We start from the raw sequence: 54,104 nt of genomic DNA, 5'->3' as shown, positions 1-54,104 counted from the left end.
TTCAATAACCCGGATTGCGTAACTGGTGCTGTATGTACGATTTGGCTAGCATCTGGCATCAAACCGTTAACATTGATTTCAGTGTCGCCGTTAATGCCTGAGACGTTAGCAAATATAACTTTATCTAGTTTTATCGCTTGTGACTTGCTCAATTGTTTTATAAAAAACTGTTCGCCAGTATTTACTATTGCAGTTTTACTCATTGCTGTACTCCATTAAATTCTTTTACTTCACCAAATCCGCCAACTTTTAAAATTACTGTTGCTTGGTGTATTCGTTTAAAATTAAATTTAGAACCGTTGTAATGTTGATTGTTATTAAACTCGCCGCACCTAAATTTCATCGGCTGCACGTGAACAATTTCAAAAAAATAACGCCGACATGTTCGCCCGTATTGCCTGATAATTTCAGTTAACAAATCGCGGTTATTTGTTAACTGATTATCAGATAATCGCAAGATAATAACGTCCCAATCATAGCCGTACTGGCGTTCCAGTATTTGAACTGTGCCAATTTCTAGCCGCTCAAAAATGTTTTTGAAACCAGCAACGGAACCCGAATCTGCAGCATTGGCGTATGCGTATTTAATGCGTTTTCTGTATAACGTTAATGGCTCGTTATTTAGTCGTTTAACATCGCGTTGATATGCATATAAAAATAACAGCCGTTCATCACACGTTAGCGGGTCGAACTGCATAACCGGGAATTTCAACCATTGGTACATTCGATCCCAGTATTTTAGTGATGCATCAGCCAGCTTTAACGGCTCGCCTTTGTTCATCCAAACCGGCAGCTTGATTTTTAATTTCATTCTGCGACCTCGGTATTTATTGTTAGAGTTCGAAGTCTTGGTACTTCTAACTCGCTGACAATGTCGACAATGTTAAATACAATCGAATGTAACTCGTTAAATTGTTCATGTAATTCTTCGTTTAATTTTGAGATACTAAAACGGGAATAAGCATTTACCTGAGTTACGTTATAGTCGTTGTTTTGACGGAATGCACAACGTATAAAATGCTCAACGTTTAATACGTATTGATTAATGTCGATCGGTTGTTGTTCACGTTCAAAATATAATGTAACAGCAATATCAATTTTCTTTTCCGGCACAGCAAAGCACCGCAGATCGTCGCCATGCCCCCTGTAACCTTGCCCCATAATATAGTTATTTACTTTGTCGATAAAATATTTTGAATCTACGCCGTCATTCAGCAATAAATATAAATTGGCAGTACCCGGGCCACGCGGTGCATCGTGAACAAAATAAACTTGCTTGGTTGAAATGCCGGTAATTGTTGTCACAACGCCACGGTAAACCGCGTCGGTATGATAATGACCGACAAAATTATATTGATTCTTGGTTCTATCTCTTAAATCATCATCTGATTCAATGTTAGCACCCGGGGAGATCAACCAGTTATCATCGTTTGTAACCGTTACCCCGTCTATCTGTTCAACTAAAAAACGATAATAACCAGCAGCTAAGTTATAGTTTTCACCGCTGCCGACGGCCACTACTGGAATGCGTGCAGTTTCAACACCGGCAGGGATGCTATATTCTTGGGTGGTTTGTAATTGATATGTAACCCCGTTAATTTCCGGCGAGCTGATCACCGTGCCCACGGGTATAACAACCGCCTGATTTTTATTTGCTTTAGTGAACAAAATTTCACCCGTTGCCAATGTTGCCGGTTTACGCTCTAAATTAACCGCATTAGCAAACAGATCTAAAAACTGACCGCTAGCTGTCATTAAAAACATATTCATTAATACATTTTTGATAAATGCATCTTTTAGCCAAACGTATGGCTTTATAACAATGGCAGACATCAAACGCCAAAAGGGGGAGTATTTCGATGTATTTGTGATTAACCCCTCTGCTTTTGTCAATTCTTCGAACTCTTTACGGGCAGCGTTTTCGTCAACTGGCATACCGTGATCGTGTAGAATTTTTTCAAACATTTTTTGATAATCAGCCATCGATTGACACTCCAATTTTTCCAAAGTCGTACGTGTCAGCAGTCAGATAAAGCCGTTCTGCTGTTTCTTCTTTGATGTGTGCTGTGCCTGGTACTATGCGGCGGTCGCTTTCAACTAACAGAATAATCCTAGTAAATACGTCATACCGCATTGTCGGCGAGCGCTCAGCAACTAATTCAGTAGCTAAACCGCTTTCAATAATTGCATGTTTAATATCTTGACCAATGCTTTGCTGATTTTTTGCTAAGTTCGGCTCATAGCCTGCATTGAGCGTAAAATCACGATCAGTAATGAGTAAATCAAAATATCTATCCACCGTACACCTCCTGCCACTCTTGCAGCTGCGCAGGCGTCATCGGCTGCGAATTATAGATTGATACTGATTGAATATTTTTACTATTATCAATATTTTGTGATTTACTGTTTTGAATCTCTTTTGATAATCCGCCATGATCGATATCACGCACGAGCGTACTAGTAATCGGCGATTTTGCAGTGCTGACAGGTGATTGTTCGGGTTCGTCAATTTTTTCGTACTCAAGCAATTCAATATTGACGCCCGGGATATAGTTCAGCCCGTCAATGATCGCATTAATAACAGCTATACCCATATTTTTTACCCTTTTCCATGTGTTTGTGAACATTTTCACTAACGCTTCCCCAATTTTTGAAAACGAATCAACAAATGAAAAATCGGTAAAAAACTCGATAAAACTATCCCAGACGCTTGTTAACCACGCAACAACATTAGCAAACGCATTGCCAATGCCTCTCCAGATATCACAAACAAAATCAAATAAAACCTGAAAACCTTTGATTAATGCTTGAATTATCCACGTGTCTTTGATGCTATCCCAAAATTTCATTATCCAATCAATACACCACTTTATGCCCGCAATTATTTCATCTCTGAAATACCACACAATTGCCACAACTGCGACTATTGCAAGTATAATTAAACCCCAAGGCGTAAATAACAACATGACCGCTTTTGATAGCTTTGTGAATATCCCTGTCATCATTTGTAAACCGATTAGCGCACTACGCACATATTTAGCAGCAACTGATATACCAATTAACGCTAGTCTAAATAGCTTTAAAACCTGAATTGACGAAAACACAAAAAATTTAAATAATTTTAAAACTCCGATCAACATACTAATAGAACCCGACAATATAGATATAACAGCAGAAATACCTGCAAAACCGAGTAATCCGACAACAACAATGCCGATCCATTTTGCGATGTTTGGGAACATTTCAAGCCACCGAGCAAAGCGCTTAATCAATTGACTAATAGTATCCATAACAGGCATTAAAACTGGCAACAACGCCCGCCCGATTGACTCTTTAATATTCATAAATTGAGCATTAATGCGCTCCAGTGGTTTAACATTACCTTGAGCAATTTTTTGCATCAGCTTGAAGTTTTGACCTTTTCCGATTTCTTTAATATGTTGATTTAATTCATCGGAGTTATTCGCCAATGTTTTTACAATATCAGCACCGGCACCAAATGCTTTATCTAACGCTTCTTGGGCTTTAATATTCTTTGATAAATTATTGCCAAATTTACCCTGAATTTTTGCAATAATTTCAGGCATTGACAGCAATTTGCCGTTAGCATCAGCAAATGACAACCCCAACTCTTTACCAGCTTTACCTAAGTTTTTGTACAGTGCAGCATATGACCCCGCAGCACCTGCACCAAGGCTTTTACTGGCCATGCTCAAAACGACAGCTTGCTCCGACATACTTACGCCGTTATTGGCAGCTGTGCCCTTAGTTTTTTGCATCATGCTTTGCAGTTGCTGAGTTGACACGTTAAAATTATTTTTAGCGTATGCAGCAATACCCGCAGCATGACGGGCAAAATTTAACTGGCCGATTTTATTAACTGTGCCTTTGTAGCTCGCTGCCATTTGCTCAATGTATGCGGTTGATGTGTCCACGCTTTCGCCGGTTGCTTTTGACAGCATATTCATCGCAGCTACAGCGTGCGGTACGTCTGCATCACTAATGCCCGATAACGCACCCTTGATTGATGATGCTGAGTTAACAAAATCAAGCGCACTTGTGCCATATTCTGAGCTGAATTTTTTTGCCGCTGTTCGCAATTCATTAATTGACGAAACACCGCCCAAGCTTGCGTTTTTTAATGCCCGATCCATTTCTTCGGCGGGTGAGAGTAAACCAGTAATACTTTTAGCAACAGCGAAAAGGGCAATACTGCCGCCGCCAATTTTTTTAAATGAGCTGGCAGCAGTTGCGTTAAATGACTTAAATTGCGATTGTACGCGTTTAAGCGGCGCAGTTACGCGATCAGTTAATCTAATTGTAAAATCTAATGATGATGACATTATTTAACACCTTTAAAAGCTTTGCCGATACCGTTTGCTACTGCTGCCGCTTGTACCTCTGCTAAATGATTATCTAGCCACGCCGCACGGGCGAGATTTTCGCTACTATCATCCTCAGCCGGCAGATAGTAGCGTCGTAAAATCAATAATTGTTCTAACGAATTCTTCTCAATTCTACTTACTCGCCGATTTAGTTTTTTACTTCGATCTCTAAGTCGGGCGCATATTGTTTGATAAGTTTTTCATTAATCTGTAATGCTGCGCCAATATGATTTTCTAAAATTTCGTTTAAAACCTCTTTACACTCGGGCACAACAGTACGACGTAAAAAGTTTGTTGCTGGGGCAATTTTGTCGTTCATCGTGACATCGTTGATATACGTGTTATAAGCTAACTTTGTTGGTTTAAAAGTAATATCTTTGCCGCTAATTGTTAATGTGATTTCCATGTTGTACCTCGTTTATTGTTTCTACTAAAGTGTTATGCCTAAGCGCACAATCGATATAAATACTGCGCCATTCAATTAGTGCATTTTGTATTGCCGTTGTTGTGTTGTTCTCAATTTTCGGCAATATTTCAACGCACTTTGTTAATGTGTTTTGTTGATAAAATTTGCTCGTAATCTGCTGTTTGCTTGTTGAACAGCTCGACAAAATCACGACTAATGCAATTGCTATTAGTAGCATTGCTAATGGTCTGCGCTTTCTTGTTATTTTGTCGTTCATACGTTTTTACCTGCTGTAGTTTAGTTTCTAGCTCTTGCGATTTATTATTAATAACTGATTGATGTTGCTTTGCTTCAAAATTCAGCTTGTTTATTTGTTTTAGTGATTTGCTATCATGTTGTAACGATGAAAAATAAATACCAAAACAAAAAATCAACAACACCAGTAACGCAATAATCGCCAGCCTATATTTATTCATTCGTGCCCCAACGTGCTTTTACGGCTCTAACGTCAATATGGGTAAATGTAGTGTATCGACCAAGTCCGAATTTATCTGGGTATTTTGATTCTAAATAATTGGCCACGGTTTTCGGTTCAATGCCTTTTACTTTGATATCAGCCGCATTACCTAGCACGTGCTGACTGTGCTGTTTTCCGCCTACTGCGTGATTGTGCTGCTTGCAACGGCAACCGCTACTAATAAAAACGGGAGCATTAAAATGTTTTCTAACATCTTCCAAAACTTCAACAAGTAGAGGATTAACATCATCAAAGCCGCAACCGCATTTACATGCAAATTCTGAGCGTTTAAAGTGTTCTGACAAGTTCATCAATTTTTATCCTTTTGTTTTCTTATCAATGTAAGTAATAACCACCCACTCGATGAGTGAATGCCCCAAAATACCGAGCAGCGCCGCCGCCCCAACAATAACAAGCTGGGACGCCGCGGGGTGGGGGATCATGATTAACCCGGCTATCAGTGATGACCCTGTCCCCAGCAACGCTCGACCGAGCACTTTTCGCCATGTAATCGCCTCGTCACCAGCTAATAGCTTCGCTATGCCGAGCATAAAACCCACTAGTCCAATTTTTACTAATAGTGAATCTTCATTAGTCATCACTGAACCCCATTAATAATTTAATAAATTGCGCGTATCAGTTGCTGACAAATAAGGCACGCCGTTAATGCTGACAAAATCGGGGGACGTGACAATATAATCGATAGTGTGAGTTGTCTCGTCGTCACTGGATTTATCCGCATTAAGCAGATCTGATATTTTCAATCTACACCCAAAAGCTTCTATTTTTTGGCTTTCGTCGCCAGTATCTGCATAAAACATCAAATCAAAGTTTGGCAGATTACGAAATGAGCCAGCACTGCGAGCAAGATCAATCAATTTGTTAAAATATTTGCTTGAAAAAGTTAGCGCCCCCTCTGCTGTTACTGAACCAGCAACGTACCCGTCTGGGACGCCGTTAGTTGATGCTGCCGCGCTATTATCAGTAATCGATAGCGTCGCGGTTTTGACTTGAACTAATTCGCCGCCGATGTTGACATCGAACGATTTACCCGTAATTCTTGAACCCATTTAATTACTCCTAATTACTGATCTAAGGATGCATCAAGCATCAGACTGATAGTGATTTGCATCGGAATATCACGCGTGCGCACAACTGCATAAATATCAACCGTTTTAGGTGTTTTCCACGTGATCACAATATCGCCGTCCCGCGGCTTTTTAACCTCTCCGGGGAATTCAATGCCGTTTATTTGTGATGTGATTGACATTTCACGCATCGGCTTAGCAAAGTATTGCTGATGTACAGCTATCGAATTAGCTGAGCTATTGAATGATGCGTCTGCAATTTTTGCGATTGCTAATAATCGAATTTTTCGAGCCACTTTATCGATAACGCGTACTGTTTCGGCTGATTGATAATCACCGCCCTCAACGTCTAGCGTTCTATCATCAGCCCAGTAAATACCGTCATAGTCGGGGTACCACATTGGCACGCTATACCGATTTGCATTTAGTGTTTGTAAAGTTGCTAATGGCAATTCAACACCGGCTGAATCGACCGGCAAAGTGTCACGCCCTAAATTACTGACTGCGCCCGTTTTTACTCGTGCTAGTGCATCAGCAATGGTTACCGACCGATTGCATGAACGCCCTGCATTAACAAAAGGCTCATTACCAAAAATCATGGGTACAAGTGTAATTGCATATTCAGCAATACCGTTTTGTAGTGTTGCTAGTCGTGATTCATATTTTGCCCACGTTTCGTTAGCTTGTAGTCCCTCGACACCTAAAATAAATCGCACCCAGCGCCCGTACTTTGCAATTAAATTTTTGCGCAGACTAATGGCTTTATTAATTTCGGCTTTGGTATTGATATTTTCAGCATAAACAACCGCTTCAAACGATCCGTTTTTTTGAGCTTGCATTACAGCATCAGTCCAATCTTGCCCGTCGTTTAAAATTGCAATGCTAGCGAACCAGTTTTGCCCGGCATTTTCTAATGCGGCTAACACACCTTTTTTTAGTGCACTGTCATCATTACCCAACACGCCGTTAAAATCAGTTTGGGCGTTGACTGAAATAATTTGCCCTTTGTTTTTATTTGCATTGCCGATAAACAAAAATCGGCGTTCTACTTCGTCGGTTTCACCCTGCAGTAGATTTAATTGATTAATTGTAATTGTTGGCCAAGTCATTTAATTTTTACCTCGTTTTATGTTTTGGGCTTTTACATCCCAGCCAAAGCTAATATTTTTAAGCTGTCGTTCTAATATTTTGGAAAATTCATTATCAGTCATACCCATAAATGCACGGCTAGGAATTTTTACTGACCAAAATTGCTTAACTAGCTCATCGACCATTCTTTTTATCACTACGCCCGCCTGTGCCTTTGAATAATTTTCACGAAGCCACTTAACCGATGATTTAACTTCTTTTCCTTTTCTTGAGTGCGTATGTCCCAGCTCTCTTAATTTTTTAATTTGTTGTTTTGTAATCGAACCCTTTTTTTTGCTATTAGATTGCTTTTTAAATTGCTTAGCATTTTGTCGAATTGTCCGCCCATTTTGTTGCACATCAGCAACTACACCGATTGGGATATTTTTATCCGACGTGCTTTTATAATGCCCTTTAAAATAGAGTTTCACCGCTTCAATCGCTGGCATTTCTCTAACTACTATATATTTAGCTATTTTTTTCAAAAGCGGGCTTTTACGCTTGCTTTTCCTTTCTTTAAAGCCAGAACCATTAAAGTCTTTTTGTTCTTTAATATTCATTTTTATTGCCGGAATCATGCCCAACTTTGCTATACGCCATAAAAGACGTTGTTTTTTCTTTTGTGGCATCTCAAGCTTTTTAATAGCTTCTTGTAACTCTTTTAGTTGAGCTTTGTTTAATTCGCCTTTAATTTGCATTAATATTCACTTGCTCCGGGTGCACCCAAACACTTGTAAGCCCAAGCTTGTAACGCTTGCCTTTATACGGTATTGATCCGCTTTCATCCTCGATTAAAGTGATATCTTCTGACAGCGGTACCGCAATCATTAAGTACGCTGTTTGTTCGTCATTTTCGGATACATCAATATCAGGATTAACATTATCAAATTGCGCATCGTCCCGGTTTTTACTTTCAAGCCAACACATAACCAAAGCGAAGACAAGGCACGGGTCATAAATTCGGTACGGAAATTCATCAAATGTTATTACGGCGTCGTATTTCAGTTTTGCGCATAAAAGTTGCTCTGCCGGCTGTTTTGTTACCAATTTAAATATGCGATCGATTTCTAAGTTGTCCATGAATGAGCTGAACTTTTGCCCTCGATAAACAGCAGCAGGCAGGTTATCTTTTAAAAATGTGGTTAACTCAGTAATCAAACTCATATCAGCGCAACCCCGCAACGGCGTAAGCCCAGTAATTTACGTATTTCTCTTGTGCTTTCTGCCAATAATGCGGTTCTCATTTCTTTTTGACTTTCGCCGATTTTGTTATCTCGACTAGCAATACTGACAAACTCACCAAACAGATCGGCTTTAGCTCGTGCAAAAACGGCTTTTTTATAAATAATCACTGTTGAAGAAACACCCTCAACGCTGACTACTCCGCAATCGCTTGCGTGGTTAATACCTTTTGATATTTGTATGTTTTTGTATTGTTCTAACGTCAAATTGATTTCAACAACCGCAGATACAATTGCATCACGTAATAACCGATCGTTAATGTTTGGCGACATAGCTCTATCAATCTGAAACTCAGATAAATCTAAATCAGGCCAAAACCCGTCATTGTTAATAACGATTGCTGATTGATTAAAATCTTGCCCACTAAACATAAAAATACCTTTAAAAAAGTGCCCGTACGCAAACTTTGAATATCAGCAAATTAATACTATTCTCATTTGCTGGGCACTTGTGGTTGTGTGTAGTCTGTTATTTACTTAATGCGTTAATTCGTTGCTCAATATTGCCTAGCATTGTTTTAACGCCCACTTTTGAATAAATGCTTTGCGCCTGAGTTAATAACTCTTTTGCCTGATTTAATACTTCGATGTTATCGATTGCGGTCGCTTTTGGTGCGCCGTTTTCATCACGTAATAGATATAAACCGGCAAACTTGTACCATTCGGCTTTATCTGATTCATATAATCGCCATTTGTTTTTAACAAGCTCAAACACCCGGCTAAAATACGGTTCGATTGAGTGACCATTAGCAGCAGTGGTTTCGATCCATTCGAACATAGCCCTAGCAACAAAACCGGATAATTTCATACTCCAAGACTTTGGCGTATCTTGGTTTTGCTCTATCGCAATTTCTGCCCAGTCTAGCCCCTGATCGAACTGCTGAGTATCAAACAACCAAACAATGCACCAAACAAAGATCGGGTTTTGATAAATCTTGCCCTCTTGCAAATATCGCTCGACTTTTGGCATCCACTTAGGCAATACAACGTTTAACTTGTATTCGTTACGTTCTGCTCTGTCATTACCGTAAGTGCGTAAGTATTCGATATCACGTTCTAGCTCAGCATTAACAATATGCAAGCTATCTTTTGAATCAACTAGTACCGCTTTTTCTTGGCTGATTTGTGCCACTTTTTCTCGGTGCTGTTGAAACGGTGATAAAACAACTGTCATAAATTTACCTTTTATTGAGCTGCCAGTAATAACTAGCAGCAGGATCAAACTTAAACAAATGAAATCGCACTTTCATCAATCGACACGTACAATTCGGGCACTTCTAAAGCGTAACCCTCGTTGCGCCAATATTTATTTTCGAACTGCTTACGGTCTTGAACATCTTCAGCCGCTCGGCGTCGTGAGCCTTTTTGCGTGTAGATGTGAAGATTTTTAAGCGTGGTTGCAACAATACGTTTACCAGGCATAAATGGCGGCACAAATGCCTTTTTACCTGCAATAATCGTATCAAGCTGAGCCGCTGCCAAGTTTTCGGTCGGCGTGTCAGCTTTGCTATATAAGCGGAATTGCTCACGGGCAAGCAAATCACTGCCGACTAAGATAACGATGTTAGGATCGTTACGGCATTCAATTGGTAAATGATTAACTAAATCCGATGCCATAGCGTCTAATGTTTCATAACTACCACCTTGCCCCAATGTAACAGGAGTAGTTAACACTTGAGCCCCGCCGTTCCATTCCTTGGCAATTTGATGCCAACCTTTGTTAACATCTTCGCCGTTTGGATACTGATCAGGATCGGAAGTATTTGCAACGTGCGTACCATTAAAACCGATTCGAAGCATATCAAGTGCAAATGATTTATCAGCAAAATCCTGTAGCATACGAAAGAACTCCCCATCACCGCCAGAATTTGCCCAGACGCTTAACGTTGCCCAGTCTATCGCAGCACATGAATCTGTTTCACTTAATTCATACTTGTTACCCGCCACGCCCAATTTTCTGATAAATCGGCCACCTGACTTTCGGCCTGTTAATAATTGAGACATACCAGTAACAACAACTTGTCCGCTTAGCTGATCAACATCAAAACATGTTATCATTCGTAAAAATTCGGTACTGTGTAAAATGGCCTCACGAAGTCGTGTATCCATAGGGTTAGATAACGAAAATTGCTTAGTAACATCTGTAACGCCGGCTTGCTTAGCTAGTGCCGTGCAATATTTTTGAATTAACTGTTCTGCTTTTTGATTTAACATGTGTTTTATCTCGTAGTTTATTAGTGCTTAGTGCAAATCAACGCTAAATGTTTGTGAACTAATGCCCGGTTTTTGACTTACGGGGGTTTTCATTAATGCATTAAATTTATTTGTTAATGCTTGGTGCTCTGCTTTGAGTTGCGCCATTTCTTTTTTAATTCGTGAAAACTCAGCATTGTCGGCCGCTTCTTCTGTTACTTCTTGAGCTTCCTCAATGTTATCGATTGCTTGTTCAGCTTTTTCTTGAATTTCTTCGGCTGTTGCTTGTGCTGCTTCGGCGTTCCCATTTTCAAGCTGTTCAATCAGTGTCTTATTTTGTTCTTGCAGTTCTGCAATTGTGCTCTTGGCTTCTTCAAGCTCGGCAAGCAATGCATCAATTTCGTCTTGTGTCATGCTAAAATTCTCTCTTTTAGTGAGTTTTGATAAATTAATTTTTTTAGTTGGTAAGCAATTATTTTTTTCAGAATTAAATAGTAAAACTGGCTCAGCTCGAAAACCCTTTTTATTAGCTGAAAAAGCAAGCCGTGAAGTTCCAGTACTTGCCGGCTGATCGGTGGCAGCCAAGCCGACAAGGTAAAAATCGCCGTCTTCGGGGAAGTCAGATATAATCTCAATTGATGAATAGATCTTCTGCTCTTGTTCATTCATAGATTGAAGAATAGCGTTAGCACGTAAACGAGCCATTAACCTCAGTTTTCCATTTTTTTCCTCTAACTTTAACTCTTCAACTGTGCCCAAATTGGCAGAAAATTGCCGCCAGAACGGATCTTCATGCTCACACCAAACCAATGCTTGATATAATTCCGCACTGTAATTTTTTACAACGCTTTCGAGCCATTCGCGTTTGATTTCTCGCCCGTCGATTGTTTTGCCCTCTTGAGCAATGCATAACCAATCGCTGATTTTGATTTCTGCCATATTTTTAACTTGGTTGAATTGATTTAATTGATGTGAGTATGTTAACGGCTAGCAATTTGGTTTGCACTTAATGCGTTTCGGATATAAAGCCTTTTCCGAAAAGCTTTTGATGAATGTTTTATGTGATTACTAGACAATGGTTACATGAGATACAATACTGAACTAATTAAAGCAGCGCAGGCACTATATTTAAAGCGTCACACGCCGAAAGAGATAGCTAAATCGTTACATCTAAAAAATGTAAGGATCGTTTACTACTGGGCAGAAAAGTATAAATGGTCGTTACTGTTAAGCGAGGAATCGGTCGAAGATGCGATCAATCGTCGATTAGCGTTATTAATTGGGCGAGATGACAAAACTGAACTCGAATTAAAAGAGATTGAAAGCCTGGTTATTCAGCACGTTAAGCTTGTTAATGCTCGTTCTAAAACCCCAAAAAAGGCAGAATCAACCGAAATTACGAACAACGTTAATACTGCGGTAAATAGTGAACAAAATTTACAACAATTAAACGAAAAACCGGGTAAAAAGCCACGCCGACGCAAAAAAAATGACATATCAGGCATTACAAAAGAAAACTTTGACGACGTAGCACAAACGCTTTTATATCCGCACCAGCTTTATGTTAGAGAGCATAAGCAAGCATCACGCTATCGGTTTATTCTAAAAAGCCGGCAAATCGGTTTTACTTTCTATTTTGCTTTTGAAGCATTTGAAGATGCGGTACTAACTGGCAACAATCAGATATTTGTTTCATCATCAAAAGCACAAGCCCGGGTTTTTTCAATGTACATAAAGCGGATCGCAGGCGAATTTTTTGGCGTTGAAATAAAGGGCGGTGACTTTATCACATTGAGCAATCATGCCAATTTAATTTTATGCGCCAACAATGTAAGCACAGCCCAAAGCTATAGCGGTAACGTCTATTTTGATGAGGTTTTTTGGATGTCCAAATTCATCGATTTATATACGGGTGCAAAAGCCATGGCAACATTAGGGGATTTTAGAATAACGTTATTTTCAACACCAAGCACTAAAGATCACCCATGTTACAAATTATGGTCGGGCGAAGAGTGGAAAGACGGATCACCAAAACGTAAAAATATCGATTTCCCAGCTGATGAAACTATGCGCATGAACGGCACAATTTGCCCAGACAAATTTTGGCGGTTACTTATCACCATGGAAGATGCAATTAAACTCGGTTTTGATAAAGTTGACATTGATGATCTGAAAGATTCGAACAGTGCCCAAGCCTTTAAAATTCTGTATTGCTGTAAATTTGCTGAAAGCGGTAAAGGTGTTTTTGACTTTGAAAAATTGCAAAAGTGTATCACTGATACAAGCAAATGGCAGGATTTAGACTTAAAAGCTGATCGGCCATTTGGAAATCGTGAAGTGTGGGCGGGCTTTGACCCAAGTCGAACTCGTGATAATGCTACGTTTGTGCTAGTTGCTCCGCCGTTACACCCAGATGAAAAATTTCGGGTGTTGGCCATTTACCAATGGAGGGGTATGAACTTTAAATATATGGCCAACGAAATCAAAAAAATTAAAGCTAAGTTTAATATTACCTATATCGGCATTGATATAACAGGGGTCGGCTATGGCGTTTATGATCATATAAAAGAGTTTGCTCGTCGTGAAGTTCGAGATATTCACTATAACGTAAATATCAAAAATCAATTGGTTTTAAAAATGGTTGATGTTGTCGAGGAGGGGCGAATTGAATGGGACGAAGAACAAAAAACCTTAATTACTGCGTTTATGTCAATTGAACAACAAGCTACCGCCAAATCAAACCAGATCACATATGCAGCTAGCAGAACCGAGCAAACAGGCCACGCCGACGAATTTTTTGCTATAGCGCACGCGGTATTTAATGAACCATTAAACAACACTAAAAAACGTCAATCAAAATGGGTACTACAAAAATGATAAATCTGTTTAAACGAAAAAAAATACAAAAAACCGCTCGAATGAGTTCAATTGCATTTGAACGGCCTGAAACAGTATTAACCGATCTAACTTACTATCATAATGCCCGCAATGAATATGAACGTGATTGCTATACGATACCGATTGACCGGCTTGCCCTGTCACAACTGCCAAACATCAACGCACAGCATGGTGGAATAGTGCAAGCACGGCGTAACATGTTATTAAGCACGTACAAAAGTGGCGGATTGAGCAACATGCAAGCCATGTCGGCTTTTTTAGATTTAATTATATTTGGTGATTGTTATCTGTTAAAGCTACGTAATGCGTTTGGTCATGTAGTCGGACTGACGCCACTCATGTCGTTATATGTTAGAGCACAAAAAAACGATGATGAAAACGAAATAACAGGCTTTGTTTTCCCGAATAAAAATGAAACGATAATCTACCCGACTGATGACGTAATACAAGTAAAAATGCCCGATACTCAGCAACAAGTTTATGGTCTACCTGACTACTTGGGTGGCGTAAATAGTGCAATGTTAAACAGCGAATCAACCATGTTCCGCCGTCGTTATTATAATAACGGGGCGCACATGGGTTATATTTTTTACGTTAATGACCCAAATATCACTGATGAGGTCGAAAACGAAATAAAAGAAAGGATAGAAAATTCAAAAGGCGTTGGTAACTTTAAAAACATGTTTGTAAGTATCCCCGAGGGCAATCCTGACGGTATAAAATTGATACCTGTCGGCGATCTAAACTCGGCCAAAGATGAATTTGCAAATATCAAAAATATTTCAGCACAAGACCTTTTAAATGCGCATCGTTTCCCCGCGGGGCTTTCGGGGGTTATTCCGGCCAACGGCTCAAATACGGGCGATGTTACAAAGTTACGCAAGAATTATATGGCAACTGAAACCAAGGTTTTGCAGGATTTAATCAGTGATTCAGTGAACAACGATCAAGACATCATTAATTCACCATTTTCTAATCGATTACTATTTGATTTTGAAGTAATTATTCCGCCAACTGATTAAAATATGTTATAATTGGCTCGTGTAGAACTTACTAGGGGATAACATGAGCCGTACTCCACTTTTATTATGTCCTGAATGTGGCCAAAAAGCCCGAATCACAAAAACCGCCCGCACCCACAAGCTGCTAAATTATCAATATTGTTCATGCTCAGATCCCGAATGTGGTTTGACGTTTAGAATTAAATCAGAATTTGACAGAGTGTTAAGCCCAAGCGCAAAAGGACTAGATAGATTAAATGCGTATTTAGCTAGCCGCGGTAATAATTCACAGCTAGCTTTTGATGTTGTTAATCCTGCGTAGTTTTGTCAATTTCTTTCATTTTTAATAATATTTCATGCAACAAACATAAGCCGATTTTTATATCATTGTTTGATAACTCAGCATCAATCATTAGTTTGTTTAAAAACTCGGCTTGCTCTAACTTAATGCTATTTATTGTTATTTGATCCATACTTCACCTCATTACTGTTTTTATATACAGTATATTTATACAGTAATTTTTTAGCAAGAAAAAAGTAAAAAAATGTGATCAATATCTAATTATTTGATTTTTTACATAAAACCATGTAAGGCTAAAAATCAAACTCAACAAAATCATTTTTAACCGGTTTTTTAGGCCGGCTTGGCGAATTGCTAACGATGAGATGCACACCGTCCAAAGTGTTATCTAATTTTAAATATTGGTTGTGGCTGATTTTTATACTTTCACGTAAATAAAGCTTGTTTATGGTGAAATTATCATCAGGAAGACCAATTGTTTTTAACTGTTTTCTAATTTCTTCACGCTGATCGTCTAGCGATAATTTTTTAACCTGCGTACAGTTATTGACAGAACTCCGAGCGTCGCTATCGCTCCTATTTTTAGAAACAATAGCCCACTTTATTAAACGAGTGCATATAAAAGAAGCCATGCCAATAATCGGGGAAAATACCCCCTTAATCTTTTTGATGTCTTCTTCAAATTGGTTTTGAGCTTCTTCGTACGAAATCCTTACCCTCAGCTCTTTACGTTTAACCATAGCACCGCCTTGTAACTGAGTGTAAGCAGCCCAGTCGCCAGCATCTGCCGCGGCAAGCACAGGGTCGATTGCTGGGCTTTCGACCTTTTGACTACCGAGCCGACGCAGTTCACGCCAAACCGTGACAGGTGCGCCACCGATTTGCTGAAATTGACGAATGCCCCAACGGCTTGCCCATGCTGTTACGTTTTTTGCCATCTCTTTTAAATTTTGTCCGGTTTCATCATCGACTTCGTTATCAAGCTGATAACCATCAATATTTTTAGAGATATATTTAGCAATGTAACCCGTTGCCGATCCTTTCTCTTTTTCGATATTTTCAAACTTAAAGCGGGCGTACTGCGCACCTTGTTCGCTGCCGTCTTCTTCTAATGCATAAGTTTGCATAATTTCATAAACTTGCTGTTTGTGTTCTGGTAGCATAAAAACCAAAATATGCCAATGCGGCGTACCGTCGTGATGTGGCTCAGCAACTCTAAACCCAAAAATTTTTATACGCTCTCTGTTTAGCTTTGCCCTGATTTTTGCCCATACGCCACATAAATAACGCTGCGTGTCCCGTGGCGTGCCGCCGTTCCAGTTTTTTACAAAGCCACCTTTGGCATGTACCGCGTGATATTTTGATGGTGCAGTCAATGTTATAAATACCCCCTCGTAGCCGTACTCGTCGGCAATATCTTCAAAGCCTCGCATTCTGACCATAAGCTCACAACGGCGGATTGCGGGGTTAGCATTTGATTTATCGACCTGTAAAACAAGCTCAAATTGCTCACCTGTTTCAGTATTTTCTATACATTGATTTTTGAGCCATTCCCGATTTTTCCTTTTTTGCTCTTTCCATTCACCCACGCAAGTACGGCTTGCGTATGGACTAGCGTGCTTTTGTACTTGTCCGGCAGCAATAGCTAAATGTTCACGTTGAAAACCCCATTTCCGCTTTAATCTGCTTTGCCACCATTTGTTATCTGATAATTTTGCCAAAGCGATAACAATTTGCTGTTCGTTGATTTCACCTTTTTTATAATCGGCATAGTAAGGTGCTGTAATTTTTAACGGCTTGAGTTGCTCTAATGCAAATTTATAGATAGCTAATTCATGAGCGTTATTGCTTAACTTAAATTCCTCGGTTTCTAAAAACTTAATAATTAGATTGTGCATATAGCCTGCAATCTTCCCGCCAAGTTCTTCAACGTCGATTTTGTCTAAGATTGGTAATTTCGATAACTGCTCATAAAATTCTTGTACAATCAGGCTTTTTCCTGCATTTTCGATTGCGTATTGCTGCTGTACTTCGGTACACCGAGTTAGCCCGCAAGTGCGTAAATAGGTATTAGCAACTTTTGAGCCTTTTTCTTGATACAGCGTTGCATATTTGCGAGCAAAATAACCACCGATAAACTGCGGAGTATCACTAAAATACGGGTGAAAATAATCATACTCATGCGGTATCTGCTCCCAAAGTGGACGCTCAATAATAGTCAATTCTTTGGGTGGTCGGCGACAAGTTGCGTATTGTGATTTTGGCTGAATGTGCTTTGTTGGTAAAAACTTGCCGACCGTGTCGTAAAAATCACGCATAGCCAAAAACAGGGCAGATTTAGCCCTGTGATTTAATGTTGGTAGGTTTTGCGTGATTGTGGTCATGTTACTTGCTACGTTTTTTATTACGCATCTTTTTAGCCGCTCGGCGAGCTTTTGCTACACCCGTGGGCGTGTGTGCGGTTTTATTTTTGCCTTTGCCTTTGCTTTGATTTATTGCCTGAGGTATTGGCTCAGACAATAAAGCACTAATTAAACGTGAAAACGCCTTAAACACTCGTTTAAATGCTTTTCTCATCATCTTGTTAGCTCCTCTTGCGGTGTTTTAAAGCATCTCAGGCGTTAACACGCCAATAATTTCTTTTGCAGACTTTCGATTGCCATTTGCCGCAACTGACCGCGGGGCGTCGATTGAGTGAAGTTTAAAACGGTGGAATATGTCACGAGTGGCACTATTGTCGCAGTTTGAAATAATTGCGGTTGCGCCTCGTGAAACGGCATCATACAAACAGTTAGCCAATAGCTCGGTGTCTGAGTAACAAAAACCTGACGGCGTATAACCAACAAAGCTATCTTTATGTTTAGTTAGATATGGCGGATCGCAATAGATAACCGATCCGGCACCAGCTAGCCCAATCGTTTGCGTAAAATCACAGCAGAGTAAAGAGACATCGGAATAAAGTAATTTATTACTAAAATTAATCATTTCCGCACCCGGAAAATAAATATTTTTATGTTTTCCTTTCGGGACATTAAATTCCCCTTTTTTGTTATAACGGCACATCCCATTAAATCCGTGTCGATTTAAATAGATAAACTGAGCCGCTAACTTTACCGTCCCCCTAAATTTTGGGTGATTAAATTGATTTCGAATATCGTAAAAATCATTTTCTGTATCAAATAACTCTTTAGTCGTGTTATATAGCATTGCTAAATCATCTTTTAGCCACGAATATGTATTGATTAAATCGTGACTACTATCAGCCAAAATATAGCTTTTAGCTGATACATTAATAAAAACATTGCCTGCACCAACAAACGGTTCAATGAATTGACAATCTTTGGGGAAATGAGGTAATAACTTATCTATAATTCGGCCTTTACCTCCCGGCCATTTTAAAAAGGACTTTTCTACACACATTTTTTTGAGCCTTAAAGATTTGGGGCTAACTGCCCCGATTGATTATTGATTGATTTATTCCGCGCCGCTTTTAACTTCAAACTCAATAATATGCACATTGTCGTCAATGTCTGAGTCATACAAGTCGACAGCTTCGCAAATGATCACCGCATCACCACATGCAAGGGCAAACTTTGGATCCTCCCTTAACGGTTTTGAATGCTCTTTCGGCAGTATAATTGCCCGCACCTCATGATCTGCAATTAACTCAAACAGAGAATCTTCTACATTTATTATTTTGTGTGAATTAGATTTAAATTTCTCAAACATTTGTTTTTCTCCTTTATTAATGATTTATTGCCCGTGTTTGTCTTTCGTTTCTAAAATCTGCTGACAACAAACACACAAACTACAACCCGGCACAGCTTCACGCCGCGCCTCAGGTATTGGCTCGCCACATTCACAGCAATAAAGTGATGATTTACCGGTGTAAACCTTTGCACTTGCATTTTTCACAGCTGCGGCGGCAACTGTTTCAATGTGTGCTTGTGCGATATCTGCTAAATCTGCCATTAAATATCTTCCCGTTGTTGTGCTTTCATTGCTTCGGCTTCTTGCTCTAACAGCTCTGCCGATTCGGTCGGTGTTAAGTAGTTTGTGCGGATATGTGTAGCCAGTCGTTCCAGCTTTGCCGTAAATACGTCACATAACCCGCTTTTTGTTTCTTCTTTTGCCTGATTTAAGGCTTGCAATAATGCATCGCCTTTAAGTGTTGTCATCTCCATTTTTGCCACCTGTATTTAGTTTCTTCTTTAAAATCTTCTTCTTCACATAATGCGAATGCATCAATAATTGCTTGCAATCGACGTAAACCTTTCTTTAAGTCGTCGACTTCTTTATCTGTCAGATTGTCATATTGCATTTGCCACGCGTGAGTAAATTGACTATCTGGGTTATAAATTTCCGTTGTACGCAACTCGATGCCCGACGCACTCAGCAATAAACGTTTTTGCCCGGGCTTTAAATTGTTAAAAGCCGATCTGGCCAAACTGCGCTTACCGCTTAATATCTGATGAAACTCACGCAATAGGCTGCGTGGGTTAACTGTTTGTTGGTTTTGCATGGTTTTCACCATTCACTAACTTAATTACTTGCCCGTTTGATTTTTCAACCCAGCCCTTTGGGTTGTGGGCATTGATCTGAATATCGATCGGGGTTGGTTGCTGCGCGGTCTTTTTTAAATAGAATGAGTGAGCCATTATTCCGCTCCCTCAATGTTGACTACTAGATTACCTTTGTAGCCAGCTGCGCCCTCTAACGTTAAGGCGACCATGTTAATTAATGGGGTTTCACGGCTAGCCGTTCCTGCGTTGCTTATCTTTTTGCGAATAGGAAGCTCACCGCGTTGGATTTTGCCCTTAACAGTTGCCAACGGCATTTTTGCCAAATCGGCGAATTGCTGAGCCGTGACAAATGGGGCTGGTATAGCTATTGCAATTTGAATCGTCATAAGGCATTATTCCTTAATTAGTGTTTATTAGTGTTTATTAGTGTTTTTTAATCTCGTTTCGAGAATTTATTTAATGATAAATTATCGGTTAGATAATTGTCAAGTTCTTTAATCGATATTTATTGGTGATAAAAAATGCAATTTGATTCAAATATAAAAAATGTTGTTAATAGATTGGTTCAGGCTTACGGACAAAAAACCGTTAAATCAATGTGTGATCAAATAGGGGTTAGTGTGAGTGTTGTTGCCAATAGAATACAAAGAAATACCTTTCCGTATGATTTAATTGTTAAATGTGTATTGGAGACTGGCGCAGATCTAAAATGGCTTTGCACGGGCGAAGGTGAACCCAATATCGACGGTATCAAAACAGAAAAAAAATCAATTGAACTATCAAGCGAAGCATTGGAAAAACTAGAACGAATTGCGGCACTAAAAAGCAGTGGTGCTATTACTGATGATGAGTATCAGTTATTGAAAGAGAGTATTTTTAATAAATAATAAAAAAGGGGGAATAGTGAAGAAAATAATAGCAGTTTTATTAATGATAGTATCTATATCTAGCTTTGCAGCCACAAAAGAACAGTGTAAAAAAGCTGATGACATATTGAAGTATAACGGTGAGTTAATGCTAGTAATAACGGATAACGTTCTTAGTCCAGATTTTGACGCTAGCGAAGAAAACTCCGAAGAATGGACTACAGCATTCTTAAAAGATTACATCACGGCAATAATGTTACAATCCCTCGAAAAAGACATTAGTGAGCCCGTTTTATTAGCTCAAGCGATAACTATAAAGATCTCAGCCTTTTATCAACACGCTATTAATTACGCCAAAAATAAAACAGATGAAAACAAGGCAAAAGTAAAAGGAGTGACTGCCGAAATGGCATCAATAAGCAAGCGTTTAGGCGAATTATGTCCGAATACTAAATCTAAAAAAGGAAACAAAAAATGATTGATTACAAAACAGCAACAAAAGCCGAATTATTAGAAGAATTTGAACGATTAAAGAAAGTTTCAAATGATGACGGTTTTTTTACTAAAAAAGAATTTTTACATTTTCCGCAAATCGCCATGCCAAACGAGACGCCGATCGGTATATCATCGGGAAGCATGGACGGTAAAACATGGTTGATTATTTTAACTAATCAACGAGTAATATTTTTAGATAAAGGCATGTTTTTTGGATTGAAACAAGTTGCGTTAGATTTAAGTCACATTTCATCAGTTGGCGGAGAAACTAAATTGCTATTTGGTGAAATCACGATCGCCGCCGACGGACACACGTACACGGTCGAAAACGTCTCAAAAAAAGGTGTGGTACCGTTTACCAATATGATTAAGCAAGCAATAGAAGCACTAAAACAAAGCAAAGAACAAAGCGCAAATACCCAACAAACTACCGCTAATAATAATGACCCGCTTGAACAATTAGAACGCCTAGCATCATTAAAAGAAAAGGGCATTATCACAGAAGAAGAATTCCGAGAGCAAAAGGCTAAAATTCTGGGATGAGTGTACGTAAGCAATCCAACGGCAAATGGCTGTTTGAAAAATATTTAGAGGGCGGCAGACGAATTCGTAAGACGTTCGCAACTAAAGGCGAGGCGTTAGCGTATGAAAGCTATATCGAAGAACAAGCGGCCACAAAGCCGTGGATTGCTGAAAAGCAGGATCGGCGGCGGTTGTCGGACTTGATTGAGCTATGGCACAATGCACACGGCAAAACACTGAGCGACGGCGAAAATGTTTATACTACGTTGTTATTTATTGCAAATAGTATAAATAACCCAATTGCCGCAAACTTTACCGCCAAAGATTTTACAGAATACAGATCAAAACGACTAAGCGGCGAAATTTATCGAACTGAACGAGTTAAGACAGTTTCACAAAGAACGTTAAACTTAGAGCTAACTTATGTTAAAGCAATGTTTAACGAGCTGATCAGACTAGGAGAGTGGAAGCTAAAAAACCCGGTCGAGCATATTCGACAATTTAGAATTGACGAGCAAGAAATGGCATATCTAACGCCCGAACAGATCAGAAAACTGTTAGCATCAGCAAAAGAAAGCAAAGCCAAGGATTTGTTAACGATTATAAAAATTTGCCTAGCAACAGGAGCACGGTGGAGCGAAGCCGAATCGTTGCAAGATAAGCAAGTAAGAAATCAGGCAATTACATATTTAAAAACAAAAGGCAAGAAAAACCGAACAATACCGATTGATAAGCCATTGTTTGACGAAATAGATAAAAAGAAAGGGGCGTTATTTACTCCGTGTTACTCAGCTTTCCGCTCCGCCATTAAACGCGCACAAATAGAATTACCCGATCGGCAACTGTCTCTTAATCAATTGGTCGCGGGTTCGATCCCCTCACAACCCACCATTTATTTTATTTAAAATCAATATATTATATAAAACATCTTATCTTAAAAAATTCTGTAAAAATAGTAAGTGGCGGTAAAATGGCGGTGCGTTTTTATAATCGTGTATAATCCGTTTTATATTGTTAATAAATATATAAAGTCCCTGACTGGCTCGATTGTTTCAAATACACCGATTAGATCAAGAGAATTTTTTTTCAAAAAGACCCACCATTCATTTACCATTCGCACTACGATATAACCCGGCTCACAATTATCTATATCAAACGATTCATCTATTAATATTGATATTTTCATATTATCCAATGTAATAAAATTTCAGTTGTAATAATTTATAACAAATTGATATTAAATGAATATTATATTTTATTAATTTCGTGATCTAGGTTCCAAACATCACATAAAATAAAAATATTATTATTTATCATTATATTAATTATTTAATACGATCTTTTTTATAAGTTAAAAACTGAAAAATATTGAAAAGTATTTCATTTATTTCAGTTTTATACGATCCTTTAAGATCCTTTTTTCAATAAGCAATTGAGCTTTGTTTTGTAATAAAATCCAACTGAAAAAAATTTCATGCAAAAACCCTGTAGGCGGGTGCGGTGTAGCACGCTTTGGGTCACACGATCGATTTTGTCCCCGATTATTTATTTTTAATAATTCAGGTATAAAAATAGCAATAGCTCAGGTGGATTATTGATTTATTTTGATTTTGTTTAAAAAATATCTAGAAAAGTGTTGACTTTATTGGTAGGTGCATCTATAATTATAAACATCAGCAGGGTGCTGATAAAGCAAACCCCCAGCTTTCGATGGGGGCTTAAGGGAGAAAAAAGATGGTTAGGATCTTAATTCTCTTGGTTCTATTAACGGTATCATTACCAGTTTACTAGTTCCAATCAAAGGCGGGGGTGCGACCCCGCCGATGACCTTAATATAACAACTGATTGATAAAAAATCAAGGCGGCAAATATGGCATTATCAAGGGCTGAAATTCAAAAACGAAGTGACAAGAAAAGAGGTGTAAAACCTAAGGGATATAAGTTATCGATTGAAACAATAGAGATGATTGCGGAGCTAAGCAAAAGCACAGGCAAATCGCAAGGCATGGTTATCGAAGAAGCAATAAAGTTATATAGAGGTTCACTATAAAAAAGCCCACGTTCGTGGGCGAGGTGAGGGCACAACGTATTATTTTGCAATTACTGGCGAGTATTTTTTATCTAGATTTATTGCATCAGTTTTTACGCCAACAATTGCGCCGGCGTTGATTGGCGTGCTAGTGTTCGGGTGTGTATGCTGCGCTGTTAAATCAGCTAGCCGCTCAATCAGTTCTAACGTGTCTAACATCAATTGCGATACATTTATCTCACCGCTACCAATCCAAACTTGAGGGGCGATAATTTCTTGTTTTGCGCCAGCGATGCTTTGGCGAATTGTTTTAATCTGTTCTTTGATTTCGCTTGCTGTGATATCAATTTTATTTTTTACTGATATCGTTTGATTGCCGTTTACTGTTAATGAATAATTATTAGCAACAAACTGCACAAAATTCGAATTAGTTCCAATTGTATAATCTTTTAGTGCGAGCTGCGTTATAGTGTTCGCAGATAACCTATAATTACTGTACGTGTTGATAGTATAATTAGCGTTAACTGTTGTTATTTTCGTTGTTGTTTTTTCAGTTGATGAATCGCTATTTAAACAATAATCGCGGGCGTTATCTGTCACAGTCTGATCGCTTTCACGTATCATATTGCCGACGTTGTCAATCTTTGTAAAAACCTCAGCACGCTGTTGCAATAAATGCTCGTCCTTTTTGATGTTTGGCATTGTTTTGTTATTCGGGTAAATGTTTCGTATAACCGGCTGATCGGGCTTACCGTTAATAAACCCTATTTCTACTTCCGCACCCTCTTCGGGATAATGATACGCTCCACCTTCCGCCCCAATATTCGTTACAGGCAAAGGCACAGCTTTATAAACTGGCGTCGTTGATTCTTTGCCGTTTTCATCTAATAACTGCACATTAACGGCGTACTTGGGGCGGAATGGGGTAGAGATATCGCCAAGATTGGTTTCGTCAGAAATTGCTACAACCTTGGCCATTTTTGACAGATGATAACCATCGGCAAGTTCGGGGAATTCTTTTTCAATTTGTCGCCGTGTTGCCGACTTTTTCCCCGATGCGTCCTCAAAGGTTATTGTCATGTTATCGTTAATCAGATTAACAATAGATACTTTTCTACCATTAATTTTAACGCCCGGGCGCAACTTTGGCACTAGTGGAATTTCAACAATGTTAGATCCGGCTGTTGAAGATGCGATTTTATTTAAATTATCGCCAAGCTTAATGTCTTTATCATTAAAATAGCTATCATTATAGCTACCGCAATAGATTTTTCCTGTCGGCGTTTGAAAAAAGGTATATTCTGGAATGTTGAAAGCTCTACCGATTTCTTGCAATAAGTGATAGCCAGTTCCGGCGTGCTTAAAGTGCGGGATTTTTGTATTAACATAATCAGCACCCGGTAAATCGAACTGCAGCCCATTTTTTGATGTTAGATACTCAGTAACAACTTTTAACGTTGGATGCTGAAATGAACAATCAATTGTTTGTTGATAACAACCGATTAATTCGCGTATAAATAGCTTTTTAGTGTTGCTTGCCGCAGCTTGTGAGCTTTCGATATAACCAGTAAAAAATCGTTGCAAATTATTGCCATAACCAACGTTTATTATCAATGTTTTGTTTTTAAATGAATCACAATTACAATTAGCTGGAACTGTAATAAAGCCTCGTCCGCACGCATTTAATTCTAGCACAATATTACAGTCAATAATTTGAATGCGTTCATTGTTAATAATTGCATGTTTATTTATTTTCATTTACATAACACCATCAGCTTTAGCTAAAATATTTTCTTCAAACCAAGAAAGCCCGTCTTTTTCGTCCTGCTCGGCCGGCATTTCTTCAATTATTGCGCCGACGCTCTCGTCACCGTTTTCAACTGCTCGCTGTTGTGCTCTTGCTTCTCGTTTCTCGGGCACTGATTTACGTTCTGATAGCGTAAAACTAACTTGCCATGCTAATAGCGTGGAATGGGGAGAAACCGAAACTTTGCCACTGAAAACAGCTTCACGTAAATTTATAACGTTAGCCGTTGCATTGGCAACACGATATAATTTTTTAGCTCCGCCTTTTTCGGTTTGATATGACAATTCAATCAATCGGCTTAGTCGGTCCGGTGTTGAATATTCAATTAGTCCGTTAACGCTTAATTTTTTGGGCTTGATGCCCTTTTCGCTGCTGTTAGTCGATGATGATTGCCCGCTTTGGTCTTCTTCCGGCAAATCATACTCGGCAGAAAAAGACGGGTTTTTTAATATAATGGATTCACCATCCAACGCTAATACAATATTATCGACGCTACCCGCAGCTCCGTTATTCGATGAGTTTTCTATCATGTACTAAATCCAATATTGGCTTTAAATTGTTATCTGAAAATGCTAGTAAAAAAGTGAAAATATGCTCTTTATTTGGTAACTCTTTATAGAGATCGCACGGCAAACCGTGAAAAAATGTTATATCAATACTACCGCCAGTTAATGACTTCGTCTGACTTGCAATTTTATTTAAAACAGCTTCTTTTTGCTGTGCAAACCGCTGTAATTCACTCATTACGCTATCAATTGATGCTTTAGCTGCGTTTTGTGCTGCCTTTAAAGTTTGAGCGTTAACGATTGCACGTGTATTGCTTGATGATAATTGCTTTACAACTTTACGATCAGCCGGATTCGGTATAACCATTTTTGTGACATCCAAGTCCTGTACTGTTTTAGCTGTTCTCAGTGCACGCTTAATTTCGGGCAAATCCCAGCATTGGCTCAATGCTGTCAATTGACCAATAAAACCGGCTTCTGTTACAGATGATATCAATATAACAGCAACCGGCGTTATGCTGTCGATTTTTGCTAATAACGCCCTGATTGCTTCTTCGGGTGATAAAAATTTGCTATTAGTGACTTTGTACGGCTCAATTGCTACAACTTCAAAGCTCATCGGCTTATATTTTGCTAATGAAAATGTTTTATCACACCACATAGAATTACTCCGGCTTTTCTGGCCAATCAACTTCTGGCGCAGTATCGACGTCAATACGATTTAATAATGCACGATACTTTTTCCAAGCAGTGTATAACGCTTTTTCTTCGTCGGTAGCAATATCAGTATCAATCGCATCTTGTAGATAATCAATTTGTGAGCTAGCTTCATTTAACAATTGTCGTTTTTGTGCTGTTGCTACAGCTACATAGTGCTGGTGCTGTTTATTTTCGTCTAACACCCATTTTTCACCGTCCCAGCTATCAAATTCGCTTGACGGCTTTAACAGCGTGTAATCATTCGGAATATCGCCGATTTCGGTTACTGTTGATTCTGCACCTGTTTCAGTTGAATAGATTTTTTTGCCCCGATGATCGGCTGGGTATGTCCATTTGTCACCAACTCTAACAATTGCTTTACCGTCTTTAACTGGCTTCGGCGCATCTAAATAGGAGTTAGCTGGCACACCAACACCAACCGGCAAATACTGATATGTAGCACCCGAATACTCCCCCTTGGAATCAACATTATAAATCACAGCCCAACCCGCTTTTGTTGTTAGTCCGTTCTCGTCCAAAATAGCTGTTTCTGGTTGTAATTGATATTTCATTATATAAATCTCCTGATATTATTCTGCTTTAACTATGTACATAAATGCGACGTTGCGAGGGTGGTTATCATGTGATATCGGTGACGCTATCGACGGATCAAAAACAATCTCTTCGCATCCCCACGTTGGACCACCATTATTTGGGAGTGCTTGTTTCTTTCCGACTCCATTAACTCTGAATGTTCCACCTGTGGAAACAACATCACCAATAAAACCGTGAGCGGGGTCGTTAGTTCCAAAAATACTTCCCCAAATATTTCTGATAGCATCACTCTGCCAGCTCAATATAACTCTGTATGGATCTGCTCCTCGTGCGTTATCCCAACCTCGAATAAATTCACCTCGTAAGTCAGGTAGTTGACCCCAATGATAAACACTGCCCAATCTCGGAAATTGATTTACATTGAATTGAGCGCCGTTGCACTCAAACCACCCCGCCGGAGGTCGGTCGTGCGGCCACGGTAGAGGAATACCTGCCGGCAGTGTAAAATTTCTAATATATTGTTCTAGATTTAACACCCGATGCGCCGGAACGTACCCCTCACCAAGAACGCCATCCTCAGCGAACCCCCACGGCAGTGTACCCCTAACCGTGTTGTACATACCAACAACCCCGTCATTACGAACAATTAGATAAAACCTCTTATCAGGAGAACATATTCGTGATTCAAGTTCATCAGACTGAAATTTATCAGTTATCGCATTGATTCTATTGTGTGCATCGTTAGCATTGTTATTCGCTGAAACTGCGTTATTGCCTGCCGTAGTAGCATTATCATTTACTTTTTTAACTGCTAACAGCGTAGCCGATTCGGTTTCTGATGTGCTGTTAATTTCTGAACTGAGTTTAACTATTCCCACTTTTTCAGTTGTCGCATGATCGTACGTTGTGATAAATGATTTCGGCTTAACAACAACTAGCTTGCCGCTTGCATCAACTGATGCAACGCGTTCGACATAGTGCTTAAATCCATTTTGTTCGTAATCACGTAAATTAGTGCCCGCAATTAAATTATAGTTTACAGACCATTCACCTGTTACAGTGCCAGTTAGCCAAGCATCAATATATAACGATTGATTGTTTTCAATTTCTATTGATGTTTGAGTTGTGTGATTAACTCGTAAACCGGCAACATATGCAAGCCCCGCCGAAATTGTTAATTGATTATTATTCTTGGTTATTGTAAAACCGTCATGAATTGCTAATCGATTATATAAATCATAATTAGTTAATCGAATGCGTTCATCTTCGCCAGCTAAACGTTTTGAATAATCGATCTGCCACGTCTGAGCATTGACAGTAATCCCCGTCGATTCAGATGCATTATCAATTTCTAACCAAATTGATTCCGTGATTGTGTTACCTTGACGTTGCCCCGCAGTCTTTATTTTTCGTGTTAGATCGGTGTGCATCACCATGCATAGCGTGTTAGTTTCTGCGTTGACAAGCCCAATATAGTTAAACGAAAAATCGCCGATATTTGTATCTAAAATAACAGAATAAACTACTGTTTTATCATTCAATAACCCCGATTGTGTTACTGGGGCAGTATGTACGATTTGACTTGCGTCAGGCATTGAACCGTTTAAATCGATTTCAGTGTCGCCATTGATTCCGCTAATATTTGCAAAAATTACACGATCAAGCTTAATCGGTTGTGACTTGCTCAATTGTTTTATAAAAAACTGTTCGCCCGTTCTTACTATTGCCGTTTTACTCATTGTTGTACTCCATAAAATTCTTTTACTTCACCAAATCCGCCCACTTTTAAAATTACTGTTGTGGTATGTATTCGTTTAAAATCAAATTTAGAACCGTTGTAATGCTGATTGTTATTAAAATCACCGCACCTAAACCGCATCGGCTGCACGTGAACAATTTCAAAAAAATAACGCCGACATGTACGCCCGTATTGCCTGATAATTTCAGTTAACAAATCGCGGTTATTTGTTAATTGGTTATCAGATAATCGCAAGATAATAACGTCCCAGTCATAACCGCTTTGACGTTCTAATATTTGAACTGTACCAATTTCTAAACGCTCAAATATATTTTTAAAACCAACAACGGATCCCGAGTCTGTCGCATTAGCATATGCGTGCTTAATGCGCTTTCGATATAGTGCTAGCGGTTCGTTATTTAGTCGTTTAACATCGCGTTGATATGCATATAAAAATAATAATCGCTCGTCGCATGTTAACGGGTCGAACTGCATAACCGGGAATTTTAACCATTGATACATACGATCCCAGTACTTAACCGCGGCATTAGCAAGCTTTAACGGTTCGCCCTTGTTCATCCAAACGGGCAGCTTGATTTTTAGTTTCATTCTGCGACCTCGGTATTAATTGTTAGAGTTCGAAGTCTTGGCACTTCTAGCTCGCTGACAATGTCGGAGATGTTAAATACAATCGAATGTAACTCGTTAAATTGCTCGTGCAGTTCTTCGTTTAATTTTGAGATGCTAAAACGTGAATAGGCATTTACCTGCGTTACGTTATAGTCATTATTTTGGCGGAACGCACAACGTATAAAATGCTCAACGTTTAATACGTATTGATTGATGTCGATAGGTTGTTGCTCACGTTCAAAATATAACGTAACAGCAATATCAATTTTCTTATCTGGTACAGCAAAGCACTTTAAATCGTCGCCATGCCCTCGGTAACCTTGCCCCATAATGTAGTTATTTACTGTATCGATAAAATATTTTGAATCTACGCCGTCATTTAATAACAGGTATAGATTTGCCGTACCCGGCCCACGGGGCGCGTCATGCACAAAATAAACTTGTTTTGTTGAAATACCTGTAATTGTTGTCACAATGCCGCGATATACAGCATCTGTATGATAGTGACCAACAAAATTGTATTGATTCTTGGTTCTATCTCTTAAATCGTCATCAGATTCAATATTAGCACCAGGTGAGATCAACCAATTATCATCGTTTGTAACAGTTACCCCATCAATTTGCTCAACTAAAAAACGATAATAACCAGCAGCTAGGTTATAGTTTTCACCGCTGCCGACCGCTACCACTGGAATACGTGCAGTCTCAACGCCGGCGGGGATGCTATACTCTTGAGTAGTTTGTAATTGATATGTAACCCCGTTAATTTCCGGCGAGCTGATCACAGTACCCACAGGTATAACTACCGCCTGATTTTTATTTGCTTTAGTGAACAAAATTTCACCCGTCGCCAACGTTGCCGGCTTACGCTCCAAATTAACGGCGTTAGCAAACAGATCTAAAAACTGTCCGCTAGCCGTCATTAAAAACATATTCATTAATACATTTTTGATAAATGCATCTTTTAACCAAATGTAGGGCTTTATAACGATAGCCGACATTAATCGCCAAAACGGCGAATATTTCGACGTGTTTGTAATTAAACCCTCCGCCCTCGTCAATTCTTCGAACTCTTTACGGGCAGCGTTTTCGTCAACTGGCATACCATGATCGTGTAGAATTTTTTCAAACATTTTTTGATAATCAGCCATCGATCGATACTCCAATTTTTCCAAAATCATACGTGTCAGCAGTCAGATAAAGCCGTTCTGCGGTTTCCTCTTTGATGTGCGCCGTGCCCGGCACGATGCGGCGGTCGCTTTCGACTAATAAAATAATTTTAGTGAAGACGTCGTAACGCATTGTCGGTGAGCGCTCAGCAACTAATTCAGTAGCTAAACCGCTTTCAATAATTGCATGTTTAATATCTTGCCCGATACTTTGTTGATTCTTGGCTAAATTTGGCTCATAGCCGCTATTTAACGAAAAATCACGATCGGTAATGAGTAAATCAAAATATCTATCCACCGTAGACCTCCTGCCATTCGTGCAGCTGTGCAGGCGTCATCGGCTGCGAATTATTGATCGTGACTGACTGAATATTCTTACTATTATCGATATTTTGCGATTTACTGTTTTGAATCTCTTTTGACAATCCACCATGATCGATGTCACGCACTACGGTACTTGTGATTGGTGATTTTGCAGTGCTAACAGGTGATTGTTCGGCGGCGTCGATTTTTTCGTATTCAAGCAGTTCAATGTTAACGCCCGGGACATAATTTAACCCCTTAATAATATCGTTAATTACATCTATTCCTTTGTTTTTAATTATTTTAAAAACGCCCAAAAACGCTTCTTTCAATGCATCGCCGACTTTTGAAAATGCGTCAGCATTAGTAAAAAACTCAACAAAACTATCCCAACCAGCCGTTAAATCATCTATTGTTGATAAAAATGTATCGCCGATAAACTCAAAAACACAGCAAACAGCGTCCGATAACACGTTGAATGCAGCAATAAGAACTTGAATATATATAGAGTCTTTTATACTGTCCCAGAATTTACACACCATAGCGATCGCATTAGAAAATACAGATACAACAGAATCATTTAGCCGAACAAGCAGAGAAAACCATGCAGCGATCCCGAATTTGACTATTTTACAAAACAGTAAAAACATTTTTGCGGTGAATTTTAAATAACCAGAAATCATCTTAAATGCCCACGATTCGGAAAATGCAGACCACAACGCCCTTACTTTTTCAATCACCCAATTAATTGCGTTACCGATCTGCTTCCGAAATACCCAACAAAGCGCAATCACGGCAGCAATCCCGATAATAATTAGTGTTATCGGGGAAAGTAGTAACGATATAACACCCGAAATAATAGCGAAGACAGCAGCAATACCTGCTAAGCTTATCAGCGCGATCGTGATAATACCGATCCACTTAGCAATATTTGGAAACATTTCAAGCCACTTAGCAAATTTGCCGATAATGCCACCAATAGCATTCATAACAGGCATTAAAACTGGCAACAACGCCCGCCCAAGAGACTCTTTAATATTCATAAATTGGGCATTAATACGCTCTAGCGGTTTAACATTACCTTGAGCCATTTTTTGCATTAATTTAAAATTCTGCCCCTTACCAATTTCTTTAACGTGTTGATTTAATTCATCTGAGTTATTCGCCAAGGTTTTTACAATATCAGCACCGGCACCAAATGCTTTATCTAACGCCTCTTGCGCCTTAATATTCTTTGATAAATCCTTGCCAAATTTACCCTGAATTTTGGCAATAATTTCCGGCATTGATAGCATTTTGCCGTTAGCATCAGCAAAAGAAAGCCCCAATTCTTTGCCGGCCTTGCCTAGATTTTTGTAAAGCGCGGCATATGAGCCAGCAGCACCAGCGCCTAAGCTTTTGCTTGCCATGCTTAAAACGACAGCTTGCTCTCCCATGCTTACGCCATTATTTGCGGCTGTGCCTTTTGTTTTTTGCATCATGCTTTGCAGTTGCTGAGTTGACACGTTAAAATTATTTTTAGCGTATGCAGCAATGCCCGCAGCATGCCGAGCAAAATTTAACTGGCCAATTTTATTAACAGTTCCCTTATAGCTAGCTGCCATTTGCTCAATGTATGCGGTTGATGTATCCACGCTTTCGCCGGTAGCTTTTGACAGCATATTCATAGCAGCTACAGCCTGCGGCACATCTGCATCACTAATCCCCGATAACGCCCCTTTAATTGATGACGCGGAATTAACAAAATCAAGTGCACTAGTACCGTATTCTGAGCTGAATTTTTTTGCCGCTGTTCGCAATTCATTAATTGACGAAACACCGCCCAAGCTTGCGTTTTTTAATGCTCTGTCCATTTCTTCAGCAGGAGACAACAGGGCAGTAATGCTTTTGGCAACGGCAAAAAGGGCAATACTGCCGCCACCAATTTTTTTAAATGAGCTTGCAGCAGTTGCATTAAAAGCTTTGAATTGAGCCTGAACCCTTTTAAGCGGTTTTGTTACTCTGTCTGTCAATTTAATTACAAAATCTAATGATGATGACATTTATTTAACACCTTTAAACGCTTTACCTATGCCGTTTGCCACTGCTGCCGCTTGAGCTTCTGATAAATGATTGTCTAACCACGCAGCGCGGGCTAAATTTTCGCTACTATCATCCTCCGCGGGTAAATAGTAGCGACGTAAGATCAAGAGTTGTTCTAACGAATTTTGCTCAATCCTCTTTACCCGCTTGTTTAGTTTTTTACTTCAATTTCCAAATCTGGCGCGTATTGTTTGATGACTTTTTCAATAATCTGTAATGCTGCACCAACGTGATTTTCTAAAATTTCGTTTAACTTCTCTTTATCTTCTGCTAACACAGTACGACGTAAAAAGTTAGTGGCGGGCGCGATTTTGTCGTTCATCGTGATATCGTTGATATACGTGTTGTAAGCTAATTTTGTTGGTTCAAAAGTAATATCTGTACCGTTAATTGTTAGTGTGATTTCCATGTTGTACCTCGTTTATTGTTTCTACTAAAGTGTTGTGCCTAAGTGCGCAGTCGATATAAATGCTGCGCCATTCAATTAATGCGTTTTGTATTGCAGTGGCCGAGTTGTTCTCAATTTTTGGCAATATTTCAACGCACTTCGTTAATGTGTTTTGTTGATAAAATTTGCTCGTAATCTGCTGTTTGTTTGTTGAACAGCTCGACAAAATCACGACTAATGCAATTGCTATTAACAGCATTGCCAAAGGTCTGCGCTTTCTTGTTATTTTGTCGTTCATACGTTTTTACCTGTTGTAATTTAGTTTCTAGCTCTTGCGATTTATTGTTAATAACTGATTGTTGTTGCTTTGCTTCAAAATTCAGCTTGTTTATTTGTTTTAGTGATTTGCTATCGTGTTGTAATGATGAAAAATAAATACCAAAACAAAAAATCAATAATACAAGCAACACAATAATCGCCAGATTGTATTTATTCATTTGAACCCCAGCGAGCTTTAACTACCCGAACATCAATATGGGTAAATGTAATATATCGACCAATGCCGAACTTATCCGGGTATTTTGATTCTAAATAATCGGCCACGGTTTTCGGTTTAATGCCTTTTACTTTGATATCAGCAGCATTACCCAAAACGTGTTGGCTGTGCTGTTTTCCGCCTACTGTGTGATTGTGCTGCCTGCAACGGCAACCGCTAGTAATTATTGTTGGGGCATTAAAATGATTTCTGACATCCTCCAAAACTTCAACAAGGGACGGATTGACATCATCAAAACAGCAACCACACTTACATGCAAATTCTGAGCGTTTAAAGTGTTCTGACAAATTCATCAATTTCATCAATTTTTATCCTTTTGTTTTCTTATCAATATAAGTAATAACCACCCATTCGATGAGCGAATGCCCTAAAATGCCGAGCAGCGCCGCAGCACCAACAATAACAAGTTGAGACGCGGCAGGGTGGGGAATCATGATTAACCCGGCTATCAGTGATGACCCCGTTCCCAGCAACGACCGGCCAATCACTTTGCGCCATGTAATCGCTTCATCACCGGCCAGCAACTTAGCTATACCAAGCATAAAGCCCACTAGTCCGATTTTTACCAATAGTGAATCTTCATCAGTCATTGTCGGAATCCGCCTAGTTATTTAATAAATTGCGTGTATCGGTCGCTGACAAATACGGCACGCCGTTAATGCTAACAAAATCTGGCGATGTCACTATATAATCAATAGTATGCGTAGTTTCATCATCACCGCTTTTATCCGCATTTAACAAATCCGAAATTTTTAGCTTGCAGCCGAATGCCTCTATTTTTTGTGATTCGTCCCCAGTATCTGCATAAAACATAAAATCAGATGCGGGCATAGCACGAAACGACCCAAAACTTCTAGCTATCGCTACCAGCTTATTAAAATACTTACTAGTCAACGTGATAGAGCCTTCCGCTGTTACCGATCCAGCTATATGCCCATCTGGCACGCCGTTAGTTGATGCAACGGCACTATTATCAGTGATAGTTAATGTCACACTTTTAACTTGTATTAATTCACCGCCAAAATTGACATCGAACGATTTACCTGTAATTCTTGAACCCATTTAATTACTCCTATTGGTCTAATGACGCATCAAGCATTAAGCTGATGGTTATCTGCATTGGAATATCACGCGTGCGCACAACTGCATAAATATCAACGGTTTTGGGTGTTTTCCACGTGATCACAATGTCGCCATCTTTAGGCTTTTTAACTTCGCCCGGAAATTCAATTCCGTTTATTTGTGATGTGATTGACATTTCGCGCAACGGTTTAGCAAAATATTGCTGATGTACAGCTATCGAATTAGCCGAACTATTGAATGATGCGTCGGCAATTTTTGCGATCGCTAATAATCGAATTTTTCGAGCTACTTTATCGATAACGCGTACTGTCTCGGCTGATTGATAATCACCACCCTCAACGTCTAGCGTTCTATCATCTGCCCAATAAATACCGTCATAGTCCGGATACCACATCGGGACGCTATACCGATTTGCATTTAGTGTTTGCAATGTCGCTAATGGCAATTCAACACCGGCAGAATCAACGGGCAGGGTGTCACGCCCTAAATTACTTACAACGCCAGTTTTAACGCGTGCAAGCGCATCGGCGATAGTTACAGAACGATTACATGAGCGACCAGCATTGACAAAAGGCTCGTTGCCAAAAATCATTGGGACTAATGTAATTGCATATTCAGCGATACCGTTTTGTAGTGTTGCTAACCGCGATTCATATTTTGCCCATGTCTCGTTAGCTTGTAGCCCCTCGATACCTAGAATGAACCGAACCCAACGGCCATACTTAGCAATTAAATTTTTGCGCAGACTAATGGCTTTATTAATTTCGGCTTTGGTATTGATATTTTCGGCATAAACAACCGCTTCAAACGATCCGATTTGCTGGGCTTGCATTACAGCATCAGTCCAATCTTGACCATCGTTTAAAATAGCAATACTGGCAAACCAATTTTGACCGGCATTTTCTAATGCAGCTAACACGCCTTTTTTTAGAGCGCTATCATCATTACCAAGTACGCCGTTAAAATCGGTTTGGGCATTAACCGATATAATTTGCCCTTTGTTTTTATTTGCATTGCCGATAAACAAAAATCGGCGCTCCACTTCGTCGGTTTCGCCTTGAAGTAGGTTTAACTGATTGATTGTAATTGTTGGCCAAGTCATTTAATTTTTACCTCGTTTTATGTTTTGGGCTTTTACATCCCAGCCAAAGCTAATATTTTTAAGCTGTCGTTCTAATATTTTGGAAAATTCGTTATCAGTTATACCTACAAACGCACGGCTAGGAATTTTTACTGACCAAAATTGCTTAACTAGCTCATCGACCATTCTTTTTATCACTACGCCCGCCTGTGCCTTTGAATAATTTTCACGAAGCCACTTAACCGATGATTTAACTTCTTTTCCTTTTCTTGAGTGCGTATGTCCCAGCTCTCTTAATTTTTTAATTTGTTGTTTTGTAATCGAACCCTTTTTTTTGCTATTAGATTGCTTTTTAAACTGCTTAGCATTTTGTCGAATTGTTCGCCCATTTTGTTGCACATCAGCAACCACACCGATTGGGATATTTTTATCCGACGTGCTTTTATAATGTCCTTTAAAATAGAGTTTCACCGCTTCAATCGCCGGCATTTCTCTAACCGCTATATGTTTAGCTATTTTTTTCAAAAGCGGGCTTTTACGCTTGCCTTTCCTTTCTTTAAAATCAGAACCATTAAAGTCTTTCTGTTCTTTAATATTCCTTTTTATTGCCGGAATCATGCCCAGCTTTGCTATACGCCACAAAAGACGTTGTTTTTTCTTTGGTGGCATCTCAAGCTTTTTAATAGCTTCTTGTAACTCTTTTAGTTGAGCTTTGTTTAATTCGCCACTAATTTGCATTAACATTCACCTGATCCGGATGTGCCCAAACGCTAGCAGTACCCAATTTATAACGCCTACCCTTATATGGTATTGATCCGCTTTCATCTTCGATCAGCGTGATATCTTCTGACAGCGGTACCGCAATCATCAAGTACGCTGTTTGTTCGTCATTTTCGGATACATCAATGTCAGGGTTAACATTATCAAATTGCGCATCGTCCCGGTTTTTACTTTCAAGCCAACACATGACTAACGCAAAAACAAGACACGGGTCGTAAACCCGGTACGGAAATTCGTCAAATGTTATTACCGCGTCGTATTTCAGTTTTGCGCATAAAAGTTGCTCCGTTGGCTGTTTTGTAACTAATTTAAATACGCGATCGATCTCTAAATTGTCCATAAATGAGCTGAACGTCAAACCGCTATGACTGCGTGGTTTCAGGTTATCGACTAAGTGTTTGGTTAATTCCGTTAATAAACTCATATTAATTCCACCGAACTACGGCGATAGCCCAAAATGGCTCTAATCGCTCTTGTACCCTCTGCTAACAATTTGCTTTCCATTTCGTTTTGATTGGCGTCAATTTGTTGTTTAACATTTGAAATCGCCACAAACTCACCGATCAAATCCGCCTTGGCACGTGAATAAACTGCCTTTTTATACAGCGCAGTAACGCTATTTATACCGTCTGAATTAATGCCCTTAATGTCATTTATTGCACTTACACCACTGACAACGTGTTTGGTTTTAAATCGCTCTAACGAGATATTTACCTCGCTAATTGCTGTTAATAACGCATCTCTGATTAAATCCGCGCTAACTGCTGCTGTAATGCTGCGCGACTTTTGGAAGTCGGCAATATTGATATCTGGCCAAAAACCATCATTTTTGATAATGATTTCTTGGTAATCGATTTCTAAACCGTTAAACATGACTATCCTTAAAAAGCGCCCGCTCAGGATTGGAAAAGATGATTTAGAAAATCTCTTTTTTCATCCTGTGGGCGCTGGCTCGCTGTGTAGTCTGGATCGGGTAACGCCCGAATTCGGCTGGCAATGCTAGCTCGCATAGTTTTAACTTGTGCATGCACATGCATAGCTTCAGCCTGTGCCAATAATTGATCCGCTTTTTCCAATACTTCTATATCATCAACCGCCGTGGCGCGGGGTTGTCCGCTTTCGTCACGTAAAACAAACAGCCCGGCAAATTTAAACCATTTGCTTTTTATTTTTTCATGTATGCGCCATTCATAAGCTACTTTGTTAAAAATCATTGAAAAATACGGCTCAATAGCATTCCCTTGCTCCGCTTGCTGTTCTGCCCAAGCATAAATCTGATCGGCAACAAACGCAGGGAAATGGCTTTTTATATTGTCAGGGGTTGGTTGATTTTGTTTTATAGCAATAAATGCCCATTTGATTGCCAAATCAAACTCACCAACATCAAATAACCACACAATGCAATAACTTAAAATTGGATTTCGATAAGCTTCCCCTTGCTCAATGTAGCTTTGAGCATAAGGTTGCCAGCGCGGTAATAGTACGTTGCGTTTTTCTTCAATCCGTTCTTTGATGGTTGGCAGCGACCGCAAATACTGGGCATCTTTTTTTAGTGCTTCATTTAAAACATGCAAACTAAGTGATGACGAACAAACCGCAGCTTGTGGTTGCATTTCGTTTAGTGTTTGTACTTTGGTTCGATGCCTTTGCATTGGTGATAACATGCCAACCCTCTTTTTTACAGCTGATTAACTTCCGCCGATTGCTCGCCCTCGATTGTGACAGCGTTTTCATCAATTGCGGCATACAGTTCAGGTATTTCTAGCGCATAGCCTTCCATTCGCCAGTATTTACTTTCGAACGCTTCGCGATCTTGAACGTCTTCGGCTGCACGTCGGCGAGTATTACGCTGCGTATAAATGTGTAAATTTTGTAATGTAGTGACAACCATACGCTTGCCCGGCATGAATGGCGGGATATATGCCGGCATACCCGCTACAGAATCAGATAGTAACTGAGCGGCGATTTTTTCAGTCGGCTTATCAGCTTGCTGATATAGTCGGAATGATTCAGCGGCAACCAGATCCGTACCAACTAACACAACTAAGCGAGGATCAAAACGAAACTCTGGGCGAATGCTGTTTTTTAGATCTGACGCCATTGCATCTAATGATTTATAATCACCATTTTTACCTAAAGTAACCGGATCTGTCAGAACTTGCTTGCCGCCTTGCCACTCTTTCGCAATTTGATGCCAGCCTTTATTAACATCCTCCCCGTTAGGATATGTATCTGGATCTGTTTCATCGGCAATGTGTGTACCGTTAAAGCCGATCCGCAGCATATCTAACCCAAAAGACTGCTCTATAAATGTTTGTACCAAACTAAAGAATTCATTTTCAGCCCCCGAGTTCCCCCACTGGCTAAGTAGCTCCCACGTCAGTACTGCGCAAGAATCCGTTTTTGATAATTTATATTCATTACCCTCAATGCCAACCTTACGGCTAAAGCGAGCATCTTTTTTGCGACCAGTATATAATTGTGATACACCTGTTCGAACAACTTGCCCTACAATTTGATCGACATCTGCGCAGTAGATTTTTGATAAAAATTCAACCTGATGCATGATCGCTTGTCGTAGTCGTGTTTCTTGGGGCGGAGTTAATGAAAACAACTTCTTAACATCAGCACGTTTACTAGCTAATGAAAAATTATGTATATATTTTGCCAGCATTTGCTCGGCATTTTGATTTAGCATATATAATCCTGTTTTACCTGTGATTGTGATACTTTATTGGATAAACCTGTTAAAACCGGCATTTAAACAAACATTTTTAAATCAGCACCAACGGTTGGTTTTAAGTCCGGGGTTGGTGTTGAGCTAAATGTCATTGCTCGACTGAATTTTTTTTCTAAAGCATCGAATTTTTTTGTTAACTCAACATTTGCTTTTTTTAAAGCAGTAAATTCCTCTTTAGATACTTCGCCGGTTACTTCTTCTGCGACGGTTTCGGCTTGTTCTGATGTTTCACTTGCAAGCTCTGTTAATTCTTCCGCAATTTTTTCGGCTTTTTCCGCGTCTTTTTCAGCTAATGCGGCTTCTAGCTCTTCAATTTTTTGGGCTTGAGCCGCTAACTGTTCTTTTAGCTCTTGAATTTCTTCTTCTGTCATTGTGTTGGATCCTGTGTTTTGTTGTTCAGTAGATAAACTAAATTCGTGTAGTCCTGTGTAGGTGTTCCCACGTTCCTTACTAAATTTCAGTTGTGATATTCCCGGTAATGCGGGCTGATCAGTAACAGCCAACCCAGTTAAATAAAACTGACCAACATCGGGAAAGTCGGAGGTAATCTCAACGGAGCAAAATAGCTTTTGATTGTCGTCGTTTAATGCTAATAAAAATTTATTTGCCGCTAATTTTGCATACAGTTTTAGCTTACCGTCTTCTTCTTCGGTTTTCAGTTCTAGCACTAAACCTAGATTTGACTGGTACACACGATCTAAGGGGTGGTTGTGCTCATTCCAAATTACAGCACTATAAAAATCTGAATTGTAATTTTGTGCGGCGCTGGCCAACCATTCCCGCATCATTTCCCGCCCATCTACTGAGCGCCCCTCTGTTGCGATACATAACCAATCACTTTCTTTTAATTCTTTTGCCATTGTTAGATAACATTAATTAATCTTGTGGTTAGATTAAAATGATTTTAGTGTGTTTGCACGCTGACTATTTCGGATATAACCCTTTAACCGAAAAGGGTTTAATGCGAGTTTGTTGGATAACAACGACAATAACGGCATGAAACGATATAACCCCGAAATTAAACGAGCGGCGTATACGTTATACCTAAAACGTTATACACCTAAAGAAATCGCCAAAGCGTTAAATCTGCCGAATGCGCGGATCGTATACTACTGGGCTGAAAAGCACTGTTGGGCGTCAATGTTAAAAGAGGAGGCGGTCGAAGATGCCATAGATCGACGCCTTGCTTTGCTAATAGAACGAGACAATAAAAATCAATTAGAATTAGATGAAATTGAACGATTAATTGAACAGCAATGTAAATTAATTCGAGCAAAACAAAAAAACGCACCGGTTTATCATACTGATGAAACAAACAACAACGAACAGCAAAATAATGGAGCTGACAAGCAAACTAAAAAGCGCAAGAAACCTAAAAAGAATGATATTTCACATCTAACAAAAGATGATTTTGACAGGGTAGCTAGTGAAATTTTATATAAACATCAGCTATACGTTAGAGATAACCTTGGCGAGCATAGACGGCGATTTATTCTAAAAAGCCGGCAGATAGGTTTTACCTTTTATTTTGCATTTGAAGCCTTTGAAGACGCAGTGTTAACGGGTAATAACCAAATATTTGTATCATCATCGAAACCGCAAGCCCGTGTTTTTGCTATGTATATTAAGAAAATAGCGGAGCAGTTTTTTGATGTGCAGCTAAAAGGTGGCGATTTAATTACATTAAGCAATCATGCAAACTTAATTTTATGCGCTAACAATGTATCAACAGCGCAAAGCTATGCCGGTAATGTCTATTTTGATGAGGTCTTTTGGATGTCTAAATTTTCCGATCTGTATACTGCAGCATCAGGAATGGCGACACAAAAACAATACCGGGAAACGCTATTTTCAACACCGAGCACCAAAACACACCCAGCATATAAAAAATGGGCAGGGGAAGAATGGAAAGAGGGAGATCAAAAGCGTAAAGATATTGAATTCCCCAAAGACGAATCGTTACGCATGAATGGCACGGTTTGCCCTGATAAATTTTGGCGGTTACTGATTACATTAGAAGACGCAATAGCGCAAGGCTTTGATTTAGCTGACATTGATGATATACGTGAATCTAAAAGCGCCGAAGCGTTTAATATTCTATATTGCTGTAAATTTGCTGACAGCGGCAGAAGCGTATTTAATTTTGATAAATTACAAAAATGTGTTACTGATTCGGCACTATGGCAAGATTTCGATGCTAATGCCGATCGACCATTCGGCAATAGGGAGGTTTGGGCAGGTTTTGACCCAAGCCGTACGCGAGATAATGCAACATTTGCCATTGTAGCGCCGCCATTGCATGAACTGGAAAAATTCAGAGTATTAGAAATTTATCAGTGGAAAGGTCTTAATTTTAAACACATGGCCAACAAAATAAAAGAAATTAAATCTAAGTACAGAATGACCTACATCGGGGTAGATATCACTGGGATCGGGTACGGTGTTTATGAGCATTTACAGACGTTTGCACTGCGTGAAACCGTACCCATTCATTACGATGTAAGAACAAAAAATCAATTGGTTTTAAAAATGATTGATGTTGTTGAAAGTGGGCGCATAGAGTGGGGCGAGGAACTAAACGCGTTAAATGCGTCCTTTTTATCTATTGAGCAAGTTGCAACACCAAAGTCAAACATGATCACTTACGCCGCTAGCCGTTCCGAATCAACAGGTCACGCCGACGATTTTTTTGCAATTGCCCACGCTGTTTATCGCGAACCGCTCAACACAAATAAAAAGCAATCAAAATGGATAATATAAAATGAAAAATTTTTTACAAAAATTCAAACGAACACCGAGCCAAACTAATACAAAAAAAATGAGTGTGATCACATTTGAGCAACCCGAGACGGTACTTACCGACTTAACTTATTATCAAAGCGTGCGCAATGAATACGAAAGCGAATGCTACACAACACCCGTAGATAGATTAGCATTATCACAATTACCCAGCATCAACTCGCAACACGGCGGCATTGTTTATGCTCGTCGAAACATGTTATTAAGTACCTTTATTGGTGGCGGACTCAGCTACCAACATGCGTTAGAGTGCTTTTTAAATCTGATTGTGTTTGGTGATTTACCATTATTAAAACGCCGCAATATTTTTGGCCAAGTTACCGAATTATACCCGCTCATGTCGCTTTACTTTAGAGTAAAAAAAGATGCTACTGAAACACAAATCGGCGGATATGTATTACCACAAAAAAACGGCTCAATTACATATGATCCAGGCGATGTAATTTATATTCGCCAACCAGACACTACCCAGCGCATTTATGGACTACCGGATTATATGGGTGGCGTAAATAGTGCAATGCTCAATAGCGAATCCACAATGTTCAGACGAAGATATTATAATAACGGCGCACACATGGGTTACATTTTTTACGCAACTGATCCAAATTTAAGCGACGAACTGGAAGAAGAAATAAAAGAAAAAATTGCAAAAAGTAAAGGTGTTGGCAACTTCCGCAGTATGTTTATCAATATACCGAACGGCAGCCCAGACGGTGTAAAACTGATCCCGGTTGGCGACATGAGCGCAAAAGATGAATTTGCTAACATTAAGACGATTTCATCACAAGATTTATTAAATGCGCACAGATACCCGGCGGGGCTGGCTGGTGTTGTTGCTCAGAACGGTAGTAATAATGGTGATATTGATAAATTACGTAAAAATTACATGGCGACAGAGACGAAAGTACTGCAAGATCTAATTACTGAAACTATAAACCATGATGAAGATATCCAACGTTCACCATTTAAAGATAAATTGTTGTTAAAATTCGAAAAAATAGCACCATTAACAAGTGAGTAAATAGAAAATTATGATATAATAGGCTTGTGTGTAGATATGAGGTAATAACATGAGCCGAACCCCTTTATTACTTTGCCCCGAATGCGGCCAAAAAGCCGTAATTACAAAAACCGCAAGAACCCACAAATTGCTAAATTATCAATATTGTTCATGTTCAGATCCGGAATGTGGCTTGACGTTTAGAATTAAATCGGAATTTGATAGAGTGTTAAGTCCAAGCGCGAAAGGGCTAGATAGATTAAATGCGTATTTAGCCAGCCGAGGTAATCAACTGGCTTTTGATGTGATTAATCCTGCTTAGTTTTGGTTTTGTCAATATCTTTCATTTTTAATAATATTTCATGCAACAAACATAAGCCAATTTTTATATCATTGTTTGATAACTCAGCATCAATCATTAATTTGTTTAAAAATTCGGCTTGTTCTAACTTAATGCTATTTATTGTTATTTGATCCATTTTTTCATCCTTTAATAACTGTACATAAATACATGTATATTTATACAGCTATCACTTGGCAAGAAAAAATTAAAAAAATGTGATCAATGTCTAACTATCTGATTTTTATTACATAAAACCATATAAAGCATTTGGCGGTAAACTGAACAAGGTTGGCATTACCGCTCAACGAAACGGCGCTCCTTTCGAAGCCCTTGCCCAGTCCACCTAATTTTATTCAGATTTTTCAATCACCGCATGCAATAAATCCGCAATACAGCAAATTATAACCATAAAATCGGCAGGGGTTGAATGTGCATTGATGCAATTACGGGCGATTGTTTCGGCTTGTTCGATTTTTGCAAAATTATTTAGATGGATGATAACGTTTTCTGATGTGTCGACTGATGTAAGTTGGTTAAAGTTTTTCATAGTATTTACCTTTGTATAATAAATTAAGTAAACACCGCCAACAAGGTCAATTATTGGTGGTGAACTGAACAAGGTTGACCTTACCGCCTACAAAGAAAACGGCGCTTCTTTCGAAGCCCTTGCCCAGCCCACCATAGAATAGGTATGACTAAGCGCGCATAAAAATACCGCTTTGAGCGGTTATGCTCTTTGTAAGTTTCAAGAGGTCAATCTTGACGTTAGATTTTGCTAACGTATTTTTACTATATATCGGTTTTACTTTTATTGTCAACATGTGTATTTATCCCAAATTATCAAAAATCAAACTCAACAAAATCATTTTTAACGGGCTTTTTAGGCCGGCTTGGCGAATTGCTAACGATGAGATGCACACCGTCCAAAGTGTTATCTAATTTTAAATATTGGTTGTGGCTAATTTTTATACTTTCACGTAAATAAAGCTTGTTTATGGTGAAATTATCATCAGGAAGACCGATTGTTTTTAATTGTTTTCTAATTTCTTCACGCTGATCGTCTAGCGGGGATTTTTTAATCTGCGTACAGTTATTGACAGAACTCCGAGCGTCGCTATCGCTCCTATTTTTAGAGACGATCGCCCACTTGATCAGACGTGTACAAATAAAAGAGGCTGCGCCAACGATTGGGGAAAATACCCCTTTAATCTTTTTGACGTCCTCCTCAAATTGATTTTGCGCCTCTTCGTACGAGACTCTTACCCGTAAATCTTTGCGCTGTACCATCGCGCCGCCCTGTAATTGAGTGTAAGCCGCCCAGTCGCCTGCATCAGCTGCGGCCAAAACCGGATCGATTGCAGGGCTTTCGACTTTTTGACTGCCAAGTCTACGAAGTTCACGCCAAACCGTTACGGGTGCGCCGCCAATTTGTTGGAATTGACGAATACCCCAACGGCTAGCCCAAGCCGTTACGTTCTTCGCCATTTCTTTTAAGTTTTGTCCTGTTTCGTCATCGACCTCATTATCAAGTTGATAACCGTCAATATTTTTAGAAATGTACTTAGCAATGTAACCGGTTGCCGAGCCTTTTTCTTTTTCGATATTTTCAAACTTAAAGCGAGCGCACTGCGCACCCTGTTCGCCACCGTCTTCTTCTAGTGCATAAGTTTGCATAATCTCATAAACCCGCTGTTTGTGTGCTGGCAGCATAAAAACCAAAATATGCCAGTGCGGCGTACCGTCGTGATGCGGCTCAGCAACTCTAAAACCAAAAATTTTGATATTTTCACGATTAAGCTTTGCCCTGATTTTTGCCCATACGCCACATAAATAACGCTGCGTGTCCCGTGGTGTGCAGCCGTTCCAGTTTTTGACAAAGCCGCCTTTAGCGTGTACAGCGTGATATTTTGACGGCGCAGTCAATGTTATAAATGCCCCCTCGTAGCCGAATTCATCCGCAATATCTTCAAACCCACGCATACGAACCATTAATTCGCAACGGCGGATCGCAGGGTTAGCATTGGATTTATCGACTTGTAAAACAAGCTCAAATTGTTCTCCTGTTTCAGTATTTTCTATACATTGATTCTTGAGCCATTCACGGTTTTTCCGTTTTTGTTCTTTCCATTCGCCAATGCAAGTACGGCTTGCATAAGGGCTTGCGTGCTTTTGTACTTGTCCGGCAGCAATGGCTAAATGCTCACGTTGAAAGCCCCATGTCCGCTTTAATCTGCTTTTCCACCATTTATCATCTGATAATTTAGCTAGTGCGATAACAATTTGCTGTTCACTGATTTCACCTTTTTTATAATCAGCAAAGTAGGGCGCTGTAATTTTTAACGGTTTGAGTTGTTCTAATGCAAATTTATAGATAGCTAATTCATGAGCGTTATTGCTTAACTTAAATTCATCAGTTTCTAAAAATTTAATAATTAGATTGTGCATATAGCCTGCAATCTTCCCGCCAAGTTCTTCAACGTCGATTTTGTCTAAAGTTGGTAATATCGATAGCTGTTTATAGAATTCTTGCGCAAGTAGGCTTTTTCCGGCATTTATTGCGTATTGCCGCTGCACTTCGGTGCAACGGATTAGCCCACAAGTGCGTAAATAGGTATTAGCAACTTTTGAGCCTTTTTCTTGATACAGCGTTGCGTACTTGCGAGCAAAATAACCACCGATAAACTGTGGAGTATCACAAAAATATGAATGGAAATAATCATATTCATGCGGTATCTGCTCCCAAAGCGGGCGCTCAATAATAGTCAATTCTTTGGGTGGCCTGCGAACTGTGGCGTATTGTGATTTTGGCTGAATGTGTTCTGTTGGTAAAAACTTGCCAACCGTATCGTAAAAATCACGCATAGCTAAAAGCAGGGCAGATTTAGCCCTGTTACTAATTGGTGGTAAGTTTTGCGTGATTGTCGTCATGTTATTCTTGTGCTGGTGTTAACTGACTATCTTTGACAAGACTAAGCATTACATAGCCTTTCTGTAGATATTTTTCATCATCTAATATGTGAGAAACGTGTCGAAGAATTTTGCGGCACGTATAATTGCCATTAGCAAACTCATGTAAACACAGCACATCGCCGACACTATAATTACGATCGTTGATACGTAATTCTGCTGTTTTTCTTCCTGCTAAAATCGCTTCAAAATGTTCTGTTTGAATTTTTAAGTTATGTAGTTTCATTGTCTAGCCTCTAAACCATATCCGGCGTTAACACGCCAATAATTTCTTTTGCAGGCTGACGATTGCCATTTGCTGCAACTGAACGAGGTGCCTCGATTTCGTAGATTTCGAAATCACTAAAAATACCTCTTACTATTGTGTTGTTACTGTTTGATACGATCGCAGTTGCTCCACGTCTAACGGCATGAACCAGTAAATCACGTAACAATTTCGTAACCGGGTAATTAAATTTGTGGGGGGTGTAGCCAGTAAAAATATCGTTTTTAGTGCCTGAGATGTACGGCGGATCGCAATAAATAACGTCGCCATCCTCGGCCATTTCGATCGCAGCCCTAAAGTCTGCCGCCATTAATGTAACTGGGACGGAGATCAGCTTATTGCTAAATGCGATTAGTTCAGTTTTTGGGAAATAAACTTTTTTATATTTGCCGTGCGGTACATTAAATTCGCCTTTTTGGTTATAACGACAAATGCCGTTAAAGCAATGGCGATTTAAATAGATAAACTCAGCAGCACGTTCTAACGTAAATGGTTGCGTTATATTGCAATTAAAGCGGCAGCGAATTTCATAAAAATCGATATTACTATCAAATAATGATTGAGCAGTATTTATTAATCCGGCTAAATCGTCGCGTAACCACGTGTAAACGTTAATCAGATCCTTGTTTTTGTCGGCTAATATATAGCTATCATAATTAGTATTAATAAACACATTACCCGCCCCGACAAACGGCTCTATTAGCCGCTTGCCGTCTGGCAAGTGAGGTAATAATCGAGGAATAAGCCGACCTTTACCGCCGACCCATTTTAAAAAGGATTTTTCTACACACATTTTTTTGAGCCTTAAAATATTTGGGGCTGATTGCCCCGATTGATTATTGATTGATTTATTCCGCTTCGACTTCTTTGATTTCAAACTCAAGAATATCTGTGTAGATATTAACCTTGGAATCATATAAACCGATTGCTTCACAAATAATCGCATCGCTACCGCACGCAATAGCAAAGATTGTTGCACACTTTAATTCTTTTGCTCGCTCTTTAGAGACGCTCATTACTCGCACGCCATAGCCCATAATTAACTCAAACTGATGATCATCTATATTCATAATTTTAATTGTTTTGCAAGATTTATTTTCAGATTCACAAAGCATCTCTTTTTCTCCTTTATTTTTTGTTTTAAGTAGCGGTGTTTCACGCTGCAAACACCAAGATTTTTCAAAGTGATCCGCAAGTTCTTGCAGTTCCGCAAGTATGCGGGCGTGCGGCGGGGTATAACCCATGGCGGATCGCAATTTATTTATTAAGCCCATGCTTTACCTCGTGTTCTTCTTTCTGCTGACAATAAACACACAAACTACAACCCGGCACGGCGTCACGTCTTGCCTCCGGTATTGGCTCGCCGCATTCACAGCAATAAAGTGATGATTTGCCGGTGTAAACCTTTGCACTTGCATTTTTCACAGCCACGGCGGCAACCGTTTCAATGTGCGATTGTGCGATATCTGCTAAATCTGCCATTAAACTTCTTCCTTTTGTTGATTGCGCATGGCTTCGGCTTCTTGTTCTAGTAGCTCGGCCGACTCGGTCGGTGTTAAGTAATTAGTGCGGATATGTGTAGCTAGTCGTTCCAGCTTTGCAGTGAATACATCACATAACCCGCTTTTAGTTTCGTCTTTAGCTTGCTTTAGGGCTTGCAGTAATGCATCGCCCTTAAGTGTTGTCATGTTCATTTTTGCCACCTGTATTTAGTTTCTTTTTTAAAATCTTCTTCTTCACATAGTGCGAATGCATCGATAATCGATTGCAACCTGCGCAAGCCTTTTTTTAAATCGTCGATCTCGTTATCTGTCAGATCGTCATATTGCATTTGCCAAGCATGTGTAAACTGACTATCTGAGTTGTAAATGGTTGTTGTACGCTGTTCGATGCCCGACGCACTCAGCAATAAACGCTTTTGACCCGGTTTTAAATTATTAAAAGCTGAACGGACAAGGCTACGTTTGCCGCTTAAAATCCGATTGAACTCACGGATCAAACTGCGTGGCTCAATGGTTTGAGTGCTTTGTGCTACGTTCATCTTCATCACCTATCAATAATGGTTGATGCAACTTAATTGCCTGCCCGTTTGATTTTTCAATCCAACCTTTCGGGTTGTGGGTATTGATTTGAATATCGATCGGGGTTGGTTGCCGAGCGGCCTTTTTTAAATAGAATGAGTGAGCCATTATTCTGCTCCCTCAATGTTGACTACTAGATTACCCTTGTAACCAGCTGCGCCCTCTAACGTTAAGGCGACCATGTTAATTAATGGGGTTTCACGGCTAGCCGTTCCTGCGTTGCTTTTCTTCTTGCGTATAGGGAGTTCACCACGTTGGATTTTACCCTTAACAGTTGCCAACGGCATTTTTGCCAAATCGGCGAATTGCTGAGCCGTGACAAATGGGGCAGGTATAGCTATTGCAATTTGAATCGTCATAAGGCATCATTCCTTAATTAATGTTTATTAGTGTTTATTAGTGTGTTTTGATTACTATTTGCTAATGTTTGTATATTACACATTAGCAAATAGTAATGTCAACATTATTCTTTGCTAATATTTTTTTAAGGGCAGAAAAATGTTTTTTGATGATGAATGTAAAAATGTGATTTCAAGAATTGTGAAAAGCTACGGGCTAAACACGATCAAAGCATTAGGCGATAGATGGGGTATTAGTGCTGGTGTTATGGCTAGCAGGGTGCAAAGAAATACTTTCCCTTACGATTATGTTTTAAGGTGTGCTTTAGAAACAGGAGCAAATCCGTATTGGCTTTGCACTGGTGAGGGTGAACCAAGCATCGACGGTATCAAAACGGAAAAAAAATCGATTGAACTATCAAGCGAGGTATTAGAAAAACTAGAACGAATTGCAGCACTTAAAAGCAGCGGTGCTATTACTGATGATGAGTATCAGTTATTAAAAGGGAGTATTTTTAAGAGCCACGTTTAATTTACAGAAATAAAAAAAGGAAAGAGGATGACAATTTCAGAGTATTTATTAAAGGCAATTGAATCAGGTGAAGCACTTAATATTATTTATCATGGCGGATCAAAACCGGGCGGAATAAGAACGATCATACCTCGAAGCATTGAGGGCGACGCACTCAAAGCGGTAGATACTGAACAAAATCGGGTAAAGTCGTTCAGTATAAGCAAAATTGAAATACTCGACAAAAATAATGAAATAACCAAATTTGATATTGATGAAAAGCAAACAAAAAAAGAGTCTATAAGCATCACGATAGAAAAAATTTATGAAGCATTTAAAGAAACCTTAGAAGGCTTTGGATGGAATGTATCTTTTGAAGAAGGAGTAAATGAAAAAGGCAGTCATTTAAAGTTTATTTGTTTATATGATTCTTATAAAAATGGCAAACCTAAAAGCAAGCCGTCAGTTATTTTTTATACATCAACATCAAAATCTAGACCCTGCGGAGTTGGTAGCCTAAGAATGGAAACAAGAACATTTAAGAGTTTAGATAATGCTTTCAAATTGTTTTTAGAAGAAGCTCAAAATTGTGAAATAAAGAATCCAAAAAAATAATAACTTTAAATAAAATATAGGAATATAGGTAATATGAAAAAAAGAATTACTGTTGGACATGTATTTTTTGCTAGTTTTTTAATTTTTATTGTTTGTGCGATGATGCCACACAAGAGTAATGATCAACCTTACGCATTAGTTGCTTTTGTAGGTTTTTTCTCCATTCTTGCCATACCTGTATCTTTTGTTTTATGGATTATTAAAGCCGTGAAAACGAGAAATAATCCACAACAACAAAACACCCAGCCTATCGAAACAAATCTACCAGAGAAACCCTCCTTTTTTGCGAAAATCAACCAAAAATTAGAAGAGCATAGACAGCAAAAAGCATTAGATAGAGCAGAGCGTCTTAGAATTATAGAGGAAGAAAAGTACAAAGAGCAAAATTTCGAAAGCATGAATTACAAAATGATAGATGGTGTTGCAGTTATCTGGGAGGGAGAAACCAAGCCCGCATCATTTAGAATTTATGATAATAAACAAAGGCTAGAGGGTGTCATCACAAAACTAACCTTAAATAAGGATGGACGATTTTATATAACATTAACAGATCCCGAAAAAGGCACTAAAATCGTTACAGACGAAAGAGAGCTAGAAACAATGATACTTATAGGAACAACACGATACGAATTTACAGATTTATGTAGAAAAGTGTTAAAAATAGATCTTAGTGAAATGTTTGGGTTTGCAAACTTTGTAAGAGACGAATTATATAAACCTCGCCTTATGTTGGTATTTGAACCACCGCAACAAGTAACTTTTTCGCACCGTATATCAGGTGAAACAATAAGGGATTTGTTCACAGTTAGAGAATATTACAAAAGCAATAGCAACGAAGAATATTTAAAGGTAAACGTAACATCTAGTAACAAAGAGCTAATGATACCAGTTAACAAAATAACAACAATGATTCAATTAGAAGACGGTAAAAAAATTAAGCTTGATGAATGGTTAAAAAATATTTGTAAAGCCAAAGAATCGAATTAGTGATTAATAATGACAGTAAGAAAAAAAAGTGACGGCAAATGGCTGTTTGAAAAATATTTAGAGGGCGGCAGGCGCATTCGTAAAACCTTTGCGACGAAAGGCGAAGCGCTTGCTTATGAAAGCTATATCGAAGAACAAGCAGCCACAAAGCCGTGGATTGCTGAAAAGCAAGATCGGCGGCGGTTGTCAGATCTGATCGAGCTGTGGCATAACGCGCACGGTAAAACACTGAGTGACGGCGAAAATGTTTATACTACGTTGTTATTTATTGCAGATAGTATAAATAACCCAATTGCAGCAAACTTTACCGCCAAAGATTTTACAGAATACAGATCAAAACGACTAAACGGGGAAATTTATCGAACTGAGCGAGTTAAGACTGTATCACAAAGAACGTTAAACTTAGAGTTAACGTATGTTAAAGCAATGTTTAACGAATTAATTAGACTGGGGGAGTGGAAGCTAAAAAACCCGGTCGATCGCATTCGACAATTTAGAATTGACGAACAGGAGATGGCATATCTAACGACGGAGCAAATAAAAAAATTGTTAGCGTCAGCAAAAGAAAGCAAAGCCAAAGATTTGTTAACGATTATTAAAATATGCTTAGCAACAGGTGCACACTGGAGCGAAGCCGAATCATTGCAAGATAAGCAAGTAAGAAATCAATCAATTACATACTTAAAAACAAAGGGCAAGAAAAACCGAACAATACCTATTGATAAAGTATTGTTTGACGAAATCAACAAAAAGAAAGGGACGTTATTTACTCCGTGTTACTCAGCTTTTCGTTCAGCAATTAAACGCGCACAAATAGAATTACCCGATCGTCAACTGTCCCACGTTTTACGCCATACGTTTGCCAGTTACTTTATGATGAATGGTGGTAATATTTTAGTATTACAAAAAATACTAGGGCACACAGATATCAAAATGACGATGCGCTACGCACATTTTGCACCTGACCATTTTGAAGATGCTATAAAATTGAACCCTTTCAATAATATTTAAATGGCGGTATAATGGCGGTTGAGTTAATTAATATAGCGGTTTATTGATGCTTATTGATTTTATAACTCGTTGATTATTTTGTAAGTGGTTGATTTTAAAGGTGTGTACAGGGAACTCTTAATCAATTGGTCGCGGGTTCGATCCCCTCACAACCCACCATTAATATCTTCCTTTTCAAGCGTTAATAGCTATCTATTTTACCTTTGATTCATAATTAATGATGCAAAAATAAGGCACGAAAATATTGGCTTTATCTATTAACGTTTACGCAGTTAATTAAAGTTGGTTAATCTAAAGGATTCAGCGTCGATTTTAGAAAATTAGCTTTTTAATTTAACGATTATGGGCATTAAGATGAATTCATATTTATTACTGTTTGTTGCAATTATTTGTGAAGTGATAGCGACATCTTCATTGAAACTATCAAATGGTTTTACCAATCTTATTTTCTCAATTATTACTATTATTGGTTATAGCGCTTCGTTCTATCTCCTTTCATTAGCATTAAAAACAATCCCTGTTGGTATTGCATATGCAATATGGTCTGGAATCGGGATTGTACTAATCAGTTTAATCGCTTGGATTTTCTTAAAACAATCATTGGATCTCGCTGCGCTAATCGGCATGGGATTTATTATGTTTGGTGTGGTGATTATTAATTTATTCTCGAAAGTAGCAGGGCATTAAAATCTAAATAATAAAAAATTTTTTATTAATAATTTATTGATTGTAACTAAAGCATATAAAGATTGTTGTCTAGCATGCTATAAATTTATAATGCTAATTCAACAATATTTTAATATTGCAATTTTCCTTATGTTGAGAATGTAAAAGTGATTAAATTATATAAAAATCATAAAATACAAACTAAATAAGTAATAAAAATATCTTTAAAAATAATATAAAAAATTATTATATAATAAAAGTTGTCTATTTTTTTATATAGACATTTTATCCGTTTCAGTTTAGTATTTTTGCGCAAATTTTATGTAATAATTGAGTGAAAATTGGACTTTGAAGCGTTGTGATGAAAAAATTTCTATTAAGTTTAGCCTTTGTTATCTATCCCGTCACTATCGTGTTAGCCGAGCCCTTGTCAACACAAACACTGTTGATCTACCAGCAAGAACGTCAAAAAGCTCTGCAAGATTCGTTAAATCCCATCTCACCTGATATTCATTTATTACTACCAAGCACGACAACTGGACAGATAGACTTTCCGGTTGAGTTATTATGTTTCAATATTAATCAGGTTGAATTAATTGAATGTGATAGTGTTATGTCAGCAAGAAAACCCAAATGCTCGATTTATGCGATATAGAGCAAGGGTTTAAGAACTTACATCATCAAAGGGTTTAACGTAAACTGGAATTATTAACATCTAGCATCAAGAATATAGAGTAGTTAAAGCTATCGAGACACTAGAATAATTAAGGTAATGAAAATAAGGACAAAACGATGAACAGGCATTTATATC

Annotated in this window: 78 protein-coding genes (1 of these 78 running past the window's edge); 17 read left to right on the top strand and 61 right to left on the bottom strand. The window is 38.9% G+C overall.

Annotated elements, in window-relative coordinates; genetic code table 11:
- The 18 genes from ACYIAM_RS04330 to ACYIAM_RS04245 form a co-directional block, all read right to left on the bottom strand.
- On the bottom strand, nt 1-203 hold the 5' end (the start) of the coding sequence (locus ACYIAM_RS04330; protein ID WP_483747399.1) for a phage tail-collar fiber domain-containing protein. The gene continues 1,996 nt to the left of window position 1, outside the view; the window shows 203 of its 2,199 coding nt (coding positions 1-203); it begins with the start codon at nt 201-203; the stop codon falls past the left edge of the window.
- A complete protein-coding gene (locus ACYIAM_RS04325; RefSeq protein WP_483747398.1) occupies nt 200-811 on the bottom strand; it encodes a phage tail protein in 612 nt (203 codons plus the stop codon). The genes ACYIAM_RS04330 and ACYIAM_RS04325 overlap by 4 nt, the downstream gene beginning before the upstream one ends.
- A complete protein-coding gene (locus ACYIAM_RS04320) occupies nt 808-1,983 on the bottom strand; it encodes a baseplate J/gp47 family protein (RefSeq protein ID WP_483747397.1) in 1,176 nt (391 codons plus the stop codon). Before ACYIAM_RS04320 ends, ACYIAM_RS04325 begins: the two co-directional genes overlap by 4 nt.
- A complete protein-coding gene (locus tag ACYIAM_RS04315) occupies nt 1,976-2,299 on the bottom strand; it encodes a DUF2590 family protein (RefSeq protein ID WP_483747396.1) in 324 nt (107 codons plus the stop codon). The genes ACYIAM_RS04320 and ACYIAM_RS04315 overlap by 8 nt, the downstream gene beginning before the upstream one ends.
- On the bottom strand, nt 2,292-4,343 hold the full coding sequence (locus tag ACYIAM_RS04310) for a phage tail tape measure protein (RefSeq protein ID WP_483747395.1): 2,052 nt from the start codon (nt 4,341-4,343) through the stop codon (nt 2,292-2,294). The genes ACYIAM_RS04315 and ACYIAM_RS04310 overlap by 8 nt, the downstream gene beginning before the upstream one ends.
- Nucleotides 4,343-4,489, bottom strand: coding sequence for a DUF6890 family protein (locus ACYIAM_RS04305; RefSeq protein WP_483557949.1), 147 nt, complete (start codon nt 4,487-4,489; stop codon nt 4,343-4,345). The genes ACYIAM_RS04310 and ACYIAM_RS04305 overlap by 1 nt, the downstream gene beginning before the upstream one ends.
- A gap of 44 nt (nt 4,490-4,533) precedes the next feature.
- Nucleotides 4,534-4,791, bottom strand: a complete 258-nt coding sequence (locus ACYIAM_RS04300) for a putative phage tail assembly chaperone (RefSeq protein ID WP_483557951.1) — start codon at nt 4,789-4,791, stop codon at nt 4,534-4,536.
- Between the two features lie 128 nt (nt 4,792-4,919).
- Nucleotides 4,920-5,267, bottom strand: coding sequence for a hypothetical protein (locus tag ACYIAM_RS04295; protein WP_483747394.1), 348 nt, complete (start codon nt 5,265-5,267; stop codon nt 4,920-4,922).
- Nucleotides 5,260-5,619, bottom strand: a complete 360-nt coding sequence (locus ACYIAM_RS04290) for a D-Ala-D-Ala carboxypeptidase family metallohydrolase (protein ID WP_483747393.1) — start codon at nt 5,617-5,619, stop codon at nt 5,260-5,262. The genes ACYIAM_RS04295 and ACYIAM_RS04290 overlap by 8 nt, the downstream gene beginning before the upstream one ends.
- Before the next feature lie 6 nt (nt 5,620-5,625).
- Nucleotides 5,626-5,907 carry a phage holin family protein gene (locus ACYIAM_RS04285; protein ID WP_483747392.1) on the bottom strand — a complete coding sequence of 94 codons (282 nt, stop codon included), beginning with the start codon at nt 5,905-5,907 and terminating at the stop codon, nt 5,626-5,628.
- 12 nt (nt 5,908-5,919) lie between these two features.
- Nucleotides 5,920-6,378, bottom strand: coding sequence for a phage protein (locus ACYIAM_RS04280; RefSeq protein ID WP_483747391.1), 459 nt, complete (start codon nt 6,376-6,378; stop codon nt 5,920-5,922).
- 14 nt (nt 6,379-6,392) lie between these two features.
- Nucleotides 6,393-7,505 carry a DUF2586 domain-containing protein gene (locus tag ACYIAM_RS04275; RefSeq protein WP_483747390.1) on the bottom strand — a complete coding sequence of 371 codons (1,113 nt, stop codon included), beginning with the start codon at nt 7,503-7,505 and terminating at the stop codon, nt 6,393-6,395.
- Complete coding sequence (locus ACYIAM_RS04270) at nt 7,506-8,222, bottom strand: hypothetical protein (RefSeq protein WP_483747389.1); 717 nt, start codon at nt 8,220-8,222, stop codon at nt 7,506-7,508.
- Nucleotides 8,212-8,688, bottom strand: coding sequence for a phage tail protein (locus ACYIAM_RS04265; protein ID WP_483747388.1), 477 nt, complete (start codon nt 8,686-8,688; stop codon nt 8,212-8,214). Before ACYIAM_RS04265 ends, ACYIAM_RS04270 begins: the two co-directional genes overlap by 11 nt.
- Nucleotides 8,685-9,137, bottom strand: a complete 453-nt coding sequence (locus ACYIAM_RS04260; RefSeq protein WP_483747387.1) for a head completion/stabilization protein — start codon at nt 9,135-9,137, stop codon at nt 8,685-8,687. The genes ACYIAM_RS04265 and ACYIAM_RS04260 overlap by 4 nt, the downstream gene beginning before the upstream one ends.
- 97 nt (nt 9,138-9,234) lie before the next feature.
- Nucleotides 9,235-9,939, bottom strand: a complete 705-nt coding sequence (gene gpM, locus ACYIAM_RS04255; RefSeq protein WP_483747386.1) for a phage terminase small subunit — start codon at nt 9,937-9,939, stop codon at nt 9,235-9,237.
- A 50-nt stretch (nt 9,940-9,989) separates the two neighbouring features.
- Complete coding sequence (locus ACYIAM_RS04250; RefSeq protein ID WP_483747385.1) at nt 9,990-10,979, bottom strand: phage major capsid protein, P2 family; 990 nt, start codon at nt 10,977-10,979, stop codon at nt 9,990-9,992.
- Nucleotides 10,980-11,006: 27 nt separating this feature from the next.
- Nucleotides 11,007-11,897: a GPO family capsid scaffolding protein gene (locus ACYIAM_RS04245; RefSeq protein ID WP_483747384.1), complete on the bottom strand. Its 891-nt coding sequence runs from the start codon at nt 11,895-11,897 to the stop codon at nt 11,007-11,009.
- Between the two features lie 144 nt (nt 11,898-12,041).
- On the opposite strand from ACYIAM_RS04245, the gene ACYIAM_RS04240 reads away from it, so the two are divergent.
- The 3 genes from ACYIAM_RS04240 to ACYIAM_RS04230 are packed head-to-tail and all read left to right on the top strand — an operon-like array spanning nt 12,042 to nt 15,179.
- The gene (locus tag ACYIAM_RS04240) at nt 12,042-13,835 is read left to right on the top strand and encodes a terminase large subunit domain-containing protein (protein ID WP_483747383.1); all 1,794 of its coding nucleotides are present in this window, start codon (nt 12,042-12,044) and stop codon (nt 13,833-13,835) included.
- Entirely contained in the window at nt 13,832-14,878 is a 1,047-nt protein-coding gene (locus ACYIAM_RS04235; RefSeq protein WP_483747382.1) for a phage portal protein, read from the top strand. The genes ACYIAM_RS04240 and ACYIAM_RS04235 overlap by 4 nt, the downstream gene beginning before the upstream one ends.
- Nucleotides 14,879-14,921: 43 nt before the next feature.
- Nucleotides 14,922-15,179 (top strand): ogr/Delta-like zinc finger family protein, encoded by a 258-nt coding sequence (locus ACYIAM_RS04230; RefSeq protein ID WP_483747381.1) that lies wholly within the window; start codon nt 14,922-14,924, stop codon nt 15,177-15,179.
- Here ACYIAM_RS04230 and ACYIAM_RS04225 read toward each other — a convergent pair.
- The 10 genes from ACYIAM_RS04225 to ACYIAM_RS04180 form a co-directional block, all read right to left on the bottom strand.
- The gene (locus ACYIAM_RS04225) at nt 15,166-15,330 is read right to left on the bottom strand and encodes a hypothetical protein (RefSeq protein ID WP_176701999.1); all 165 of its coding nucleotides are present in this window, start codon (nt 15,328-15,330) and stop codon (nt 15,166-15,168) included. The genes ACYIAM_RS04230 and ACYIAM_RS04225 overlap by 14 nt on opposite strands.
- Before the next feature lie 121 nt (nt 15,331-15,451).
- The gene (locus ACYIAM_RS04220) at nt 15,452-17,542 is read right to left on the bottom strand and encodes a replication endonuclease (protein ID WP_483747380.1); all 2,091 of its coding nucleotides are present in this window, start codon (nt 17,540-17,542) and stop codon (nt 15,452-15,454) included.
- 1 nt (nt 17,543) lies between these two features.
- Entirely contained in the window at nt 17,544-17,738 is a 195-nt protein-coding gene (locus ACYIAM_RS04215) for a hypothetical protein (RefSeq protein ID WP_483747379.1), read from the bottom strand.
- A gap of 24 nt (nt 17,739-17,762) precedes the next feature.
- Entirely contained in the window at nt 17,763-18,578 is an 816-nt protein-coding gene (locus ACYIAM_RS04210) for a DNA adenine methylase (protein ID WP_483747378.1), read from the bottom strand.
- A gap of 54 nt (nt 18,579-18,632) precedes the next feature.
- Nucleotides 18,633-18,887, bottom strand: coding sequence for a hypothetical protein (locus tag ACYIAM_RS04205; protein WP_483747377.1), 255 nt, complete (start codon nt 18,885-18,887; stop codon nt 18,633-18,635).
- Between the two features lie 24 nt (nt 18,888-18,911).
- Nucleotides 18,912-19,130 carry a TraR/DksA C4-type zinc finger protein gene (locus ACYIAM_RS04200; RefSeq protein ID WP_483747376.1) on the bottom strand — a complete coding sequence of 73 codons (219 nt, stop codon included), beginning with the start codon at nt 19,128-19,130 and terminating at the stop codon, nt 18,912-18,914.
- Complete coding sequence (locus ACYIAM_RS04195) at nt 19,130-19,342, bottom strand: DUF2732 family protein (protein ID WP_483747375.1); 213 nt, start codon at nt 19,340-19,342, stop codon at nt 19,130-19,132. The genes ACYIAM_RS04200 and ACYIAM_RS04195 overlap by 1 nt, the downstream gene beginning before the upstream one ends.
- Entirely contained in the window at nt 19,333-19,680 is a 348-nt protein-coding gene (locus ACYIAM_RS04190) for a hypothetical protein (protein WP_483747374.1), read from the bottom strand. Before ACYIAM_RS04190 ends, ACYIAM_RS04195 begins: the two co-directional genes overlap by 10 nt.
- On the bottom strand, nt 19,658-19,816 hold the full coding sequence (locus ACYIAM_RS04185) for a hypothetical protein (protein ID WP_483747373.1): 159 nt from the start codon (nt 19,814-19,816) through the stop codon (nt 19,658-19,660). Before ACYIAM_RS04185 ends, ACYIAM_RS04190 begins: the two co-directional genes overlap by 23 nt.
- Nucleotides 19,816-20,067 (bottom strand): DNA-binding protein, encoded by a 252-nt coding sequence (locus ACYIAM_RS04180; protein ID WP_483747372.1) that lies wholly within the window; start codon nt 20,065-20,067, stop codon nt 19,816-19,818. The genes ACYIAM_RS04185 and ACYIAM_RS04180 overlap by 1 nt, the downstream gene beginning before the upstream one ends.
- Before the next feature lie 135 nt (nt 20,068-20,202).
- Between ACYIAM_RS04180 and ACYIAM_RS04175 the strand changes: the two genes are divergently transcribed.
- From ACYIAM_RS04175 to ACYIAM_RS04155, 5 genes are all read left to right on the top strand, one after another.
- Complete coding sequence (locus ACYIAM_RS04175) at nt 20,203-20,568, top strand: helix-turn-helix transcriptional regulator (RefSeq protein ID WP_483747371.1); 366 nt, start codon at nt 20,203-20,205, stop codon at nt 20,566-20,568.
- 16 nt (nt 20,569-20,584) lie between these two features.
- A complete protein-coding gene (locus tag ACYIAM_RS04170) occupies nt 20,585-21,025 on the top strand; it encodes a hypothetical protein (RefSeq protein WP_483747370.1) in 441 nt (146 codons plus the stop codon).
- Nucleotides 21,022-21,585 (top strand): PH domain-containing protein, encoded by a 564-nt coding sequence (locus ACYIAM_RS04165; protein WP_483747369.1) that lies wholly within the window; start codon nt 21,022-21,024, stop codon nt 21,583-21,585. Before ACYIAM_RS04170 ends, ACYIAM_RS04165 begins: the two co-directional genes overlap by 4 nt.
- Complete coding sequence (locus tag ACYIAM_RS04160; RefSeq protein ID WP_483747368.1) at nt 21,582-22,469, top strand: phage integrase; 888 nt, start codon at nt 21,582-21,584, stop codon at nt 22,467-22,469. The genes ACYIAM_RS04165 and ACYIAM_RS04160 overlap by 4 nt, the downstream gene beginning before the upstream one ends.
- A gap of 965 nt (nt 22,470-23,434) precedes the next feature.
- On the top strand, nt 23,435-23,614 hold the full coding sequence (locus tag ACYIAM_RS04155; protein ID WP_483747367.1) for a ribbon-helix-helix domain-containing protein: 180 nt from the start codon (nt 23,435-23,437) through the stop codon (nt 23,612-23,614).
- A 39-nt stretch (nt 23,615-23,653) separates the two neighbouring features.
- On the opposite strand, the gene ACYIAM_RS04150 is transcribed toward ACYIAM_RS04155, so the two are convergent.
- From ACYIAM_RS04150 to ACYIAM_RS04045, 22 genes are all read right to left on the bottom strand, one after another.
- Entirely contained in the window at nt 23,654-25,351 is a 1,698-nt protein-coding gene (locus ACYIAM_RS04150; protein ID WP_483747366.1) for a hypothetical protein, read from the bottom strand.
- On the bottom strand, nt 25,352-25,930 hold the full coding sequence (locus tag ACYIAM_RS04145) for a baseplate complex protein (RefSeq protein WP_483747365.1): 579 nt from the start codon (nt 25,928-25,930) through the stop codon (nt 25,352-25,354).
- A complete protein-coding gene (locus ACYIAM_RS04140; protein ID WP_483747364.1) occupies nt 25,908-26,567 on the bottom strand; it encodes a hypothetical protein in 660 nt (219 codons plus the stop codon). The genes ACYIAM_RS04145 and ACYIAM_RS04140 overlap by 23 nt, the downstream gene beginning before the upstream one ends.
- Before the next feature lie 4 nt (nt 26,568-26,571).
- On the bottom strand, nt 26,572-27,177 hold the full coding sequence (locus tag ACYIAM_RS04135; RefSeq protein ID WP_483747363.1) for a tail fiber assembly protein: 606 nt from the start codon (nt 27,175-27,177) through the stop codon (nt 26,572-26,574).
- An 18-nt stretch (nt 27,178-27,195) separates the two neighbouring features.
- Nucleotides 27,196-28,899, bottom strand: coding sequence for a phage tail-collar fiber domain-containing protein (locus ACYIAM_RS04130; RefSeq protein WP_483747362.1), 1,704 nt, complete (start codon nt 28,897-28,899; stop codon nt 27,196-27,198).
- On the bottom strand, nt 28,896-29,507 hold the full coding sequence (locus tag ACYIAM_RS04125; RefSeq protein WP_483747361.1) for a phage tail protein: 612 nt from the start codon (nt 29,505-29,507) through the stop codon (nt 28,896-28,898). Before ACYIAM_RS04125 ends, ACYIAM_RS04130 begins: the two co-directional genes overlap by 4 nt.
- A complete protein-coding gene (locus ACYIAM_RS04120; protein ID WP_483747360.1) occupies nt 29,504-30,679 on the bottom strand; it encodes a baseplate J/gp47 family protein in 1,176 nt (391 codons plus the stop codon). The genes ACYIAM_RS04125 and ACYIAM_RS04120 overlap by 4 nt, the downstream gene beginning before the upstream one ends.
- A complete protein-coding gene (locus tag ACYIAM_RS04115) occupies nt 30,672-30,995 on the bottom strand; it encodes a DUF2590 family protein (protein WP_483747359.1) in 324 nt (107 codons plus the stop codon). The genes ACYIAM_RS04120 and ACYIAM_RS04115 overlap by 8 nt, the downstream gene beginning before the upstream one ends.
- Nucleotides 30,988-33,042 carry a phage tail tape measure protein gene (locus ACYIAM_RS04110; protein ID WP_483747358.1) on the bottom strand — a complete coding sequence of 685 codons (2,055 nt, stop codon included), beginning with the start codon at nt 33,040-33,042 and terminating at the stop codon, nt 30,988-30,990. The genes ACYIAM_RS04115 and ACYIAM_RS04110 overlap by 8 nt, the downstream gene beginning before the upstream one ends.
- Nucleotides 33,043-33,189: a DUF6890 family protein gene (locus ACYIAM_RS04105; RefSeq protein ID WP_483747357.1), complete on the bottom strand. Its 147-nt coding sequence runs from the start codon at nt 33,187-33,189 to the stop codon at nt 33,043-33,045. It abuts the gene before it with no gap.
- 44 nt (nt 33,190-33,233) lie between these two features.
- Nucleotides 33,234-33,491, bottom strand: coding sequence for a putative phage tail assembly chaperone (locus ACYIAM_RS04100; RefSeq protein ID WP_483747356.1), 258 nt, complete (start codon nt 33,489-33,491; stop codon nt 33,234-33,236).
- Between the two features lie 128 nt (nt 33,492-33,619).
- Complete coding sequence (locus tag ACYIAM_RS04095; protein ID WP_483747355.1) at nt 33,620-33,967, bottom strand: hypothetical protein; 348 nt, start codon at nt 33,965-33,967, stop codon at nt 33,620-33,622.
- Entirely contained in the window at nt 33,960-34,319 is a 360-nt protein-coding gene (locus tag ACYIAM_RS04090) for a D-Ala-D-Ala carboxypeptidase family metallohydrolase (RefSeq protein WP_483558403.1), read from the bottom strand. Before ACYIAM_RS04090 ends, ACYIAM_RS04095 begins: the two co-directional genes overlap by 8 nt.
- 15 nt (nt 34,320-34,334) lie before the next feature.
- Entirely contained in the window at nt 34,335-34,616 is a 282-nt protein-coding gene (locus ACYIAM_RS04085) for a phage holin family protein (protein WP_483557955.1), read from the bottom strand.
- Nucleotides 34,617-34,629: 13 nt separating this feature from the next.
- Nucleotides 34,630-35,088 carry a phage protein gene (locus ACYIAM_RS04080; protein WP_483557957.1) on the bottom strand — a complete coding sequence of 153 codons (459 nt, stop codon included), beginning with the start codon at nt 35,086-35,088 and terminating at the stop codon, nt 34,630-34,632.
- Nucleotides 35,089-35,098: 10 nt separating this feature from the next.
- The gene (locus ACYIAM_RS04075) at nt 35,099-36,211 is read right to left on the bottom strand and encodes a DUF2586 domain-containing protein (protein ID WP_483747354.1); all 1,113 of its coding nucleotides are present in this window, start codon (nt 36,209-36,211) and stop codon (nt 35,099-35,101) included.
- Nucleotides 36,212-36,928, bottom strand: a complete 717-nt coding sequence (locus ACYIAM_RS04070) for a hypothetical protein (RefSeq protein WP_483747353.1) — start codon at nt 36,926-36,928, stop codon at nt 36,212-36,214. It abuts the gene before it with no gap.
- A complete protein-coding gene (locus ACYIAM_RS04065) occupies nt 36,918-37,394 on the bottom strand; it encodes a phage tail protein (protein ID WP_483747352.1) in 477 nt (158 codons plus the stop codon). Before ACYIAM_RS04065 ends, ACYIAM_RS04070 begins: the two co-directional genes overlap by 11 nt.
- A complete protein-coding gene (locus ACYIAM_RS04060) occupies nt 37,391-37,843 on the bottom strand; it encodes a head completion/stabilization protein (protein ID WP_483747351.1) in 453 nt (150 codons plus the stop codon). The genes ACYIAM_RS04065 and ACYIAM_RS04060 overlap by 4 nt, the downstream gene beginning before the upstream one ends.
- Nucleotides 37,844-37,866: 23 nt before the next feature.
- Nucleotides 37,867-38,634: a phage terminase small subunit gene (gene gpM / locus ACYIAM_RS04055; RefSeq protein WP_483747350.1), complete on the bottom strand. Its 768-nt coding sequence runs from the start codon at nt 38,632-38,634 to the stop codon at nt 37,867-37,869.
- 14 nt (nt 38,635-38,648) lie between these two features.
- Entirely contained in the window at nt 38,649-39,668 is a 1,020-nt protein-coding gene (locus tag ACYIAM_RS04050) for a phage major capsid protein, P2 family (protein WP_483557969.1), read from the bottom strand.
- A 62-nt stretch (nt 39,669-39,730) separates the two neighbouring features.
- Nucleotides 39,731-40,570: a GPO family capsid scaffolding protein gene (locus ACYIAM_RS04045; RefSeq protein WP_483557971.1), complete on the bottom strand. Its 840-nt coding sequence runs from the start codon at nt 40,568-40,570 to the stop codon at nt 39,731-39,733.
- A 136-nt stretch (nt 40,571-40,706) separates the two neighbouring features.
- Between ACYIAM_RS04045 and ACYIAM_RS04040 the strand changes: the two genes are divergently transcribed.
- From ACYIAM_RS04040 to ACYIAM_RS04030, 3 genes are read left to right on the top strand one after another with little or no spacing between them, the layout of a single operon-like run.
- Nucleotides 40,707-42,470: a terminase large subunit domain-containing protein gene (locus ACYIAM_RS04040; RefSeq protein WP_483747349.1), complete on the top strand. Its 1,764-nt coding sequence runs from the start codon at nt 40,707-40,709 to the stop codon at nt 42,468-42,470.
- 1 nt (nt 42,471) lies between these two features.
- Nucleotides 42,472-43,530 carry a phage portal protein gene (locus ACYIAM_RS04035; protein ID WP_483747348.1) on the top strand — a complete coding sequence of 353 codons (1,059 nt, stop codon included), beginning with the start codon at nt 42,472-42,474 and terminating at the stop codon, nt 43,528-43,530.
- Nucleotides 43,531-43,579: 49 nt separating this feature from the next.
- Nucleotides 43,580-43,831, top strand: coding sequence for an ogr/Delta-like zinc finger family protein (locus ACYIAM_RS04030; RefSeq protein WP_483557976.1), 252 nt, complete (start codon nt 43,580-43,582; stop codon nt 43,829-43,831).
- Here ACYIAM_RS04030 and ACYIAM_RS04025 read toward each other — a convergent pair.
- From ACYIAM_RS04025 to ACYIAM_RS03975, 11 genes are all read right to left on the bottom strand, one after another.
- Nucleotides 43,818-43,988 (bottom strand): hypothetical protein, encoded by a 171-nt coding sequence (locus ACYIAM_RS04025; protein WP_483747347.1) that lies wholly within the window; start codon nt 43,986-43,988, stop codon nt 43,818-43,820. The two genes, ACYIAM_RS04030 and ACYIAM_RS04025, sit on opposite strands and share 14 nt — an antisense overlap.
- A 213-nt stretch (nt 43,989-44,201) precedes the next feature.
- On the bottom strand, nt 44,202-44,399 hold the full coding sequence (locus ACYIAM_RS04020) for a hypothetical protein (protein ID WP_483747346.1): 198 nt from the start codon (nt 44,397-44,399) through the stop codon (nt 44,202-44,204).
- Between the two features lie 293 nt (nt 44,400-44,692).
- Nucleotides 44,693-46,780: a replication endonuclease gene (locus ACYIAM_RS04015; protein ID WP_483747345.1), complete on the bottom strand. Its 2,088-nt coding sequence runs from the start codon at nt 46,778-46,780 to the stop codon at nt 44,693-44,695.
- 1 nt (nt 46,781) lies between these two features.
- The gene (locus tag ACYIAM_RS04010; RefSeq protein ID WP_483747344.1) at nt 46,782-47,045 is read right to left on the bottom strand and encodes a DUF3850 domain-containing protein; all 264 of its coding nucleotides are present in this window, start codon (nt 47,043-47,045) and stop codon (nt 46,782-46,784) included.
- 10 nt (nt 47,046-47,055) lie between these two features.
- Entirely contained in the window at nt 47,056-47,877 is an 822-nt protein-coding gene (locus ACYIAM_RS04005) for a DNA adenine methylase (protein ID WP_483747343.1), read from the bottom strand.
- A gap of 55 nt (nt 47,878-47,932) precedes the next feature.
- Nucleotides 47,933-48,358: a hypothetical protein gene (locus ACYIAM_RS04000; RefSeq protein ID WP_483747342.1), complete on the bottom strand. Its 426-nt coding sequence runs from the start codon at nt 48,356-48,358 to the stop codon at nt 47,933-47,935.
- Nucleotides 48,342-48,566: a TraR/DksA C4-type zinc finger protein gene (locus tag ACYIAM_RS03995; RefSeq protein ID WP_483747341.1), complete on the bottom strand. Its 225-nt coding sequence runs from the start codon at nt 48,564-48,566 to the stop codon at nt 48,342-48,344. The genes ACYIAM_RS04000 and ACYIAM_RS03995 overlap by 17 nt, the downstream gene beginning before the upstream one ends.
- Nucleotides 48,566-48,778 carry a DUF2732 family protein gene (locus tag ACYIAM_RS03990; RefSeq protein WP_483747340.1) on the bottom strand — a complete coding sequence of 71 codons (213 nt, stop codon included), beginning with the start codon at nt 48,776-48,778 and terminating at the stop codon, nt 48,566-48,568. Before ACYIAM_RS03990 ends, ACYIAM_RS03995 begins: the two co-directional genes overlap by 1 nt.
- Complete coding sequence (locus ACYIAM_RS03985) at nt 48,775-49,125, bottom strand: hypothetical protein (protein ID WP_483747339.1); 351 nt, start codon at nt 49,123-49,125, stop codon at nt 48,775-48,777. The genes ACYIAM_RS03990 and ACYIAM_RS03985 overlap by 4 nt, the downstream gene beginning before the upstream one ends.
- Nucleotides 49,094-49,273 carry a hypothetical protein gene (locus tag ACYIAM_RS03980; protein WP_483747338.1) on the bottom strand — a complete coding sequence of 60 codons (180 nt, stop codon included), beginning with the start codon at nt 49,271-49,273 and terminating at the stop codon, nt 49,094-49,096. The genes ACYIAM_RS03985 and ACYIAM_RS03980 overlap by 32 nt, the downstream gene beginning before the upstream one ends.
- Nucleotides 49,273-49,524, bottom strand: coding sequence for a DNA-binding protein (locus ACYIAM_RS03975; protein ID WP_483747337.1), 252 nt, complete (start codon nt 49,522-49,524; stop codon nt 49,273-49,275). The genes ACYIAM_RS03980 and ACYIAM_RS03975 overlap by 1 nt, the downstream gene beginning before the upstream one ends.
- A 139-nt stretch (nt 49,525-49,663) precedes the next feature.
- Between ACYIAM_RS03975 and ACYIAM_RS03970 the strand changes: the two genes are divergently transcribed.
- The 6 genes from ACYIAM_RS03970 (at nt 49,664) to ACYIAM_RS03945 (ending at nt 53,948) form a co-directional block, all read left to right on the top strand.
- Complete coding sequence (locus ACYIAM_RS03970; protein ID WP_483747336.1) at nt 49,664-50,035, top strand: helix-turn-helix transcriptional regulator; 372 nt, start codon at nt 49,664-49,666, stop codon at nt 50,033-50,035.
- A 27-nt stretch (nt 50,036-50,062) separates the two neighbouring features.
- Nucleotides 50,063-50,629, top strand: a complete 567-nt coding sequence (locus ACYIAM_RS03965) for a WYL domain-containing protein (RefSeq protein ID WP_483747335.1) — start codon at nt 50,063-50,065, stop codon at nt 50,627-50,629.
- A 33-nt stretch (nt 50,630-50,662) separates the two neighbouring features.
- A complete protein-coding gene (locus ACYIAM_RS03960) occupies nt 50,663-51,616 on the top strand; it encodes a hypothetical protein (protein WP_483747334.1) in 954 nt (317 codons plus the stop codon).
- Between the two features lie 9 nt (nt 51,617-51,625).
- On the top strand, nt 51,626-52,627 hold the full coding sequence (locus ACYIAM_RS03955) for a phage integrase (protein WP_483747333.1): 1,002 nt from the start codon (nt 51,626-51,628) through the stop codon (nt 52,625-52,627).
- Nucleotides 52,628-52,981: 354 nt separating this feature from the next.
- Entirely contained in the window at nt 52,982-53,314 is a 333-nt protein-coding gene (locus ACYIAM_RS03950) for a DMT family transporter (protein WP_174797963.1), read from the top strand.
- A 340-nt stretch (nt 53,315-53,654) separates the two neighbouring features.
- A complete protein-coding gene (locus ACYIAM_RS03945; protein WP_483747332.1) occupies nt 53,655-53,948 on the top strand; it encodes a hypothetical protein in 294 nt (97 codons plus the stop codon).
- The last annotated feature ends 156 nt before the right edge of the window (nt 53,949-54,104 follow it).

Source organism: Gilliamella sp. X-60 (genome assembly GCF_057063585.1).
This window is presented reverse-complemented; position numbering and strand designations above follow the sequence as displayed.

Coding starts and splice junctions, on each gene's coding strand:
- ACYIAM_RS04325 (WP_483747398.1), bottom strand. CDS start 811: ATGAAATTAAAAATCAAGCTGCCGGTTTGGATGAACAAAGGCGAGCCG.
- ACYIAM_RS04320 (WP_483747397.1), bottom strand. CDS start 1,983: ATGGCTGATTATCAAAAAATGTTTGAAAAAATTCTACACGATCACGGT.
- ACYIAM_RS04310 (WP_483747395.1), bottom strand. CDS start 4,343: ATGTCATCATCATTAGATTTTACAATTAGATTAACTGATCGCGTAACT.
- ACYIAM_RS04300 (WP_483557951.1), bottom strand. CDS start 4,791: ATGGAAATCACATTAACAATTAGCGGCAAAGATATTACTTTTAAACCA.
- ACYIAM_RS04295 (WP_483747394.1), bottom strand. CDS start 5,267: ATGAATAAATATAGGCTGGCGATTATTGCGTTACTGGTGTTGTTGATT.
- ACYIAM_RS04290 (WP_483747393.1), bottom strand. CDS start 5,619: ATGAACTTGTCAGAACACTTTAAACGCTCAGAATTTGCATGTAAATGC.
- ACYIAM_RS04285 (WP_483747392.1), bottom strand. CDS start 5,907: ATGACTAATGAAGATTCACTATTAGTAAAAATTGGACTAGTGGGTTTT.
- ACYIAM_RS04280 (WP_483747391.1), bottom strand. CDS start 6,378: ATGGGTTCAAGAATTACGGGTAAATCGTTCGATGTCAACATCGGCGGC.
- ACYIAM_RS04275 (WP_483747390.1), bottom strand. CDS start 7,505: ATGACTTGGCCAACAATTACAATTAATCAATTAAATCTACTGCAGGGT.
- ACYIAM_RS04270 (WP_483747389.1), bottom strand. CDS start 8,222: ATGCAAATTAAAGGCGAATTAAACAAAGCTCAACTAAAAGAGTTACAA.
- ACYIAM_RS04265 (WP_483747388.1), bottom strand. CDS start 8,688: ATGAGTTTGATTACTGAGTTAACCACATTTTTAAAAGATAACCTGCCT.
- ACYIAM_RS04260 (WP_483747387.1), bottom strand. CDS start 9,137: ATGTTTAGTGGGCAAGATTTTAATCAATCAGCAATCGTTATTAACAAT.
- gpM (WP_483747386.1), bottom strand. CDS start 9,939: ATGACAGTTGTTTTATCACCGTTTCAACAGCACCGAGAAAAAGTGGCA.
- ACYIAM_RS04250 (WP_483747385.1), bottom strand. CDS start 10,979: ATGTTAAATCAAAAAGCAGAACAGTTAATTCAAAAATATTGCACGGCA.
- ACYIAM_RS04245 (WP_483747384.1), bottom strand. CDS start 11,897: ATGGCAGAAATCAAAATCAGCGATTGGTTATGCATTGCTCAAGAGGGC.
- ACYIAM_RS04240 (WP_483747383.1), top strand. CDS start 12,042: ATGAGATACAATACTGAACTAATTAAAGCAGCGCAGGCACTATATTTA.
- ACYIAM_RS04235 (WP_483747382.1), top strand. CDS start 13,832: ATGATAAATCTGTTTAAACGAAAAAAAATACAAAAAACCGCTCGAATG.
- ACYIAM_RS04230 (WP_483747381.1), top strand. CDS start 14,922: ATGAGCCGTACTCCACTTTTATTATGTCCTGAATGTGGCCAAAAAGCC.
- ACYIAM_RS04225 (WP_176701999.1), bottom strand. CDS start 15,330: ATGGATCAAATAACAATAAATAGCATTAAGTTAGAGCAAGCCGAGTTT.
- ACYIAM_RS04220 (WP_483747380.1), bottom strand. CDS start 17,542: ATGACCACAATCACGCAAAACCTACCAACATTAAATCACAGGGCTAAA.
- ACYIAM_RS04215 (WP_483747379.1), bottom strand. CDS start 17,738: ATGATGAGAAAAGCATTTAAACGAGTGTTTAAGGCGTTTTCACGTTTA.
- ACYIAM_RS04210 (WP_483747378.1), bottom strand. CDS start 18,578: ATGTGTGTAGAAAAGTCCTTTTTAAAATGGCCGGGAGGTAAAGGCCGA.
- ACYIAM_RS04205 (WP_483747377.1), bottom strand. CDS start 18,887: ATGTTTGAGAAATTTAAATCTAATTCACACAAAATAATAAATGTAGAA.
- ACYIAM_RS04200 (WP_483747376.1), bottom strand. CDS start 19,130: ATGGCAGATTTAGCAGATATCGCACAAGCACACATTGAAACAGTTGCC.
- ACYIAM_RS04195 (WP_483747375.1), bottom strand. CDS start 19,342: ATGGAGATGACAACACTTAAAGGCGATGCATTATTGCAAGCCTTAAAT.
- ACYIAM_RS04190 (WP_483747374.1), bottom strand. CDS start 19,680: ATGCAAAACCAACAAACAGTTAACCCACGCAGCCTATTGCGTGAGTTT.
- ACYIAM_RS04185 (WP_483747373.1), bottom strand. CDS start 19,816: ATGGCTCACTCATTCTATTTAAAAAAGACCGCGCAGCAACCAACCCCG.
- ACYIAM_RS04180 (WP_483747372.1), bottom strand. CDS start 20,067: ATGACGATTCAAATTGCAATAGCTATACCAGCCCCATTTGTCACGGCT.
- ACYIAM_RS04175 (WP_483747371.1), top strand. CDS start 20,203: ATGCAATTTGATTCAAATATAAAAAATGTTGTTAATAGATTGGTTCAG.
- ACYIAM_RS04165 (WP_483747369.1), top strand. CDS start 21,022: ATGATTGATTACAAAACAGCAACAAAAGCCGAATTATTAGAAGAATTT.
- ACYIAM_RS04160 (WP_483747368.1), top strand. CDS start 21,582: ATGAGTGTACGTAAGCAATCCAACGGCAAATGGCTGTTTGAAAAATAT.
- ACYIAM_RS04155 (WP_483747367.1), top strand. CDS start 23,435: ATGGCATTATCAAGGGCTGAAATTCAAAAACGAAGTGACAAGAAAAGA.
- ACYIAM_RS04150 (WP_483747366.1), bottom strand. CDS start 25,351: ATGAAAATAAATAAACATGCAATTATTAACAATGAACGCATTCAAATT.
- ACYIAM_RS04145 (WP_483747365.1), bottom strand. CDS start 25,930: ATGATAGAAAACTCATCGAATAACGGAGCTGCGGGTAGCGTCGATAAT.
- ACYIAM_RS04140 (WP_483747364.1), bottom strand. CDS start 26,567: ATGTGGTGTGATAAAACATTTTCATTAGCAAAATATAAGCCGATGAGC.
- ACYIAM_RS04135 (WP_483747363.1), bottom strand. CDS start 27,177: ATGAAATATCAATTACAACCAGAAACAGCTATTTTGGACGAGAACGGA.
- ACYIAM_RS04130 (WP_483747362.1), bottom strand. CDS start 28,899: ATGAGTAAAACGGCAATAGTAAGAACGGGCGAACAGTTTTTTATAAAA.
- ACYIAM_RS04125 (WP_483747361.1), bottom strand. CDS start 29,507: ATGAAACTAAAAATCAAGCTGCCCGTTTGGATGAACAAGGGCGAACCG.
- ACYIAM_RS04120 (WP_483747360.1), bottom strand. CDS start 30,679: ATGGCTGATTATCAAAAAATGTTTGAAAAAATTCTACACGATCATGGT.
- ACYIAM_RS04110 (WP_483747358.1), bottom strand. CDS start 33,042: ATGTCATCATCATTAGATTTTGTAATTAAATTGACAGACAGAGTAACA.
- ACYIAM_RS04100 (WP_483747356.1), bottom strand. CDS start 33,491: ATGGAAATCACACTAACAATTAACGGTACAGATATTACTTTTGAACCA.
- ACYIAM_RS04095 (WP_483747355.1), bottom strand. CDS start 33,967: ATGAATAAATACAATCTGGCGATTATTGTGTTGCTTGTATTATTGATT.
- ACYIAM_RS04090 (WP_483558403.1), bottom strand. CDS start 34,319: ATGAATTTGTCAGAACACTTTAAACGCTCAGAATTTGCATGTAAGTGT.
- ACYIAM_RS04085 (WP_483557955.1), bottom strand. CDS start 34,616: ATGACTGATGAAGATTCACTATTGGTAAAAATCGGACTAGTGGGCTTT.
- ACYIAM_RS04080 (WP_483557957.1), bottom strand. CDS start 35,088: ATGGGTTCAAGAATTACAGGTAAATCGTTCGATGTCAATTTTGGCGGT.
- ACYIAM_RS04075 (WP_483747354.1), bottom strand. CDS start 36,211: ATGACTTGGCCAACAATTACAATCAATCAGTTAAACCTACTTCAAGGC.
- ACYIAM_RS04070 (WP_483747353.1), bottom strand. CDS start 36,928: ATGCAAATTAGTGGCGAATTAAACAAAGCTCAACTAAAAGAGTTACAA.
- ACYIAM_RS04065 (WP_483747352.1), bottom strand. CDS start 37,394: ATGAGTTTATTAACGGAATTAACCAAACACTTAGTCGATAACCTGAAA.
- ACYIAM_RS04060 (WP_483747351.1), bottom strand. CDS start 37,843: ATGTTTAACGGTTTAGAAATCGATTACCAAGAAATCATTATCAAAAAT.
- gpM (WP_483747350.1), bottom strand. CDS start 38,634: ATGTTATCACCAATGCAAAGGCATCGAACCAAAGTACAAACACTAAAC.
- ACYIAM_RS04050 (WP_483557969.1), bottom strand. CDS start 39,668: ATGCTAAATCAAAATGCCGAGCAAATGCTGGCAAAATATATACATAAT.
- ACYIAM_RS04045 (WP_483557971.1), bottom strand. CDS start 40,570: ATGGCAAAAGAATTAAAAGAAAGTGATTGGTTATGTATCGCAACAGAG.
- ACYIAM_RS04040 (WP_483747349.1), top strand. CDS start 40,707: ATGAAACGATATAACCCCGAAATTAAACGAGCGGCGTATACGTTATAC.
- ACYIAM_RS04035 (WP_483747348.1), top strand. CDS start 42,472: ATGAAAAATTTTTTACAAAAATTCAAACGAACACCGAGCCAAACTAAT.
- ACYIAM_RS04030 (WP_483557976.1), top strand. CDS start 43,580: ATGAGCCGAACCCCTTTATTACTTTGCCCCGAATGCGGCCAAAAAGCC.
- ACYIAM_RS04025 (WP_483747347.1), bottom strand. CDS start 43,988: ATGGATCAAATAACAATAAATAGCATTAAGTTAGAACAAGCCGAATTT.
- ACYIAM_RS04020 (WP_483747346.1), bottom strand. CDS start 44,399: ATGAAAAACTTTAACCAACTTACATCAGTCGACACATCAGAAAACGTT.
- ACYIAM_RS04015 (WP_483747345.1), bottom strand. CDS start 46,780: ATGACGACAATCACGCAAAACTTACCACCAATTAGTAACAGGGCTAAA.
- ACYIAM_RS04010 (WP_483747344.1), bottom strand. CDS start 47,045: ATGAAACTACATAACTTAAAAATTCAAACAGAACATTTTGAAGCGATT.
- ACYIAM_RS04005 (WP_483747343.1), bottom strand. CDS start 47,877: ATGTGTGTAGAAAAATCCTTTTTAAAATGGGTCGGCGGTAAAGGTCGG.
- ACYIAM_RS04000 (WP_483747342.1), bottom strand. CDS start 48,358: ATGGGCTTAATAAATAAATTGCGATCCGCCATGGGTTATACCCCGCCG.
- ACYIAM_RS03995 (WP_483747341.1), bottom strand. CDS start 48,566: ATGGCAGATTTAGCAGATATCGCACAATCGCACATTGAAACGGTTGCC.
- ACYIAM_RS03990 (WP_483747340.1), bottom strand. CDS start 48,778: ATGAACATGACAACACTTAAGGGCGATGCATTACTGCAAGCCCTAAAG.
- ACYIAM_RS03985 (WP_483747339.1), bottom strand. CDS start 49,125: ATGAACGTAGCACAAAGCACTCAAACCATTGAGCCACGCAGTTTGATC.
- ACYIAM_RS03980 (WP_483747338.1), bottom strand. CDS start 49,273: ATGGCTCACTCATTCTATTTAAAAAAGGCCGCTCGGCAACCAACCCCG.
- ACYIAM_RS03975 (WP_483747337.1), bottom strand. CDS start 49,524: ATGACGATTCAAATTGCAATAGCTATACCTGCCCCATTTGTCACGGCT.
- ACYIAM_RS03970 (WP_483747336.1), top strand. CDS start 49,664: ATGTTTTTTGATGATGAATGTAAAAATGTGATTTCAAGAATTGTGAAA.
- ACYIAM_RS03965 (WP_483747335.1), top strand. CDS start 50,063: ATGACAATTTCAGAGTATTTATTAAAGGCAATTGAATCAGGTGAAGCA.
- ACYIAM_RS03960 (WP_483747334.1), top strand. CDS start 50,663: ATGAAAAAAAGAATTACTGTTGGACATGTATTTTTTGCTAGTTTTTTA.
- ACYIAM_RS03955 (WP_483747333.1), top strand. CDS start 51,626: ATGACAGTAAGAAAAAAAAGTGACGGCAAATGGCTGTTTGAAAAATAT.
- ACYIAM_RS03950 (WP_174797963.1), top strand. CDS start 52,982: ATGAATTCATATTTATTACTGTTTGTTGCAATTATTTGTGAAGTGATA.
- ACYIAM_RS03945 (WP_483747332.1), top strand. CDS start 53,655: ATGAAAAAATTTCTATTAAGTTTAGCCTTTGTTATCTATCCCGTCACT.